Genomic DNA, 54062 nt, shown 5'->3' with positions numbered 1-54062 from the left:
GCTGAGCGAACTCACCAGCGCCGTGGCCATGAGCCGCTGCGCCGACAAGCGCGTGACCTCGCGCCTGCTGGCGCGCGCGGGACTGGCGGTGCCGGCCCAGGCCACGGCCAGCGACCGCGAGCACAACGAGGCCTTCCTGCGCCAGCACGGCGCGGTGGTGGTCAAGCCGGTGGACAGCGAGCAGGGCAAGGGCATCGCGGTCAACCTCACGTCCATCGAAGAAGTGGAGACGGCGATCGAGCACGCCAGCCATTTCGGCGGCGGCGTGCTGCTGGAGCAGTTCTGCGAAGGGCAGGACCTGCGCATCGTGGTCATCAACCACCAGGTGGTGGCCGCCGCCGTGCGCCAGCCCGCCACCGTGGTGGGCGACGGCCAGTCCACCATCGCCGAGCTCATCGACAAGCAGAGCCGCCGCCGCGCGGCGGCCACGGGCGGCGAGTCGCGCATCCCCGTGGACGGCGAGACCCGGCGCTGCCTGGCCGGCCAGGGCCATGCGCTGGGCGACGTGCTGCCCTTCGGCGAGTCGCTGCCCGTGCGGCGCACCGCCAACCTGCACACCGGCGGCACCATCCACGACGTGACGGACCGCCTGCACCCGGCGCTGCGCACGGCGGCCGAACACGCCAGCCGCGTGCTCGACATCCCGGTCACCGGCCTGGACTTCCTGGTGCCCTCGGTGGAGGGCCCCGACTATGTGGTCATCGAGGCCAACGAACGCCCGGGCCTGGCCAACCACGAACCCCAACCGACGGCGCAGCGCTTCGTGGACCTGCTCTTCCCAGGCACCGCGCCAGCGGCGCCCACCGCACCATGAACACCAGCGACAACGCCCGCCTCCCCCTGCCGCCACTCGACGAGGCCTACCTCGAAGAGACCCTGCTGCAGCTGCTCGCCATTCCCAGCCCCGTGGGCCTGACCGACGCCGTGGTGCGTTACGTCGCGGGCCGGCTCGATGGACTGGGCATTCCCTATGTGATCACGCGCCGCGGCGCCATCCGTGCCACGCTCAGGGGCCAGGAACGGCACCCGGCGCGCGCCATCGTGGCCCACCTGGACACGCTCGGCGCCATGGTGCGCGAGCTGAAGGACAACGGCCGCGTGGGGGTGGTGCCCATCGGCACCTGGTCCTCGCGCTTCGCCGAGGGCGGGCGGCTCACGCTGTTCACCGACACCCAGCAGATCCGCGGCACCTGCCTGCCGCTGATGACTTCGGGCCATGCCTTCGGCGATGCCATCAACGCCCAGCCCAACACCTGGGACAACGTCGAGGTGCGGCTGGACCTGCCGCTGCACAGCCGGGCCGATCTCGCCGGCGCCGGCGTGCACGTGGGCGACTGGATCGCCTTCGACCCGCAGCCCGAGGTGCAGCCCGGCGGCTACATCAACGCCCGCTACCTCGACGACAAGGCCGCCGTGGCGGTGCTGCTGACCGCCTGCAAGGCGATCCAGGACAGCGGCGCGCCCCTGCCGGTGGACGTGCACCCGCTGTTCACCATCACCGAGGAGGTGGGGTCGGGCGCCTCGGCCGCGCTGCACGGCGACATCGCCGAGATGGTGAGCCTGGACATCGCCATCGCCGCGCCGGGCCAGGCCACCGACGAGCGCGCCGTCACCATCTGTCTGCAGGACCTGTCGGGGCCTTTCGACTACCACCTCTCGCACAAGCTCATCAAGCTGGCGCAGGCGCATGGCATCGAGCACCGGCGCGACGTCTTCAAGTTCTACCGCAGCGACTCGGCCGCCGCCGTCGAGGCCGGCAACGACATCCGCACCGCGCTCATCGGCTTCGGCGCCGACGCCTCGCATGCGCAGGAACGCACGCACGTCGACTCGCTGCGCGCGCTGGGGCAGTTGTCGGTGGCTTACCTGCTGTCCGACCCCGTGGCGCGGCGCGATCGCCAGAGCATGGGTTCGATAGAAGGTTTCACCGAACAGCTCAAGCCCGAGGAAATGCAGGTCAACACCACGCCCTTGCCCGACCCGCAGGAATTCCTGGAGGCCAAGGACTGATCAGCGCGGCGCGCGCTCTTCGGCCAGCAGCGGGCGCAGCGCCCACAGCCCCAGCGCGGGGCCAATGGCCAGCCAGGGCAGCAGTGCGCCAAGCGGCACCGAGTCGGCCAGCCACACGAACAGCAGGATGCTCGCGATGCTGATGCCGAAGCCGATGCTGTTGGTGAGCGTGAGCACGCTGCCCACGGCTTGCGGCGGCGCGTTGCGCGCGGTGAGCGTGCTGAACTGCGGCGAGTCGCCCGACACCGTGATGCCCCAGAGCACCAGCCAGGCGTAGAAGGCCAGGTCGGGCGCACCCAGCATCAGCGGCGTGGCCAGGCAGCAGGCGCCGCTCATGGCCAGCTGCGCGCCCGCCACGCGCGCGCTGCCCCAGCGCTGCGCCACCCAGCCGCCGCCCGCGCAGCCCAGCGCGCCCGCGCCAAGCACGAGAAACGCGGCCCAGGACAGACCGGTGCCCGACAGCCGCGTGGCCAGGATCAGCGGCACCATGACCCACATGGTGTAGAGCTCCCACATGTGGCCGAAGTAGCCCAGCACCGAACTGCGCACGCGCGGATCCGTCCACACGGTGCCCAGGGCGCGCCACTGCAGCTGGCTCACGCGCGCCACCGCGCCGGGCGGATCGCCCAGCGCCGCGTACAGCAGCACGCCGCCCGCGGCCGCCAGCGCGGCCACGCCCAGCATCAGCGTGGGCCAGGGCAGGGCGTCGCCGAGGGCGCGCAGGGCATGCGCGCTGGCCGAGCCCACCACCAGCGCCGCGATCAGCAGGCCCAGGGCCGCGCCCAGGCCCTTGCTGTACCACTGGGCGGCGATCTTCATGCCCACCGGGTAGATGCCCGCCAGGAAGAAGCCGGTCGCGAAGCGCCACAGCAGCAGCGAGGTGTAGTCGCGCACCGTCCACCACGCGCCCACGGTGCAAGCGGCACCCGCCAGCGCGCACACCAGGAACACCCGCCGCGGCGCGAAGCGGTCCGCGATGGCCAGCAACGCGAACACCAGCGTGCCCGCGATGAAGCCGAACTGCAGCGCCGAGGTGAGCGTGCCCACCGCGCTGGTGGCCCAACCGAGCTCGCGCTGCAGGTCGGGCATGACCGCATTCACCGCGAACCAGAGCGAGGTGCCCGCGAACTGGGCGAGCACCAGGACGGGCAGGACGTGGCGGGGGGTGGCGGGCGGGCTCATGGCGCGCAGCTTAATCGCGTGCCATTTGCTGCGCTGCCGCGAAAGTTCAGACCCCGCGCGCCCGCTCCGCGTGGAAGCGCTGCCGGAATTCGCCGAACGTGCCCGCCTCCAGCGCCGCGCGCACCTCCTTCATGAGGTTCAGGTAGTAGTGCAGGTTGTGGATGCTGGCCAGCATGGGGCCCAGCATCTCGCCGCAGCGGTCCAGGTGGTGCTGGTAGGCGCGGCTGAAGCCCTCGCGCCCGCCCTCGGCCCAGCTCACGCCGCTGTTGCCGGCGCAGGCGTAGCAGGTGCAGGTCTCGTCCAGCGGGCGGTGGTCGGCCTTGTGCCGCGCGTTGCGGATCTTCAGGTCGCCGAAGCGCGTGAACAGCGTGCCGTTGCGCGCGTTGCGCGTGGGCATGACGCAGTCGAACATGTCCACGCCGCAGGCCACGCCTTCCACCAGGTCCTCTGGCGTGCCCACGCCCATCAGGTAGCGCGGCTTGTGCGCGGGCAGGCGGTGCGGGGTGTGGGCCATGATGCGGCGCATCTCCTCCTTGGGCTCGCCCACGCTCACGCCGCCGATGGCGTAGCCGGGGAAGTCCATCGCCACCAGCGCGTCCAGCGACTCCTGGCGCAGGTGCTCGAACATGCCGCCCTGCACGATGCCGAACAGCGCGTTGGGGTTTTCCAGGCGCTGAAACTCGGCCTTGGAGCGCTGCGCCCAGCGCCGGCTCATCTCCATGCTCTGGCGCGCCTCGGCCTCGGTGGTGATGTGGCCCTTGGTCTCGTACGGTGTGCACTCGTCGAGCTGCATGACGATGTCGCTGTTGAGCCCGGTCTGGATCTGCATGCTCACCTCGGGCGACATGAAGAGCTTGTCGCCGTTGACGGGGCTGGCGAAGTGCACGCCCTGCTCGGTGATCTTGCGCATCTCGCCCAGGCTCCAGACCTGGAAGCCGCCCGAGTCGGTGAGGATGGGCTTGTTCCAGCGCTCGAAGGCGTGCAGGCCGCCGAAGCTTTTCATCACCTCCTGTCCGGGGCGCATCCACAGGTGGAAGGTATTGCCCAGGATGATCTGCGCGCCCATGGCCTCCAGGCTGGCGGGCGTCACGCCCTTGACCGTGCCGTAGGTGCCCACGGGCATGAAGATGGGCGTCTGCACCACGCCGTGGTTGAGCGTGAGCGTGGCGCGGCGCGCGTGGCTGCTGGGGTCGGTCTTGAGTACCTCGAAGGTCAGCATGGGGTGTCTCGTGTCTCGATGGATGGGCGCGGGGGGCGGTGCGGTCTCAGGCCGGCAGGTCGCCGAACAGCCGCGCCACCAGGCCGCGCAGCCACAGGTGGCCGGGGTCGCGGTGCAGGTGGGCGTGCCAGAGCTGGTGGATGGTGTTGGTGGGCAGGCGCAGCAGCAGCGGGCGCATGACCAGATCGAAGGGGCCGAGGGCGCGCCGGGCGAAGCGCTCGGGCACCGTGGCGATGAGGTCGGTCTCCGCCAGCACATGGCCCAGGGCCACGTAGTGCGGCACCGTCAGGTGCACCTGGCGCGCCACGCCCAGGCGCTCGAGCGCGGTGTCGACCTGGCCGTGGCTGGTGCCGGCGGCCACCACGCGCACGTGCGCGGCCTGCCGGTACTGGGCCGCGCCCAGGGCCTTGCGGGTGCCGGCCAGGGGGTGGCCGGCGCGCATCAGCGCCACGTAGGGTTGGCGGAACAGCGCCTGCTGGAAGAAGCCCGACTGCAGCTGCGGCAGCGAGCCCAGCGCCAGGTCGACCTGGCCGCTGGCCATTTCCTCGCGCAGCGCCTCGTGCGCCACGGGCACGCAGCGCAGGGTGACGCCCGGCGCCTCGGCGGCCAGCGCGTCCATCAGCACCGGCAGGAAGTAGATCTCGCCCACGTCGCTGAGCGCCAGGGTGAAGCAGCGCTGGCCGTGTGCGGGGTCGAAGGAGGCGCGCACGTTGAGCGCCTCGCGCAGCGTGCCCAGGGCCTGGGCCACGGGCTCGGCGAGCTGCTGCGCGTAGGGCGTGGGCTCCATGCCGTGCGGCTTGCGCAGGAACAGCTCGTCGCCCAGGCATTCGCGCAGGCGGCGCAGCGCGTTGCTCACCGCCGGCTGGCTTTGCCCCAGGCTGGCCGCCACGCGCGAGACATTGCGCTCGCGCAGCAGCTGGTGCAGCACCACCAGCAGGTTCAGGTCGATCTCGGACAGCTCCATGGGGGTCGGTATTCTATTTGTGAATATCTTGTATCACCTGGATTCCGTTGCCGGATGATGCGCGGCGCGCCACCATCGCGGCGTGCCCCACGCGCACCGACCCTTGGAGACAAGACCATGAACCCCACGCCCGACACCGGCGGCGCGCCGGACGCTTTGCGCTGGGAGGCCGGCGACACCAGCCGCATCCCCTTCGCCGTCTACACCGATGAGCAGCGCCACCGGCGCGAGCTCGAACGCTTCTTCTACCGTGGCCACTGGTGCTACGTGGGCCTGGAGGCCGAGATCCCCAACCCGGGCGACTACCGCCGTTCGGTGGTGGGCGAGCGCTCGGTCATCATGGTGCGGGCCGAGGGCGGCGCCATCCACGTGGTGGAGAACGTCTGCGCCCACCGCGGCATGCGCTTCTGCCGCGAGCGCCACGGCAACAAGAAGGAGTTCGTCTGCCCCTACCACCAGTGGAGCTACGCGCTCAATGGTGATCTGCAGGGCGTGCCCCTGCGCCGCGGCGTGCGCCAGGACGGCCAGGTCAAGGGCGGCATGCCGGCCGACTTCGACCCCAAGCAGCACCACCTCACGCAGCTGAAGGTGGCCGTGCGCGGCGGCGTGGTGTTCGCCTCCTTCGACCCCGAGGTGGAGTCGCTGGAGGACTACATGGGCCCGACCATCCTGGGCTACTTCGACCGCCTGTTCAACGGCCGAAAGCTCAACATCCTGGGCTACAACCGCCAGCGCATCCCCGGCAACTGGAAGCTGATGCAGGAGAACATCAAGGACCCGTACCACCCGGGCCTGCTGCACACCTGGTTCGTCACCTTCGGCCTCTGGCGCGCCGACAACAAGTCGGAGCTGCGCATGGACGCGCACCACCGACACGCGGCCATGATCTCCACGCGAGGCAGTGCGGGGCAGGCCACGGGCAGCGCCTCGCAGGTCACGCAGGTCTCCAGCTTCAAGTCCAGCATGCAGCTGGAGGACCCGCGCTTCCTCGACATCGTGCCCGAGCCCTGGTGGGGCGGCCCCACGGCGGTGATGACCACGCTGTTCCCCAGCGTGATCTTCCAGCAGCAGGTCAACAGCGTGTCCACGCGCCACATCCAGCCCGATGGCCACGGCGCCTTCGATTTCGTCTGGACGCACTTCGGCTTCGAGGACGACACACCCGAGATGACCCAGCGCCGCCTGCGCCAGGCCAACCTGTTCGGCCCGGGCGGTTTCGTCAGCGCCGACGACGGCGAGGTGATCGAGTTCTCGCAGCAGGGCTTCGAGAGCAAACCCGGCCACCGGGCGCTGGCCGAACTCGGCGGCCGCGAGGTGGGCGAGACCGACCACATGGTCACCGAGACCCTGATCCGCGGCATGTACGCCTACTGGCGCCAGGTGATGGAGGCCCCGCTATGAACCGCGACACCGCCGCCCTGGACCTGTCGCTCTACCACGAGCTTCAGGCCCTGTACGCCGATTACGCCTCGGCCGTGGACAGCGGCCAGTGGGACCTCTGGCCCGGCTTCTTCACCGAGGACTGCGTCTACAAGCTGCAGCCGCGCGAAAACCACGAGCGCGGCTTCCCGCTGGCCACGCTGTCCTTCGAGAGCCAGGCCATGCTGCGCGACCGCGTGTACGGCATCAAGGAAACCCTGTTCCACGACCCTTACTACCAGCGCCACGTCGTGGGCGCGCCGCTGGTGCGACGGAGGGACGAGCGCGGCGCGCTGCACTGCGAGGCCAATTACGCGGTGTTCCGCACCAAGCTGGATGGCCCGAGCACCGTGTTCAACGTCGGGCGCTACCTCGACGTGGTGGTGCGCACCCCGCAAGGCCTGAAGTTCGCGCAGCGGCTGTGCGTGTACGACAGCGAAATGATCCCCAACGCCATCATCTACCCGATATGACACAGAACAACAAGGAGCCCGATCCCCACGGCGGCCCGCTGCGGCGTTTCAACGACCCGGCCTACGTGCCCCTGTGCCGCAACCTGGCCGAGGTGCGCGAGAACATCGACGCGCTGGACCAGAAGATCGTGGCCCTGCTGGCCGAGCGCGGGCGCTACGTGAAGGACGCGGCCCGCTTCAAGCGCGACGCCTTCCAGGTGTCGGCGCCGGCGCGCCAGCAGCAGGTCATCGACAAGGTGCTGGCCCTGGCCGAGCGCCATGGCGCCTACCCCGAGGTGGTGGAGGCCTGCTACCGCGCGCTGATCGCCGGCTTCATCGCGCGAGAACAGACCGACTTCACCCAGATGAGCGACGTCGAAACCGGAGACCCGACATGAACCGAATCCAGAACCGCTGCGCCGCGCTGCTTGCCGGCCTCACGCTGGCCACCACCGCCGGGCAGGCCCTGGCCCAGGCGGCCCCGGCCACCGATTGGCCGCAGCGCCCGGTGCGCGTGGTGGTGCCCTATGGCCCAGGCTCCTCGCCCGACATCCTGGCGCGCCTCGTCAACGAGCGCCTGACGGCCCGCCTGGGCCAGGCCTTCATCGTGGAGAACCGCCCCGGCGCCGGCGGCAACTCGGGCACCGAGTACGTGGCCAAGGCCACGCCCGACGGACAGACCTTCCTGCTCTCGGTCAACGCGCCCCTGGTCTACAACACCATCCTCTACAAGAACCTGCGCTACGACCCGTTCCGCGAGTTGGCCCCGGTGACGCTGGCCGTGACCTCGCCCAACGTCTGCGCCGCGGCCAACAGCATGGGCGTGGATTCGGTCAAGGGCTGGCTGGACGCGCTGCGCGCGCGCCCGGGCCAGTACAACTTCGCCTCCACCGGCAACGGTTCCATCTCGCACCTGGGCGTGGAGCTGCTCAAGATCAAGACCAAGTCCTTCGCGGTGCACATCCCCTACGCCTCGTCCTCGCAGGCGGTCACGGCCATGCTGCAGGGCGACGTGCACTTCGCCTGCCTGCCCGGCGCCACCGTGATGCCGCAGGCCAAGGCCGGCAAGCTCAAGGTGCTGGCCATTACGTCGGCCGAGCGCTCGCCGCTGTTGCCCGAGGTGCCCACGCTCAAGGAGTCGGGCGTGCCCGACATCCAGGCCGCGCCCTGGTTCGCCTACATGGCGCCGGCCGGCACGCCGCCGGCCATCGTGCAGCGTTTGAACCAGGCCCTGGTGGCCACGCTGCGCGAGCCCGAGGTCGCCGAGAAGCTCAGGGCCCAGTACTTCGACGTGATCGCCAGCACCCCGGAAGAACTGGGCCGCTTCATGCGCGAGGAACAGGCGCGCTGGCGCCCCGTGATCCAGCGGGCCGGCCTGACGCCCGATTGACCCCGCGACGCAGGAGCACGACATGACCACCCCCCGATGGACCGACGTGGCCGCCGAGGCCGACCTGTTCGAGGGCGCCGGCATTCCCGTCGCGCCCGAGGGCCACGACATTGCCTTGTTCGCGATCGACGGCGAGGTGTTCGCCACCGACAACCTCTGCACGCACGGCCACGCCAAGCTCTGTGACGGCTTCCTGGAGGGCCACGAGATCGAGTGCCCCTTCCACCAGGGCCGCTTCGACGTGCGCAGCGGCGCGCCCACCTGCGCGCCGGCCACCGAGGCCGTGAAGACCTGGCCGGTGAAGGTGGAGGGCGGTCGGGTCTACCTGGACCTGGGCTGAGGCGGGCGGGGCGGCGCCCGCAACTTGCGCCGCGTCAACATGGGTGGCACCGGCGCCTCCTAGGATGAATTCGAGGGTTCACCACTGCGGCGTGGTGGTGTGGCCTTCGCTTCAACCCCACTGGAGGCATCCCATGAAAAAGTCGATCAAGTACGCGGCCGTGGCGGCCAGCCTGCTGGGCGCCCTGGCCGCGCAGGCGCAGGCGCCCCAGGCCACCGTTGACCTGGGCAAACTGGAGTTCACCGACAACTGCGCCGCGTGCCATGGCGTGGACGGCAAGGGCAACGGTCCGCTCGGCGGCCTGTTGCAGAAGAGTCCGCCGGATCTGTCGCAACTGGCGAAGAAAAACGGCGGCGTGCTGCCGGTCAACCGCATGTATGCGGTGATCGAGGGCACCGCCGCCATACCCAGCCACGGGGTGCGCGACATGCCCGTCTGGGGACGGGAGTACCGCATCGAGGAGGGGCAGCGCCTGCGCGAGGCGCGCGGCCTCTACGAGCCGGCCGAGGTGGTGCGCGCGCGCATCCTGACGCTGATCGAGTACATCAGCCGGCTGCAAACGCCGTGAGCCGCCGCGCGTTCAGCGCCGGCGCAGCAGCATCGCGTCGCCGTAGCTGAAGAAGCGGTAGCGCTGTTCGATGGCATGGCGGTACAGCGCCATTACGCGCTCGTAGCCCGCGAAGGCGCTCACCAGCATCATCAGCGTGCTCTTCGGCAGGTGAAAGTTGGTGATCAGCCGGTCCACCACCTGGAAGCGAAAGCCCGGCGTGATGAAGATCTGCGTGTCGCCCTCGGTGCGGCCGAAGGCGGCCCAGCTCTCCAGCGTGCGCACGGTGGTGGTGCCCACCGCCACCACGCGCCCGCCGCGCGCGCGGCAGGCCTCGATGGCGGCGATCGTGGCATCGGGTACGCGGTACCACTCGGCGTGCATGGTGTGCTCGGCGATGTTCTCGGTCTTCACCGGCTGGAAGGTGCCGGCGCCCACGTGCAGCGTGACCTCGGCCGTCTGCACGCCGCGCGCGCGCAGCGCGGTCAGCAGGGCCTCGTCGAAGTGCAGCGCGGCGGTGGGGGCGGCCACGGCACCCGGGTGTTTGGCGAACACGGTCTGGTAGCGGCGCTCGTCCTCGGTGGTGTCGCCGTGCTCGATGTAGGGCGGCAGCGGCACGTGGCCATGCGCGGCCATCAGGGCGTGCGGCTCGCCGCTGAAGCGCCAGCGGAACAGGGCGCCCTTCTCGTCGGGCCAACGGCCGAGCAGTTCGGCGCTGAAGCCGCCGTCCATCTCCAGCACCGCGCCCACCGAGGGCTTTTTGCTCACCTTCATGTGCGCCACCACCTCGTGGTTTTGCAGCACGCGCTCCACCAGCAGCTCCACGGCGCCGCCCGTGGCCTTGCGACCGAACAGGCGGGCCTTGATGACCTGGGTGTCGTTGAAGACCAGCAGGTCGCCGGGGTCCAGCAGGCCGGGCAGCTCGTGGAATACGCGGTCCACGGGCGCGTCGGCGCGGCCATCGAGCAGGCGCGAGGCGCTGCGCTCGGGCGCCGGGTGTTGGGCGATGAGTTCGGGGGGCAGAGCGAAGTCGAAGTCGCTCAGGGTGAAGCGGCGGTGGTCGGCGGGAGAGCTCATGTCGCTTGAGGGCCGGACGGACCCGTTCCAAGGAAGGGGGAGGGGCGAAGGCAGAATTGTCCCATGGCCGAACCCACCGCCACCGCCGCCCCAACCCCGCCCAAGGCCCTGTCCGCGCCGCAGAAGGCCATGCACAAGCTGGGCCTCAAGCGCGACATCGACCTCGCGCTGCACCTGCCCCTGCGCTATGAGGACGAGACCCGGGTGGTGGCCCTGCGCGAGGCGCGCGAGGGCTCGGTGGTGCAAATCGAGGGCACGGTCACGCACAGCGAGGTGCAGTACCGTGGCCGGCGCCAGCTGCTGGTGACGCTGGACGACGGCAGCGACACCTGCACGCTGCGTTTTTTCAGCTTCTACCCCTCGCACCAGAAAACGCTGGCGGTGGGCGCGCGCATCCGCGCGCGCGGCGAACTCAAGGGCGGCTTCGCGGGCTACACCATGCTGCACCCGGCGTTCAAGCTGGCGGGCGGTGAGCTGCCGAACGCGCTCACGCCCATCTACCCCACCAGCGCGCAGTTGCCCCAGGCTTACCTGCGCAAGGCCGTGGTGGGCGCGCTGGCCCGCGTGGACTTGCGCGAGACCCTGCCGCCCGATCTGCTGGCCTCGCTGCAGCGCACGGCGCGCGTGAGCCCCACGCTGCGCGAGTCGCTGCAGCAGCTGCACCACCCCGCGCCCGACGTGGCGCTGGCCGCGCTGGAGGATGGCAGCCACCCCGCCTGGCAGCGCCTCAAGGCCGAGGAGCTGCTGGCCCAGCAGCTGTCCCAGGCCCTGGCCAAGCGCGAGCGCGACGCCCTGCGCGCGCCCGCGCTGCCGCTGCGCCGCGAAGGCCTGCACGAGCAGCTGCTGGCGGCGCTGCCCTTCGCGCTCACGGCCGCCCAGCGCCGCGTGGGCGAGGAGATCGCGCTCGACCTGGGGCGCCAGGTGCCCATGCACCGCCTGCTGCAGGGCGACGTGGGCTCGGGCAAGACGGTGGTGGCCGCGCTGGCGGCGGCCATCGCCATCGACGCGGGCTGGCAGTGCGCGCTGATGGCGCCGACCGAGATCCTGGCCGAGCAGCACTTTCGCAAGCTCATCGGCTGGCTCGAGCCGCTGCTCGAACCGCTGGGCAAACGCGTGGCCTGGCTCACCGGCAGCCAGAAGAAAAAGCAGCGCGCGGAGATGCTGGCGCTCATCGCCAGCGGCGAGGCCGCCCTGGTGGTGGGCACGCACGCGGTGATCCAGGACCAGGTGGTGTTCCAGCGCCTGGCGCTGGCCCTCATCGACGAGCAGCACCGCTTCGGCGTGGCGCAGCGCCTGGCGCTGCGCGGCAAGACCGGTGGCGCGCTGGAGCCGCACCTTCTGATGATGACCGCCACGCCCATTCCGCGCACCCTGGCCATGAGCTACTACGCCGACCTGGACGTCTCCACCATCGACGAGCTGCCGCCCGGGCGCACGCCCATCGTGACCAAGGTGGTGAGCGATGCGCGTCGCGCCGAGGTGGTGGCGCGCATCCGCGGCCAGATCGACGAAGGCCGGCAGGTCTACTGGGTGTGCCCGCTGATCGAGGAGAGCGAGGCCCTGGACCTGAGCAACGCCACCGCCACGCACGCCGAGCTGTCGCAGGCCCTGCCGGGCGTGCTGGTGGGCCTGCTGCATTCGCGCATGTCGCCGGCCGAAAAGAAGGCGGTCATGTCGCTGTTCGAGCAGGGTCAGATGGGCGTGCTGGTGTCCACCACGGTCATCGAGGTGGGGGTGGATGTGCCCAATGCCTCGCTCATGGTGATCGAGCACGCCGAGCGCTTCGGACTGTCGCAGCTGCACCAGCTGCGCGGGCGCGTGGGACGCGGCGCGGCGGCCTCGGCCTGTGTGCTGATGTACTCGCCGCCCGAAGGCGGGCGCCTGGGCGAGACCGCGCGCGAGCGCCTGAAGGCCATGGTCGAGACCAACGACGGCTTCGAGATCGCGCGCCGCGACCTGGACATCCGTGGCCCGGGCGAGTTCCTGGGCGCGCGCCAGTCCGGGGCGCCGCTGCTGCGCTTCGCCGACCTGGCCACCGACACCCACCTGCTGGACTGGGCGCGCGAGGCCGCTCGGACCATGCTGGACCAACACCCGCGCGAGGCCGAGCAGCACCTGGCGCGCTGGCTCGGCAGCAAGGCCGAGTACCTGAAGGCCTGAGGGGAAGACGCGCAGCGGCGCAGAGGGGCAAAATACACCTCCATGACGCTCACCGAACTCAAGTACATCGTGGCCGTGGCCCGCGAGAAGCACTTCGGCAAGGCGGCCGAGGCCTGCTTCGTCTCGCAGCCCACGCTGTCGGTGGCGATCAAGAAGCTCGAGGAGGAACTCGAGCTCAAGATCTTCGAGCGCAACGCCAGCGAGATCGCGGTCACGCCCCTGGGCGAGGACATCGTGCGCCAGGCCCAGACCGTGCTGGAGCAGGCCGCGGCCATCAAGGAGATCGCCAAGCGCGGCAAGGACCCGCTGGCCGGCCCGCTCAAGCTCGGCGTCATCTACACCATCGGCCCCTACCTGCTGCCCGAGCTGGTGCGCCAGGTGATCGAGCGCACGCCGCAGATGCCGCTGGTGCTGCAGGAAAACTTCACCACCAAGCTGCTGGAGCAGCTGCGCCTGGGCGAGATCGACTGCGCCATCCTGGCCGAGCCGTTTCCCGACACCAACCTGGCCATCGCGCCGCTGTACGACGAGCCGTTCATGGCCGCCGTGCCGCACACGCACCCGCTGGCCGCGCAGGGCCACATCACGGCCGACGAGCTCAAGCGCGAGACCATGCTGCTGCTGGGCACGGGCCACTGCTTTCGCGACCACGTGCTGGAGGTCTGCCCCGAGTTCGCGCGCTTCTCCAACGACACCGAGGGCATCCGCAAGAGCTTCGAAGGCTCCTCGCTGGAGACCATCAAGCACATGGTGGCCGCCGGCATGGGCGTGACCCTGGTGCCGCGCCTGTCGGTGCCGCGCTCGGCCCTGGGCGGCCCCCAGGCGGCCCGCGACGACCTGGGCGATTCGCCCTACGTGCGCTACCTGCCGTTCCAGGGCGAGGCGCCCACGCGCCGCGTGGTGCTGGCCTGGCGGCGCAGCTTCACGCGCTACGAGGCCATCGCCGAACTGCGCAACGCCATCTACGCCTGCGAGCTGCCGGGCGTGAAGAGACTGTCGTGACGACCACCGCCCCCGCTCCGCGGGCGCCCTCGCGCCTGTCGCTCTGGCTCGACCTGATCCGCTGGAACCGCCCCGCCGGCTGGCTGCTGTTGCTGTGGCCCACGCTGTCGGCGCTGTGGGTGGCGGCGGGCGGCTTTCCCGGCTGGCACCTGCTGCTGGTGTTCACGCTGGGCACCGTGCTGATGCGCAGCGCCGGCTGCTGCGTCAACGACGTGGCCGACCGCGACTTCGACCGCCACGTCAAGCGCACCGCCCAGCGGCCCGTCACCTCGGGCCAGGTGTCGGTGAAAGAGGCGCTGGCCGTGGGCGCGGTGTTGGCCTTGCTTGCCTTCGGCCTGGTGCTCACCACCAATGCGCTCACCATCGCGCTGTCCTTCGCGGCGCTGGCGATCACCCTGGCCTACCCCTTCGCCAAGCGGCTGGTGTCCATGCCGCAGGCGGTGCTGGGCGTGGCCTTCAGCTTCGGCATTCCCATGGCCTTCGCGGCGGTGCAGGGGGCCGTGCCCACGCTGGCCTGGGTGCTGCTGCTGGGCAACCTGTTCTGGGTGCTGGCCTACGACACCGAGTACGCCATGGTCGACCGCGACGACGACCTTCGCATCGGCATGAAGACCTCCGCCATCACCCTCGGCCGCGCCGACGTGGCGGCGGTGACGGCCTTCTACCTGCTGCACCTGGCGATCTGGACCCTGGCCCTGTGGCCGCAGCTGCGCTCACCGGTGTGGCTGGCCGCGCTGGCCGTGGCGTTGGCCCAGGTGGCCTGGCACTTCACGCTGATCCGTGCACGCACGCGCGAAGGCTGTTTCGCGGCCTTCCGCGCCAACCACTGGCTGGGGTTCACGCTGTTCATCGGGGTGGCGGTCGGCCTGGTCTGAGGGCTTGGCTCGCCCAGGCAATGCTTCGCTGCCCTCCCTTTTTTCACAGATGCCCATTCGCCGCCTGACGTCCGACGACGCGCCCGCCTACCGCGAACTGCGCTTGCGCGCGCTGCGTGAGCACCCCCAGGCCTTCACCTCCGATTGGGAAGAGGCGAGCGCGCGGCCACTCGAGGAATCGCGGCAGCGCCTGGGGTCGGGTGAGGTGCCTTTCTGGGGCGCGTTCGACGACGGCGGCGCGCTGGTGGGCATGGTCGGTCTCGACTGCCCGTCGCGCGCCAAGCAACGGCACCAGGGCACGGTGGTGGCCATGTACGTGGCCAGGGAAGCGGCCGGGCGCGGCTGGGGGCGCGGGCTGCTGCGGGCGCTCATGGCCCATGCGGCGTCCATCGGGCGGACGGACCTGGTGCTCACCGTCACCGAAGGCAACGCATCCGCCATCCGGCTGTACCAGGAGGCCGGCTTCGTCGCGTTCGGCACCGAGCCGCGTGCCATCGTGGTGGACGGGCGCCTGCACGCCAAGGTGCACATGCACCGCCGCCTGGCCTAGTGGGCGCCGGTCCTACCGGCCGAACTCCTGCCCCAGTTCCTCGGCGCGTCGCTGCGCCGCCTTCAGCGCCGTTTCGAACGACGCCTTCATGCCCGCGTTCTCCATGGCCGTGAGCGCGGCGTAGGTGGTGCCCCCCTTGGAGGTGACGCGCTCGCGCAGCACCTGTGGCGGTTCGGCCGAGCGTTGCGCCAGCGTGGCCGCGCCCACGAAGGTGCCCACGGCCAGTTGCAGCGCGGTGTCGGGCGGCAGGCCCATGCGCGCGCCGGCGTCGCGCATGGCCTCGAGGAAATAGAACACATAGGCCGGGCCCGATCCGGACAGCGCGGTGACGGCGTCCAGATCGCGCTCGGTGGCCACCCAGACCAGCTCGCCCGTGGTGCGCACCACGCGCTCGACCAGGGCGCGGTCGGCGGCCGAGGCGCCGTCGCGCGCGAACAAGCCGGTCATGCCCAAGCCCACGAGCGCGGGCGTGTTGGGCATGGCGCGCACGATGCGCTGCGTGCCCAGCCAGACGGCCATGCTGTCGCTGGTGATGCCGGCGGCCACGCTCAGGTGCAGGGCGCCGCCCAGGTGCGGGCCGGCGGCGAGCGCCGCGTCCTTGAAGGTTTGCGGCTTCACGGCCCAGACCACCAGGTCCGACGGCTTGAGCCCTGCGCCCGCCGCGTCGAACAGCGCCACGCCGGGGAACTGCTGAGCCAGGCGGGCGCGCTGCTCCTCCCAGGGTTCGACGATCTGGAGGGCGCTGGGCGCATGGCCCTGGCGCAGCAGGCCGCCGATGACGGCGCTGGCCATGTTGCCGCCGCCGATGAAGGTGATGAGGGGGGAGGGGGATGCGGGCGTGTTCATGCGCGCGATTGTCGCCGCGCGCCGCGGCCCTAGGCAGCGGTGGTCTGCCGCACCGCGTGCTCCCAGGCCGCCATCTTCTCGGCCGCCCGCTCGCGCGAAATCTGCGGCTCGAAGCGGCGCTCGGCGCGCCACTGCGCGCTGAGTTCGTCCGTGCCCTGGTACACGCCCGCGTGCAGCCCCGCGAGGTAGGCCGCGCCGAGCGCGGTGGTCTCCACCACGGCCGGGCGCACCACGGGAATGCCGAGCAGGTCGGCCTGGATCTGCATCAGCAGGTCGTTGACGCTGGCGCCCCCGTCCACGCGCAGCTCGCTCACCGGCACGCCGCCCGCGGCCACGGCGTCGCGGCTCATGGCCTGCAGCAGGGCCGCGCTCTGAAAGGCGATGCTCTCCAGCGCGGCGCGCGCGATGTGCGCGATGGTGGTGCCACGCGTGAGGCCGGTGATGGTGCCGCGCGCATCGGGCCGCCAGTAGGGCGCGCCCAGGCCGGTGAAGGCCGGCACCACCACCACGCCGTCGGCGTCGGGCACGCTTTCGGCCAGGGCCTGCACCCCGCTGCTGGCTTCGATGGCGCGCAGGCCGTCGCGCAGCCACTGCACCACCGCGCCGCCGATGAACACGCTGCCTTCCAGCGCGTACTGCGCCGGGCCCGGCGCCTGCGCGCAGGACGTGGTGATGAGGCCGTTCTGGCTGGTCTGGAAGCGTTCGCCGGTGTGCATGAGCATGAAGCAGCCCGTGCCATAGGTGTTCTTGGCCATGCCGGCCCGAAAGCAGGCCTGGCCGAACAGCGCGCTCTGCTGGTCGCCGGCCACGCCCCCAATGGGGAGGGTGCCGCCCAGCCAGTCGGCATGCACCTGGCCGAAGTCGTCGCTGGACGGCAGCGTCTGCGGCAGCAGGGACCGCGGGATGCGCAGCAGTTCCAGCAGCTCGTCGTCCCAGTCGCGCGTGTTCACGTTGAACAGCATGGTGCGCGCGGCGTTGCTGTGGTCCGTGACGTGGCGCGCGCCGCGCGTGAGCTGCCAGATCAGCCAGCTGTCCACGGTGCCGAAGGCCAGCTCGCCGCGCTCGGCCTGTTCACGCGCGCCGGGCACGTGGTCCAGGATCCACTGCAGCTTGGTGCCCGAGAAGTAGGCGTCGATGCGCAGGCCGGTCTTGCGCTGCACCAGGGCCTCGTGGCCCTGTTCGCGCAGCGCGGCGCAGGCGCCCTCGGCGCGCCGGTCCTGCCAGACGATGGCGTTGTACACCGGCTCGCCGGTGCGGCGGTTCCACACCAGCGTGGTTTCGCGCTGGTTGGTGATGCCGACCGCGCGCACCTCGCCGGCGCGCAGACCCGCCTTGGCCAGCACCTCGCGCGCGGTCTCCCGCTGGGTGTTCCACAGATCGCGCGGGTCGTGCTCCACCCAGCCGGGCTGCGGGTAGATCTGCGGGAATTCGCGCTGGGCCATGGCCACCACGCGGCCCTGGCGGTCGAAGACGATGCTGCGCGAGCTGGAGGTGCCCTGGTCCAGGGCCAGCAGGTGGGTGGGGTCCATCGGTCGTGTTCCGGGGCTTTCAGGAAGCGAGTGCCGCGCGCTCGCCGGCGACCACGCATTCCACGTGGCTCTGCTCGATCAGCGCGTTGAAGGGGTCGGGCGGTGCCGCGTCGGTGAACAGGGCGTCGAGGTCGTCGAGCCGGGCCAGCTCCACCATGGCGGGTCGGTTGAACTTGCTGTGGTCGGCGGCCAGCCAGACCTGGCGCGACTGCGCCACGATGGCGCGCGCCACCTTGACCTCGCGGTAGTCGAAGTCGCGCAGCGTGCCGTCGGCTTCGATGCCGCTGATGCCGATCAGGCCGATGTCGACCTTGAACTGGTGCATGAAGTCCACGGTGGCCTCGCCCACGATGCCCTGGTCGGCCGCGCGCACCTGGCCGCCGGCGACGATGACCTCGCAATCGGGGTTGGTGCTCATGAGCGAGGCGATGTGCAGGTTGTTGGTGATCACGCGCAGGCCCCGGTGGCGCTGCAGCTCGCGCGCCACGGCCTCGATGGTGGTGCCGATGTTCATGATCAGCGAGCAGCCGTTGGGCACGCGCGCCGCCACGGCGCGCGCGATGCGCTGCTTGGCGTCGGCCTGCATGGCCTGGCGCTGGCGGTAGGCGATGTTCTCGGTGGTGGAGCCGGGCAGGCGCACGCCGCCATGAAAGCGGGCCAGCAGGCCGGCCTCGGCCAGGCGCTGCACGTCGCGGCGAACGGTCTGCAGGGTGACGCCGAAACGTTCGGCCAGGGCTTCGATGGTCTGGGGGCCGTGCGCGCGGACCTCGTCGAGCAGTTGCGTGTGGCGGGGATTCAGGTTCATGTCGGGGTGGCCGGCGATCGGGTTCCGAACATATCGGAAAACACTGATGGACTTCTAAGGGTATTTACCGAACATAAAAGGAAAAGAAACGAACAAAGATACGCGCAAACGAAAGCGCGGCGCCGGACTTATTGCACGCCGCGTCCACCACGCCCATGCAGCTGTCACTGGATCAGATCACCAAGACCGTGGGGCCTTCGGTCCACCTGTACCCGCTGAGCCTGGCGCCCGTGCCGGGCGCGGTCACGGTGCTGCTGGGCGCCACGCAGGCGGGCAAGACCAGCCTGATGCGCGTGATGGCCGGGTTGGACACCGCGAGTTCCGGGCGCGTGCTGGTGGACGGCGAGGACGTGACGCGCCGCCCGGTGCGCGAGCGCAACGTGGCCATGGTCTACCAGCAGTTCGTCAACTACCCCTCGATGACCGTGGCGCAGAACATCGCCTCGCCGTTGCGCCTGCGCGGCGAGCGCGATGTGGAGGCCCGCGTGCGTGCGCTGGCCGCGCGACTGCACATCGAGCCCTTCCTGGACCGCCTGCCGGCCGAGCTGTCGGGCGGGCAGCAGCAACGCGTGGCGCTGGCGCGCGCCCTGGCCAAGCGGGCGCCGCTGATGCTGCTCGACGAACCCCTGGTGAACCTGGACTACAAGCTGCGCGAGGAACTGCGCGAGGAGCTGTCGGCGCTGTTCGCCGCTGGCGAGGGCACGGTGGTCTACGCCACCACTGAGCCCGGCGAGGCCCTGCTGCTGGGCGGCCACACGGCCGTGATGGATGCGGGCGAGCTGCTGCAGTACGGCCCCACGGCCGAGGTCTTCCATCGGCCGAAGAGCCTGCGCGTGGCGCGCGCCTTCAGCGACCCGCCCATGAACCTGCTGCCCGCGCGGCGCGGCGCCCAGGGCGGCCTGCGCGTGGCCGGCGCGGCGGACTGGCCGCTGGACCTGCCCCTGTCGGCGGGCGATGACTTCGTGCTCGGTGTGCGCGCCGGCGGCCTGCGCGAGCGAGCACAACCCGGGGACCTGGCCATCGAGGGCCGTGTCGAGCTGGCGGAGATCGCGGGCTCCGACACCTTCGTGCATGTGCACAGCGCCGTGGGCGAATTGGTGGCGCAGCTGGTGGGCGTGCACAAGCTGGACCTGGGCGCGCCCATCCGGCTGCACCTGCACCCCGACCAGCTCTTCGTCTTCGACGCGAGCGGTCCGCTGGTGCGCGCGCCGCTGGTCCGCCAGGGAGCGCGTTGATGGCCCTGATCGAACTCGACCTCGCCCACGCCTACGCGCCGGACCCGCGCACCGACGAGGACTACGCCCTGCTGCCGCTGAAGATGGCGTTTCGAGACGGCGGCGCCTACGCGCTGCTGGGCCCCTCGGGCTGCGGCAAGACGACCATGCTCAACATCATCTCGGGGCTGCTGGTGCCTTCCCAGGGCACGGTGCGCTTCGACGGCCGCGACGTCACGCGCGAGTCGCCGCAGCAGCGCAACATCGCGCAGGTGTTCCAGTTCCCCGTCATCTACGACACCATGACGGTGGCGCAGAACCTGGCGTTCCCGCTGCGCAACCGCAAGGTGCCGCAGGCCGAGATCCGCCAGCGCGTGGGGCGCATCGCCGAGATGCTGGAACTCAGCGGCCAGCTCGACCACCGCGCCGCCGGGCTGAGCGCCGACCAGAAGCAGAAGATCTCGCTCGGGCGCGGCCTGGTGCGCTCGGACGTGTCGGCCGTGCTGTTCGACGAGCCGCTCACTGTGATCGACCCGCACCTGAAGTGGCAGCTGCGGCGCAAGCTCAAACAGATCCACCACGAGCTCAAGCTCACGCTGATCTACGTCACGCACGACCAGGTGGAGGCCCTGACCTTCGCCGACGAGGTGGTGGTGATGTCGCGCGGCCGCGCGGTGCAGAAGGGCACGGCCGCAGACCTGTTCGAGCGCCCCGCGCACACGTTCGTGGGCCACTTCATCGGCTCGCCCGGCATGAACTTCCTGCCCGCGCAGGCGGTGCGCGGCGGCGTGCTGGTGAACGAGCAGCCGCTGGCCTTCCAGGACGAGCGGCGTCTGCCCGAGGGGCCGGTCAAGCTGGGCATACGTCCCGAGTACCTGCGCCTGGGCGAGCCCGGCGACGGCCGCTCGCTGCCGGCCCGTGTGGGCCGGGTGCAGGACATCGGCACCCACTTCCTGCTCAGCTGCGAGCTCGGCCCGCACACGTTGAAGTGCCGGCTGGGCGCCGAGGCCGCGCCACCCGCCGTGGGCGACACCGTGCACCTGCGCCTGCTGGACGCGCACACCTGCTTCTACCGCGACGAACAACTGGTGGAGAACGCGACATGAGCGCCGCACGGCCGCCCGAAGGCGCTCGCACCGCAGTGCGCCGCACGGAGGTTTTCCCATGAGCGCCGCACGGCCGCCCGAAGGCGCTCGCACCGCAGTGCGCCGCACGGAGGTTTTCCCATGAGCACCATCAACAAACCCGTGAACCAGAAGGCCTGGTGGCTGGTGCTGCCGGTCATCCTGTGCGTGGCCTTCTCGGCCGTGCTGCCGCTGATGACGGTGGTGAACTACTCGGTGCAGGACATCATCTCGCCGCAGCGGCGCGTGTTCGTGGGCACCGAGTGGTTCGCCATGGTGATGCGCGACAGCGAGCTGCACCTGGCGCTGTGGCGCCAGATCCAGTTCTCGCTCGCCGTTCTGCTGGTGGAGATCCCGCTGGGCATCGCGCTGGCGCTGTCCATGCCCGCGCAGGGCTGGCGCGCCTCGGTGGTGCTGGTGGTCGTGGCGCTGTCGCTGCTGATCCCCTGGAACGTGGTGGGCACCATCTGGCAGATCTTCGGGCGCACCGACATCGGCCTGCTCGGCCACACGCTGGAGCGCCTGGGCTTCGCCTACAGCTACACCGGCGACCCGAGCCACGCCTGGTGGACCGTGCTGGTCATGGACGTGTGGCACTGGACGCCGCTGGTGGCGCTGCTGGCCTACGCGGGCCTGCGCAGCATCCCCGACGCCTATTACCAGGCCGCCCGCATCGACGGCGCCAGCCCGTGGGCGGTGTTCCGCTACATCCAGCTGCCCAAAATGCGCGGCGTGCTCATGATCGCCGTGCTGCTGCGCTTCATGGACAGCTTCATGATCTACACCGAGCCCTTCGTGCTCACCGGCGGCGGCCCGGGCAACGCCACCACCTTCCTGTCGCAGTACCTCACCACCAAGGCGGTCGGCCAGTTCGACCTCGGGCCCGCGGCCGCCTTCTCGCTGATCTACTTCTTCATCATCCTGCTGTTCTGCTTCGTGCTCTACAACTGGATGCAGAGCCTGGGCACGTCGGACAAGGAGCAGGGCCATGCGTGAATCCCGTTTCCGCGCGCGCACGCTGTTCCTGATGGCCTACCTGGTGTTCGCGCTGCTGCCCATCTACTGGATGGTGAACATGAGCTTCAAGACGAACGGGGAGATCCTGTCCTCGTTCACGCTGTGGCCCGAGACCTTCACCTGGGACAACTACCGCACCATCTTCACCGACGCCTCGTGGTACTCGGGCTACATCAACAGCCTGATCTACGTCGGCATCAACACCGCGATCTCGCTCACGGTGGCGCTGCCCGCGGCCTACGCCTTCTCGCGCTACCGCTTCCTGGGCGACAAGCACGTGTTCTTCTGGCTGCTCACCAACCGCATGACGCCACCGGCGGTGTTCCTGCTGCCCTTCTTCCAGCTCTACACCACGCTGGGCCTGATGGACACGCACATCGCCGTGGCGCTGGCGCACCTGCTGTTCAACGTGCCGCTGGCGGTGTGGATCCTGGAAGGCTTCATGAGCGGCATCCCGCGCGAGATCGACGAGACCGCCTACATCGACGGCTACAGCTTCCCGCGCTTCTTCTTCACCATCTTCCTGCCCCTCATCAAGGCCGGCGTGGGCGTGGCCGCGTTCTTCTGCTTCATGTTCAGCTGGGTGGAGCTGCTGCTGGCGCGCACGCTCACCAGCGTGAACGCCAAGCCCATCGTGGCGACGATGACGCGCACGGTGTCGGCCTCGGGCATGGACTGGGCCACGCTGGCGGCGGCCGGCGTGCTGACCATCGTGCCGGGGGCGATCGTGATCTGGTTCGTGCGGCACTACATCGCGAAGGGCTTCGCGATGGGCCGCGTCTGACAAGCCCGTTCCCAACGATTGGAGGACCCCATGTTCGACTGGATGGTCTGGACCCCGCCGGTGGCGATCTTCTTCACCGCCATCGCGCTGCTGCTCTTTGGCATGACGGTGTGGGAAGTCCGTGCGCCCACCATCGAGCGCAAGGGCTTTCTGCCCATGAAGACCACGCGCGGCGACCGGCTCTTCGTGGGCCTGCTCGGCGCCGCGTACATCAACCTGGCCTTCGTCGGCATGGCCGGTCGCTTCGCCGAATGGTTCCGGCTGGAGCAGGAGCCCTCGGCCTGGATCGGTTTCGCCGTCTCGATGCTTTGGCTCGCCCTGGTGATGCGCAAGGGCTGAGCGAGGTTCTCAACGACCGGACCGCCGCTTCCCCGGTGCCGTGTCGATCCGCTGGCGGGGAGGCACACCATCAACACCCAAGGAGACAACATGAAACTGCGACACACGGCGCTCGCTGCGCTGATCGCGACCGGCGCGGCGCTGCCCGCCTGGGCGGATGAGGCCGCCGCCAAGCGATGGATCGACAGCGAGTTCCAGCCGTCGACCCTGAGCAAGGCCCAGCAGGCGGCGGAGCTCAAGTGGTTCATCGACGCCGCCGAGAAGCTCAAGGCCAAGGGCATCAAGGAAATTTCTGTGGTGTCCGAGACCATCACCACGCACGAGTACGAGTCCAAGACCCTGGCCAAGGCCTTCAGCGAGATCACGGGCATCACCGTCAAGCACGACCTGATCCAGGAAGGCGACGTGGTCGAGAAGCTGCAGACCTCGATGCAATCGGGCAAGTCCATCTACGACGGCTGGATCAGCGACTCCGACCTCATCGGCACCCACTACCGCTACGGCCAGATCCTCAACCTCACCGACTACATGGCCGGCGCGGGCAAGGACTTCACCAACCCGGGCCTCGACCTCAAGGACTTCATCGGCACCAAGTTCACCACCGGCCCCGACGGCAAGCTCTATCAGCTGCCCGACCAGCAGTTCGCCAACCTCTACTGGTTCCGCGCCGACCTGTTCGCGCGCCAGGACCTGAAGGACAAGTTCAAGGCCAAGTATGGCTACGACCTGGGCGTGCCGCTGAACTGGAGCGCCTACGAGGACATCGCCGAGTTCTTTACCAACGACGTGAAGACCATCGACGGCAAGCCCATCTACGGCCACATGGACTACGGCAAGAAGGACCCGTCGCTGGGCTGGCGCTTCACCGACGCCTGGCTCTCCATGGCCGGCACCGCCGACATCGGCACGCCCAACGGACTGCCGATCGATGAATGGGGCATCCGCGTGGCCGCCGACAAGTGCACGCCGGTGGGCGCCTCGGTGGCGCGCGGCGGCGCGACCAACTCGCCGGCGGCCGTCTACGCGCTCACCAAGTACGTGGACTGGATGAAGAAGTACGCGCCCAAGGAGGCCACGGGCATGACCTTCGGCGAGGCGGGTCCCGTGCCCGCCCAGGGCCAGATCGCGCAGCAGATCTTCTGGTACACGGCCTTCACCGCCGACATGACCAAGCCAGGCCTGCCGGTGGTCAATGCCGACGGCACGCCCAAGTGGCGCATGGCCCCCGGCCCCAACGGCCCGTACTGGAAGCAAGGCATGCAGAACGGCTACCAGGACGTGGGCTCCTGGACCTTCTTCAAGAACCACGACGCCAACCGCACCGCGGCGGCCTGGCTTTACGCGCAGTTCATCACCGCCAAGACCACCTCGCTGAAGAAGACCATCGTCGGCCTCACGCCGATCCGCGAGAGCGACATCCAGAGCAAGGCCATGACCGACATGGCGCCCAAGCTGGGCGGGCTGGTGGAGTTCTACCGCTCGCCCGCGCGCGTGGCCTGGAGCCCCACGGGCACCAACGTGCCCGACTACCCCAAGCTCGCGCAGCTGTGGTGGCAGAACGTGGCGCAGGCCGTCACGGGTGAGAAAACGCCGCAGCAGGCCATGGACGGCCTGGCCGACCAGATGGACCAGGTGATGGCCCGTCTGGAGCGCGCCGGCATGGAACGCTGCGCGCCCAAGCTCAATCCCAAGGGCGACCCCAACAAGTGGCTGAGCGACAAGGCCGCGCCCTGGAAGAAGCTGGCGAACGAAAAGCCCAAGGGCGAGACCATCGCCTACGATCAGCTGCTCAACGCCTGGAAGGCGGGCAAGGTCCGCTGACCGTTGCCCCGCGCCGTGTTGCCCCGGGCGCCTCACGCCCGGGGCCCGTCCGCCCTGTTTCGCATGAACCGAGAACAACGACTCGCCACCCTCGCCGGTACCGAACGCTTCGACCTGGTGGTCGTGGGCGGCGGCGCCACCGGCCTGGGCGTGGCGCTCGACGCCGCGCTGCGCGGCTTCTCTGTCGCCCTGTTCGAATCGCATGATTTCGCTGGCGGCACCTCCTCGCGCGCCACCAAGCTGCTGCATGGCGGCGTGCGCTACCTCGCGCAAGGCAACGTGGCCCTGGTGCGCGAGGCCCTGGCCGAGCGCACCACGGTCATGGCCATCGCGCCCCACCTGGCGCAGCCGCTGCCTTTCGTCATGCCCAGCCACCAGTGGTGGCAGACGCCGTTCTACGGCATCGGGCTCAAGCTGTACGACCTGCTGGCCGGGCGCGCCGGCCTGGGGTCCACCGAGTTCCTGGACCGTGCCCGCACCCTGGCCGCCCTGCCGGGGGTGAACCCCCAGGGGCTCAAGGGCGGCGTGCGCTACTGGGACGGCCAGTTCGACGACGCGCGCCTGGCCATTGCGTTGGCGCGAACCGCCGAGGCCGCGGGCGCGGCGGTGTTCAACCACGCCGAGGTCAGCGCCATCGCCGCCGACGGCAACGGGCACGCGCTCACCGTGAAGGACCGCGTGGGCGGCGCCGAACACCGGGTGCGTGCGCGCTGCGTCGTCAACGCCACCGGCGTCTGGGTCGACGCCCTGCGCGAGGCCGCGGGAACCCCGTCGCACATGGTGCGGCCCAGCCAGGGCGTGCACCTGGTGGTCGACCGCGACTTTCTGGGCGGGGAGCACGCGCTGCTGGTGCCCCGAACCCGCGACGGGCGCGTGCTGTTCGCCGTGCCCTGGCTGGGCAAGCTGATCCTGGGCACCACCGACACGCCGCGCCAGGACCTGGCGCGTGAGCCCGAACCGTTCGCGCAAGAGCTGGGCTTCATCCTTGACGAAGCCTCGCGCGCGCTCAGCCGGCCGGTGCGCCGCGCCGACATCCGCAGCGCCTGGGTGGGCCTGCGCCCGCTGGTGGCGCCGCCGAGCGACGGCGGCGCCGGCACCAAGGCGCTGTCGCGCGAGCACACGGTGGTGGTCGACCGCAACGGACTGGTCACGGTCACCGGTGGCAAATGGACCACCTACCGCGCCATGGCCGAAGACGTCCTGCAGCAGTGCTTCGACGCCGGCCGCCTGCCGCCCCGCCCCGGTGGGCAGAGCGCCAGGCACCGCCTGGTGGGCGCGCCGGTGCGCGCATCGGTGCCCATCCACGCCGCGCCCGGCTGGCACCTGTACGGCACCGAGGCCGAGCGGGTGCGTGGCCTGCCCGGCGCCGATCAGGCGCTGGGCCTGGGCCTGCACGCCGCGATGGTGCGGTTCGCGGTTCGATGTGAGCATGCGCTCACTGTTGAAGATGTGCTGGCCCGCCGCTGGCGTGCGCTCTTTCTGGACGCCACCCAGGCGGCGCGCATGGCGGGCTCGGTGGCCGCCATCCTGCGCGAGGAGGGCATCGCCGACCCGCGCACCGACGACTTCCTGGCGCTCGCCCGTCGTTACGCCGCACCCGGTGTTTGACGGGCGCCGTCGACTCATGCCATAATGCGCGGCTTCGCTCCCTTTTTGGGGGGTGATGTATCTTGGCGAAAGCCTTCTGCCCACCGAAGGGTGGCCTCCGCCGCGGCAGCAGCCGCTTGCAGTGGAAGCCCTCCAACGACGGGCCCAAGACTGATCGCTGTTGTCCGTGGTGGACAACAGCATTCAAGTTGGGACTTAAATCAAATGATTCAAACGCAATCTCGACTCGATGTTGCTGACAACACGGGTGCGAAATCCGTGATGTGCATCAAGGTGCTCGGCGGCTCCAAGCGCCGCTACGCCAGCGTGGGCGATGTCATCAAGGTCAGCATCAAGGAAGCAGCGCCTCGCGGCCGCGTCAAAAAGGGCGAGGTCTACAACGCCGTGGTGGTGCGCACCGCCAAGGGCATCCGCCGCCAGGACGGCGCACTGATCAAGTTCGACGGCAACGCGGCTGTGTTGCTCAACGCCAAGCTGGAGCCCATCGGCACCCGCATCTTCGGCCCGGTGACGCGCGAGCTGCGCACCGAGAAGTTCATGAAGATCGTGTCGCTGGCCCCCGAGGTCCTCTGAGGTAAGCACCATGAACAAGATTCGTACCGGTGACGAAGTCATCGTGATCGCGGGGCGCGACAAGGGCAAGCGGGGCAAGGTGGCCTCGCGCACCGACGAGCAGCACCTCGTGGTCGAGGGCGTCAACGTCGTCAAGAAGCACGCCAAGCCCAATCCCATGAAGGGCGTGACGGGTGGCATCGTCGAGAAGACCATGCCCATCGATCAGTCCAACGTGGCGATTTTCAACGTGGCCACTGGCAAGGCCGACCGCGTGGGCATCAAGGTTCAGGCCGATGGCAAGCGCGTTCGCGTCTACAAGTCCAGCGGCGAAGAGATCAAGGTGGCATGACCATGGCACGTTTCAAGCAACACTACGCCGAGAAGGTGGCGCCCGAGCTGACCAAGAAGTTCGGCTACAAGTCGCCGATGGAGGTGCCGCGCATCACCAAGATCACGCTCAACATGGGCGTGAGCGAGGCGGTCGCCGACAAGAAGGTGATGGACAACGCCGTGGGCGACCTCACCAAGATCGCTGGCCAGAAGCCCGTCGTGACCAAGGCCAAGAAGGCCATCGCCGGCTTCAAGATCCGTGAGCAACAGGCCATCGGCTGCATGGTCACGCTGCGCGGCGCCCGCATGTACGAATTCCTTGACCGCTTCGTCACCGTGGCCCTGCCCCGCGTGCGCGACTTCCGCGGTATCTCGGGTCGTTCGTTCGATGGCCGTGGCAACTACAACATCGGCGTCAAGGAACAGATCATCTTCCCCGAGATCGAGTACGACAAGGTCGATGCCCTGCGTGGCCTGAACATCAGCATCACGACGACCGCCAAGACCGACGAAGAGTGCAAGGCTCTGCTGGCGGGTTTCCGTTTCCCCTTCAAGAACTGAGGTGGCGTGTGGCTAAACAAGCACTGCTCCAACGTGAACTCAAGCGCGAGAAGCTCGCCGCCAAGTTCGCCAAGAAATACAACGAGCTCAAGGCCATCGCCGGCGACGCCAAGAAGTCGGACGAAGAGCGCGAAGCCGCCCGCCTGGCGCTGCAAAAGCTGCCCCGCAACGCGAACCCGACCCGTCAGCGCAACCGCTGCGAGATCACCGGTCGCCCGCGTGGCACCTTCAACCACTTCGGCCTGGCCCGCGCCAAGGTCCGCGAAATGGCTTTTGCCGGCGAAATCCCCGGCATCACCAAAGCCAGCTGGTAAGCCTTAGGAGAACCCCACATGAGCATGAGTGATCCTATCGCCGACATGTTGACCCGTGTCCGCAACGCGCAGATGGTCGAGAAGGCCACCGTGGCGATGCCGGCGTCGAAAGTGAAGGCGGCGATCGCCCAGGTCCTGAAGGACGAGGGCTACATCGAAGACTTCAAGGTGGTCAACGAAGGCGGCAAAAGCGAGCTGGTCATCACCCTGAAGTACTACGCCGGCCGTCCCGTGATCGAGCGCATCGAGCGCGTGAGCCGTCCCGGCCTGCGCGTCTACCGTGGCCGCAACGCCATTCCCCAGGTCCAGAACGGCCTCGGCGTGGCGATCGTGACCACCCCGCGCGGCGTCATGACCGATCGCAAGGCGCGCGCCACCGGTGTCGGTGGTGAAGTGCTGTGCTACGTGGCCTGATGCGGGCATCGAGGAGAGACTGAAATGTCACGTATTGGAAAACTGCCGATCACGGTTCCCACCGGGGTCGAGGTCGTCCTCAAGGACGGCCTGATCAACGTCAAAGGCGCCAACGGTGCCCTGAGCTTGGCCGCCAACGCGCTGGTCAAGATCGACATCAACGCCGGCAAGGTGACCTTCGCGCCGGTCGACGAGTCGCGCGAAGCGAACGCCATGTCCGGCACCATGCGCCAGCTGGTCAACAACATGGTTACCGGTGTCAGCAAGGGCTTCGAGAAGAAGCTCAACCTGGTCGGCGTGGGCTTCAAGGCCCAGGCCCAGGGCGCCAAGCTCAACCTCACGGTGGGCTTCTCGCACCCGGTGATCATGGACATGCCCGCCGGCATCAAGGTGGAAACGCCCGCGCCCACGGAAATCGTGATCAAGGGTGCCGACCGCCAGCGCGTCGGCCAGATCGCGTCGGAAGTGCGCGCCGTGCGTCCGCCCGAGCCCTACAAGGGCAAGGGCATCCGCTATGCGGATGAGAAGGTCGTGATCAAGGAAACCAAGAAGAAATAAGGAGTCCGATCATGCTGACCAAGAAAGAACAACGCCTGCGCCGCGCGCGCCAGACCCGCATCCGCATCGCCCAGCAGGGCGCGGTGCGCCTGACGGTGAACCGCACCAACCTGCACATCTACGCCAACGTCGTGTCCGCCGACGGTTCGCGCATCCTCGCCTCGGCTTCCACGGCCGAGAAGGAAGTGCGCGCCCAGTTGGGTGCCTCGGGCAAGGGTGGCAACGCCGCCGCTGCCGCCGTCATCGGCAAGCGCATCGCCGAGAAGGCGAAGGCCGCCGGCATCGAGAAAGTGGCGTTCGACCGCTCGGGCTTTGCCTACCACGGCCGCGTCAAGGCCCTTGCAGACGCCGCCCGCGAGGCCGGCCTGCAGTTCTGATGAAACGGGATCAACGACATGGCTAAGTTTCAGGCAAACATCAAGAACGAAGCGAACGAGGACGGTCTGCGCGAAAAGATGATCGCGATCAACCGCGTGACCAAGGTGGTCAAGGGCGGTCGCATCCTCGGTTTCGCAGCGCTCACCGTCGTCGGCGATGGCGATGGCCGCGTGGGCATGGGCAAGGGCAAGGCGCGTGAAGTGCCGGTGGCCGTGCAAAAGGCCATGGAGCAGGCCCGCCGCAACATGATCAAGGTGTCGCTCAAGGATGGCTCCCTGCACCACGCGGTGCACGGCGAACACGGCGCCTCGAACGTGATGATGCTGCCGGCCGTCAAGGGTACCGGCATCATCGCGGGCGGCCCGATGCGCGCTGTCTTCGAAGTGCTGGGCGTGACCGACGTCGTGGCCAAGAGCCACGGTTCGAGCAACCCTTACAACCTGGTGCGCGCCACGCTGGACGCGCTCGAGAAGTCCACCACCCCGGCCGAGGTCGCCGCCAAGCGCGGCAAGACGGTCGAGGAAATCCTGGGCTGAGAGGAATCCCCATGAGCACTCCCAACACCCTGAAGGTCCAGCTCGTGCGCAGCCCCATCGGCTGCAAGCAGAGCCACCGCGACACCGTGCGCGGCCTGGGCCTGCGCAAGCTCAATAGCATCAGCGAACTGCAGGACACCCCGGCCGTGCGCGGCATGATCAACAAGATCAGCTACCTGGTCAAAGTCCTCTGATCGGAGACGACGACATGGAACTCAACAACATCAAGCCAGCCGAAGGCGCCAAGCACGTGAAGCGTCGCGTGGGCCGCGGCATCGGTTCGGGCCTGGGCAAGACCGCGGGTCGCGGCCACAAAGGCCAGAAATCGCGCGCCGGTGGCTACCACAAGGTGGGCTTCGAAGGCGGTCAGATGCCGATGCAGCGCCGTCTGCCCAAGCGTGGTTTCAAGTCCGCGCTGCTGCAGTTCAACGCCGAAGTGACCCTGGGCCAGCTCAACGCGATCGAGGCCACCGAGATCGACGTTCTGGTGCTCAAGCAGCTCGGCCTCGTGCCCCAGCTCACCAAGCGCGTGAAGGTCATCAAGTCCGGTGAGATCACGCGCGCCGTGACGCTCAAGGACGTGCTGCCGACCGCTGGCGCCAAGGCCGCGATCGAAGCCGCCGGCGGCAAAGTCGCCGCGGCCGCCTGATCACGCCCGTTCGAAAGGACCTCGTGGCAACCGCTTCCCCGTCCCTGGCCAAGACCGGCAAGTACGGCGACCTGCGTCGCCGGCTGGTCTTCCTGCTGCTGGCGCTGGTGGTGTACCGCGTCGGCGCGCACATTCCTGTGCCGGGCATCAATCCGGAGCAGCTCCAGCAGCTCTTCCAAGGGCAGCAGGGCGGCATCCTGAGCCTGTTCAACATGTTCTCGGGCGGCGCGCTCTCGCGCTTCACCGTGTTCGCGTTGGGCATCATGCCGTACATCTCGGCCTCCATCATCATGCAGCTCATGACGTACGTGATCCCCACGTTCGAGCAGCTGAAGAAGGAGGGCGAAGCGGGCCGCCGCAAGATCACCCAGTACACGCGCTACGGCACGCTGGCGCTGGCGATCTTCCAGGCCATGGGCATCGCGCTGGCGCTGGAAGGCCAGGCGGGCCTCGTGATCGATCCGGGTATGGGCTTTCGCCTGACGGCGGTGGTGAGCCTGGTGGCGGGCACGATGTTCCTCATGTGGCTCGGCGAGCAGATCACCGAACGCGGCCTGGGCAACGGCATTTCGCTGCTGATCTTCGCAGGCATCGTCGCCGGCCTGCCGAACGCCATCGGCGGTCTGCTGGAGCTGGTCCGTACCGGTGCCATGAACGTGCTGGTGGCCCTGTTCATCATCGCGCTCGTGGTCCTGGTGACCTACTTCGTGGTGTTCGTCGAACGCGGCCAGCGCAAGATCCTGGTGAACTACGCGCGCCGTCAGGTGGGCAACAAGGTCTACGGCGGCCAGTCGTCGCACCTACCGCTCAAGCTGAACATGGCCGGCGTGATCCCCCCGATCTTCGCTTCGTCCATCATCCTGCTGCCCACCACGGTGGTGAGCTGGATCAGCACCGGCGATTCGACCCGCTGGCTGCGCGACCTGGCCTCGGCCCTGTCGCCCGGACAGCCGATCTACGTGGCGCTGTATGCGGCGGCCATCATCTTTTTCTGCTTCTTCTACACCGCCCTGGTTTTCAACAGCCGGGAAACCGCGGACAACCTGAAGAAGAGTGGCGCCTTCATCCCCGGCATTCGTCCGGGCGACCAGACGGCCCGCCACATCGACAAGATCCTGCTTCGGCTGACGTTTGCCGGTGCGATCTATATCACCGCGGTGTGCCTGCTGCCCGAGTTCCTGATCCTGGAATACAACGTGCCCTTCTACTTCGGTGGCACGTCCCTCCTGATCATCGTGGTCGTGACCATGGATTTCATGGCCCAGGTGCAAAACTACATGATGTCGCAGCAGTACGAATCGCTGCTCAAGAAAGCGAATTTCAAGACTTCCCTCGGCAACTGAACCATGGCCAAGGACGACGTGATCGAAATGCAGGGTGAGGTGGTTGAAAACCTCCCCAACGCGACTTTCCGCGTCAAGCTCGAAAACGGGCACGTGGTCCTCGGCCACATCTCCGGCAAGATGCGCATGCACTACATCCGCATCCTGCCCGGCGACAAGGTCAAAGTGGAGCTCACGCCCTACGACCTGACCCGTGCCCGCATCGTGTTCCGCGCCAAGTGAAGCGCCTGTACTGAACGTTTACCGGATTTCTAGGAGAAGAAAATGAGAGTTTCGGCTTCGGTCAAGAAGATGTGCCGCAACTGCAAGATCATCAAACGCCACGGCGTCGTGCGTGTGATCTGCACCGATCCCCGCCACAAGCAGCGTCAAGGCTGATCGATTCGTCAAGAGGATTCACATGGCTCGTATTGCAGGCATCAACATTCCGCCGCACAAGCACGCCGAGATCGGCCTGACGGCGATCTTCGGTATCGGCCGCACCCGCGCTCGCCAGATCTGCGACGCGTGCGGCATCGCGTACAGCAAGAAGATCAAGGACCTCTCCGACGCGGAGCTCGAGAAGGTGCGTGACCAGGTGGGCACGTTCACCATCGAGGGTGACCTGCGCCGCGAGACCACGATGAACATCAAGCGCCTGATGGACATCGGCTGCTACCGTGGCTTCCGCCATCGCCGCGGCCTGCCGATGCGTGGTCAGCGCACCAAGACCAACGCACGCACGCGCAAGGGTCCGCGCAAGGCCGCCCAGTCGCTGAAGAAGTAATCGGTTCGAAGGAAAACCATGGCCAAGTCCCCCTCCAGCAGCGCCGCCGCCCGCGTTCGCAAGAAAGTCCGCAAGAACATCGCGGACGGCATTGCGCACGTGCACGCGTCGTTCAACAACACCATCATCACCATCACCGACCGCCAGGGCAACGCGCTGTCGTGGGCGTCGTCGGGTGGCCAGGGCTTCAAGGGTTCGCGCAAGTCGACGCCCTTCGCGGCCCAGGTGGCCTCCGAAGTGGCCGGTCGCGCCGCGATGGAACAGGGCATCAAGAACCTCGACGTCGAGATCAAGGGCCCCGGCCCGGGTCGCGAGTCGTCGGTGCGTGCGCTGGGTGCCCTGGGCATCCGCATCACCTCGATTTCCGACGTGACGCCCGTGCCCCACAACGGCTGCCGCCCCCAAAAGCGCCGCCGCATCTGAGCCCGTCTTCACCGGGCATCTGGCTTCGCGCTAGAATGCCGGGTTCTCCGAGCGCCACCGCAGTCATGCTGCGGTGGCATTTTTGCTAAGCCCACCGCCCCCGCCATCGCGGGATGGCTCCCGCAATCACAGTCCCTGTGGGTTGCGGCAGACGACAAAAGGAAACCAACGTGGCACGTTACCTCGGCCCCAAGGCCAAACTGTCCCGTCGCGAAGCCAGCGACCTGCTGCTCAAGAGCGCGCGCCGCTCGATCAGCGACAAGGCCAAGTTCGACTCCAAGCCCGGCCAGCACGGCCGCACCTCGGGCCAGCGCACCTCCGACTTCGGCGTGCAGCTGCGCGAGAAGCAGAAGGTCAAGCGCACCTACGGCGTGCTCGAGCGCCAGTTCCGCCGCTACTTCGCCGAGGCCGACCGCCGCCGCGGCAACACCGGCGCCAACCTGCTGTTCCTGCTCGAGTCGCGCCTGGACAACGTCGTGTTCCGCATGGGCTTTGCTTCCACCCGTGCCGAAGCGCGCCAGATCGTGTCGCACAAGGCCATCACGGTGAACGGCCAGTCGGTCAACATCCCGTCCTTCCTGGTCAAGGCCGGTGACGTGGTCGCTGTGCGCGAGAAGTCCAAGAAGCAGGCCCGTGTGATCGAGGCGCTGGAACTGGCCAAGCAGATCGGCTTCCCCGGTTGGGTTGAAGTGTCGGTCGACAAGGTTGAAGGCGTCTTCAAGAAGACCCCTGACCGCGATGAATTCGGCTCGGACATCAACGAGTCGCTCATCGTCGAACTGTATTCGCGTTAATCCCGTCCCCGGCCGGGCGCGGCATCCGCTGCGTCGCCGGGCCATTCCATGCTCCGTCTGCCTTATCGGTGTAACGAGCCGAGGGAACTGAAGGAAGTCTGAATGCTGAACAACCTGCTCAAGCCCAAGTCCATCAACGTCGAGCAACTCTCGGCCAATCGCGCCAAGGTCACGCTGGAGCCCTTCGAACGCGGCTACGGGCACACCCTGGGCAACGCCCTGCGCCGCGTGCTGCTGTCGTCCATGGTGGGCCATGCCCCCACCGAAGTGACCATTGCTGGCGTGGTGCACGAATACTCGTCCATCGACGGCGTTCAGGAAGACGTGGTCAACCTGTTGCTCAACCTCAAGGGCGTGGTGTTCAAGCTCCACAACCGCGACGAGGTGACCCTGAGTCTGCGCAAGGACGGTGAGGGGGTCGTGACGGCCGCCGACATCCAGACGCCGCACGACGTCGAGATCGTCAACCCCGACCACGTCATCGCCACGCTGTCGGCCGGTGCCAAGCTGGACATGCAGATCAAGGTCGAAAAGGGCCGCGGCTACGTGCCTGGCACGCTGCGCCGTGGCGACGAAGCCGCCCGCTCGATCGGCCGCATCGTCCTCGACGCGTCCTTCTCGCCGGTCAAGCGCGTGAGTTACACGGTGGAAAGCGCCCGCGTCGAGCAGCGCACCGACCTCGACAAGCTGGTGCTCGAGATCGAGACCAACGGCTCCATTGGCCCCGAAGAGGCCGTGCGCGCCTCGGCCAAGATCCTCGTTGAACAGCTCGCCGTGTTCGCCCAGCTGGAAGGCGCCGACCTCTTCACGGAGGCGCCGCAACAGCGCAGCTCGCAGCAGTTCGACCCGATCCTGCTGCGCCCTGTGGACGAGCTCGAACTCACCGTGCGTTCGGCGAACTGCCTGAAGGCCGAGAACATCTATTACATCGGTGACCTGATCCAGCGCACCGAGAACGAGTTGCTCAAGACCCCGAACCTGGGCCGCAAGTCGCTCAACGAAATCAAGGAAGTGTTGGCCTCGCGTGGTCTCACGCTGGGCATGAAGCTCGAGAACTGGCCGCCCGCCGGCCTCGACAAGCACTGATCTCAACCCCTGAGCCCTCGGGCCAGGCCATGACGAACCGCCGGTACCTGATACGGCCGGCGGCAAAAGACGGAAAGGAAACACCATGCGTCACGGACACGGACTTCGCAAACTCAACCGCACCAGCGAGCACCGCCTCGCGATGCTGCGCAACATGATGAACTCGCTGCTCACGCACGAGGCCATCAAGACCACGCTGCCCAAGGCCAAGGAACTGCGCCGGGTCGTCGAGCCCATGATCACCCTGGCCAAAGAGCCGACGGTGGCCAACCGCCGCCTGGCCTTCAACCGCCTGCGCGATCGCGACGTGGTGGTCAAGCTGTTCGACGAACTCGGCCCGCGCTTCAAGGCCCGTCCCGGTGGCTACACCCGCATCCTGAAGATGGGTTTCCGCGTGGGCGACAACGCGCCCATGGCCCTGGTGGAGCTGGTTGACCGCGCCGAACCGGCCGCCGATGCCGGTGAAGCCGACAAAGCGTGATATAATTTTTGGCTTGACGCGGAGTGGAGCAGCCTGGTAGCTCGTTGGGCTCATAACCCAAAGGTCGCAAGTTCAAATCTTGCCTCCGCAACCAAACAAACCCAGTGCCAGCTGGTGAAGAAGGCCCTCGAATCGAGGGCCTTTTTTCTTGGTGGCGCCGCGAATGCCTGCCGCGCGCGGCGTCGGCCGGCGACGGCCCGGATGCCATAATCGCCGCACTGCGGGAGAGCGGGGCCCCGGGCCCCCGCCGAAGGCGCAAACTCCCATCATCGCTCAGGCACCAGGACCGCAGTCACCCATTTCGCCGACTGGAGAGCGGCCGTCGCACGGCCCACCGAAGGGGCAAGCCGCGTCAGCGGCTGAAACTCTCAGGTTCAAGGACAGAGGGGGAGGCGCAGCAGGATCGCATCGATGCGACGCGATCGCCTGCGACCACCTATTGGAGTCCTGGTGCCTTCTCCCCATCCGCACACCCCCCCGTCCCGGGGCGCGTCGACGCGCTTTGTCATTGCCCTTGTCCTGGGACTGCTCGCGGGTCTCTCGCTGGGCGGCGCCTACGCGCTTCACCGCCTGTGGCAGGAGCTGCCCAGCGTGGCGGCCCTGACCGACTACCGCCCCAAGCTGCCGCTGCGCATCCACGCCCGGGACGGCCGCCTGTTGGCCGAATACGGTGAGGAGCGCCGCGAGCTCGTGGCGATCGAGCAGATCCCCAAGCGCATGCGCGAGGCGCTGCTGGCCATCGAGGACGCGGGCTTCTACGCGCACCGCGGCGTGGACTTCTCCGGCCTGGCGCGCGCCGCCTGGAGCAACCTGTTCGCCGGGGGGCGCGCGCAGGGCGGCAGCACCATCACCATGCAAGTGGCCCGCATGTTCTTTCTCAGTCCCGAGAAGACCTACCGCCGCAAGATCATGGAGGTGCTGCTGGCCTGCAAGCTCGAGGCGCACCACGACAAGGACACCCTGCTCGAGCTCTACATGAACCAGGTCTACCTGGGTGAACGGGCCTATGGCTTTGCCGCCGCCGCCTCGGTGTACTTCGACAAGGCGCTGCATGAGCTCACGCTGGCCGAGGCCGCGATGCTGGCGGGCCTGCCCAAGGCGCCCTCGGCCTACAACCCCGTGGTCAACCGCGAGCGCGCCGTGGTGCGGCAGCGCTACATCCTGTCGCGCCTGTTGGCGCTCGGCTGGATCGACCAGGACGCGCACGACCAGGCCCAGGCCGAGCCCCTGGTCCTGCGCTCGCCCGAGCGCTTGGGTGGGCTGCACGTGGGGCATGCCGTGGAGCAGGCCCGCCAGCGGGTGGTGGAGCGTTTCGGCGACGCGGCGTACACGCGCGGTCTGGACGTGGTCCTCAGCATCGACGCGGACCTGCAGCGCGAGGCCATGCGCGCGCTGCGCGGCGGTTTGCTGCGCGCCCAGCAGCAGCGCGGCTACGCCGGACCGGAAGCCCGGCTGCCGCCGCCCTGGCGATTCGACCGGCCGGGGCTGCGGCGCGCGCTGGCCCCGTACCCCGACAGCGGCGAGCTGCAGGCGACCCTGGTGCGCGAGGTGTCGTCCGCGGGGCTGCAGGCCCACCTGCGCGACGGCAGCGCCATCGCGCTGGCGCACCGCGCCGGGCGGGGCCCGCGCATCGAGGTCGGTTCGGTGATCCGCGTGCAGCGCGACGCGGCACAGGGCTGGCGCCTGGCCCAGCTGCCGCGAATGGAGGGCGCCCTGGTCTCCATCGACATGGACACCGGTCACATCCTGGCCCTGGCCGGCGGCTTCGACCCGCGCCTGGGCCAGTACGACCACGCCATGCAGGCCCTGCGCCAACCCGGCTCCACCTTCAAGCCATTCGTCTACTCCGCGGCGCTGGAGCGCGGCTACTTCCCCGGCACGCTGGTGGAAGACCGCCAGCGCGTGGTGACGCCGGCCGCCCCGGGGCGCCGCGCCTGGGCTCCCCGCAACCACGGCGACCGCTACGACGGCTTCGTGACGGCCCGCGACGCGCTGGCGCGGTCCCGCAACGTGGCCACGGTGAACCTGATGGAGGCGGCGGGTGCGGTGTACGTGCGCGATTTCGCGGCGCGCTTCGGCTTCGATCCGCAACACAACCCGGCGGCCCTGCCACTGGCCCTGGGCGCGGGCGCGGTCTCGCCGCTGGGGCTGGCGCAGGCCTACGCGGTGTTCGGCAGCGGCGGCGAATGGCGTCCCGCCGTGCTGATCACCCGCGTGAGCGAGCGTGGCGGCGCGGTGCTGTACGACGCCGCCGACCCCGCGCCGGCGTTGCGCTCCGTCTCCGAGCGCAACGCCTACATCGTGGACAGCATGCTGCGCGACGTCGTGCAGCAGGGCACGGCGCGGCGTGCCCTGCGCCTGGGCCGCCCCGACGTGGCGGGCAAGACCGGCACCTCCAACCAGGCCCGCGACGTGTGGTTCGCGGGCTATTCGTCGGGGGTGTCCACCGTGGTGTGGATGGGCTACGACCAGCCGCGCAGCCTGGGCCGGGCCACCGGGGCCACGCACGCGCTGCCCGTGTGGACCGAGTTCATGGCCAGCGCCGTGGCTGGCCGCTCGCCGCGCCAGCGCGAGCGGCCTGGCGGCGTCGTGGTCCATGCCGGCGACTACGCCTATGCCGAGTACGCGGCCAGCGTTTGCGTGCAGGACGACAACGACCGGGTGGCGGGGCCGTTCGACTGCGCGCCGGATGCGCCCGGCGGGGCGCCGCCGGGTTGAGGGCGCGCAGGCCGCCGCGGCGGCCCGCGCGCCGGTGCGTCAGCCGCGCGCCTCGCTCAGTCGCTGCCCGGTCCGGGCCGGTGCGCCGCTGCGGTCCAGCAGGCCCAGCACCACCTGCAGCGCCAGCGCCACGGCACCGCCGATGAACACCAGGTCGCCGAAGGTGCGCACCCAGCGCAGCGTCTGCAGCAGCGGCTGCTGCATGAAGGTCTCGCTGCGGGCGTACCACAGGCCCTCGCCCACGCTCGCCATGAACTGGATGAAGCCGATCGGCAGCAGGCTGGTGAAGATCATCAGCACCAGGCCCAGGTTCAGGCCCCAGAAGCCGGCCTTCATCAGCGGCTCGCTGAACACGGCGCGGGGCCGCAGGTAGCGCAACACCATCAGCGTGAAGCCCAGTGCCAGGAAGCCATAGACGCCGAACAGGGCCGCGTGCGCGTGCACGGGCGTGGTGTTCAGGCCCTGGATGTAGTACAGCGAGATCGGCGGGTTGATCATGAAGCCGAAGACGCCCGCGCCCAGCATGTTCCAGAAGGCCACGGCGACGAAGCACAGCAGCGGCCACTTCAGGTCGTCCATCCAGGGCGCGCGGGTCTTCAGGCGCCAGTTCTCGAAGGCCTCGTGGCCCAGCACGATCAGTGGCACCACCTCCAGCGCGCTGAACGAGGCGCCCACGGCCATGACCGGCGTGGTGGTGCCCGCGAAGTACAGGTGGTGGAAGGTGCCCGGGATGCCGCCCAGCAGGAACAGCGAGGCCGAGGCCAGGCTGGCCGTGGTGGCCATGCGGCGCGACACCAGCCCCATGCTGGAGAAAACGAAGGCCAGGGCGGTGGTGGCGAAGACCTCGAAGAAGCCCTCCACCCACAGGTGCACCACCCACCAGCGCCAGTACTCCATCACCGACAGGCTGGTGCGCTCGCCGTAGAACAGGCCCGCGCCGTAGAACAGGCCGATCGCGCCGACCGAGGCCGTGAGCAGGGCCAGCAGGTTCTTGTCCTGGCCGTCGCGCGCGAACAGCGCGGGCAGCACGCCGCGCAGCATCAGCACCAGCCAGAGCAGGATGCCGACCCACTTGAGGATCTGCCAGATCCGTCCCAGGTCCACGTACTCGTAGCCCTGGTGGCCCAGCCAGAAGTTCCACTCGGGCGGCATCTTCTGCGCGATGGCCAGGTAGTTGCCCACGAAGGAACCGACGCAGACGAAGACCAGCGCCCAGAACAGCACGTCCACGCCCAGCTTCTGGAACCTCGGGTCCTTGCCGCCGTTGATGACAGGCGCGAGAAACAGGCCCACCGCCAGGAAGCCGGTGGCGATCCAGAACAGCGCGGCCTGGATGTGCCAGGTGCGCGTGAGCGAGTAGGGGAACCACTGCGACAGGTCGATGCCGTAGAAGCTGCGCTCCACGGTGTAGTGGGCGGTGAAGCCGCCGATGAAGACCTGGAAGACGAACAGCGCGACCACCAGGAACAGGTATTTGCCCAGCGCGCGCTGCGAGGGCGTGAGCGCGAAGGCCGTCAGCGGGTCGCGCGCCGGTGCGGCCGGCAGCGGCTCGTCGTGGTCGCGCAGGAAGGCCCAGGCCCAGACCAGCAGGCCGATGCCCGCCAGCAGGATGACCACGCTGGCGATGGACCAGACCACGTTCTCCTTGCTGGGCACGTTGCCGATCAACGGTTCATGCGGCCAGTTGTTGGTGTAGGTCACCGGCGTGCCGGGCCGCTCGGTGGCCGCGGCCCAGGCGGTCCAGAAGAAGAATTGCGCGAGCCGCTCGCGCCGCGTGGCGCTGGGCAGGGTGTTCTCCTTCATCGCAAAGCTCTCGCGGCTCTTGGCCAGCGCGGGCGCGTCGGAGAACAGCTGGTCGTAGTAGGCGGCCGTGTGCGCCATGGCCTGCGCGCGCCGCTCGCTCACCACCAGCGCGCCATCGGCGCCGACGCCATTGGCGCGGTACTCGGCCCGCAGCTCGGCGCGCAGCGCGCCCTGCAGGCTGGCGTCGAGGTCCGCGTAAGCCCGCCCGTGCCGCTCGCGGGCGGCCAGGTCGAGCCAGGCCGTGAGTTCGCGGTGCAGCCAGTCGGCCGTCCAGTCGGGGGCCTGGTAGGCGCCGTGGCCCCAGATGGAGCCGAGCTGCATGCCGCCCACCGACTGCCAGGCGGTCTGTCCGTCCAGGATGTCCTCCTGCGTGAACAGCGCCTTGCCTCCCGCGGTGCTCACCTGCGCCGGCACCGGCGGCGCCGAGCGGTAGACCTCGGCGCCGAAGTAGCCCAGCAGCGAGAACATGACGATGCACACGCCGATCAGCGCGAACCAGTACTTTTTGTAGATACCCATGAGGCTTCTCCCGTGCGTCAGTGCACGTCCGCCGGCGCGAAGCGCTCGAACAGTACGTTGTTTTCCAGGTGGATGTGGGCGATCAGGTCGTCGCGGAAGGCGACCAGGCCGCTGTAGAGCGCGCGCCAGGTGGTGCAGGCGCCGCGCGGCGGCGTGAAGTCCTGCGTGAGCTCGCCGAGGCGGCGCAGGGCCACACCGTGCTCCTCGTGTTCGCCGCGCATCACGCCGATGGGCATGCCGCCCATGGCGCCGTGTCCGCGCGCGATCAAGGGGAACAGCACCAGCTCTTCCTTGCGCATGTGGCTCTCCAGTTCCTGGCCCATGGCCATGAGGTGGTCGGCCAGGCCCTGCGGGCAGTCCGCGCGGTCGCCGTGCACCTGTTCGACCCGCCGCGCCAGCCGGATCAGCTCGGGCAGCTGCTCGCGGTGCACCGCGTGGTAGCGCGACAGGATGTGGTCCACCAGTTCGGTGTCGGTGGCCCGGCCCCAATCAAACGCCTCGGACGGTGCCTCGCGCGCCTGCAGCGCCAGCAGCTCGGCCGCGATGGCCTCGCCGTCGACGCCGGCGGCCGTGGCCGCCGTGCGCAGCGTGCGGTTGCCCGCGCAGCAGAAGTCGAACCGGTGCGCGTCGAACACGCGGGTGGCGCCGGGAATGCGCCGGGCCAACTGGCCCAGGGATTGGTCCATCAGGTCCATGCTTGCTCCTTGGTGAATGGGTCGCCGGGCGATATGCGATCCGCGTGCCAAAAAAATTCCCTTGCCAATCAAAGGCTTGGATTGACCAGGGTCAAATCCACCCTGGGCGCGCCACGGTACAAATCACCGCATGGGGTACGAATGACCATCGACACGACGCAACTGCTGCTGCTGACCGACCTGGTGGCCGAGCTGCCGGCCGCGGTGCGGCTGCAGCGCCTGGTGGGCAGCCTGCGCGCGCACTTCGCCTGCGGGGCGGTGGCGCTGCTGCGGCTCGAGCAGGAGCACCTGCGGCCCCTGGCGGTGGACGGCCTGGCCAGCGACGCGCTGGGCCGGCGCTTCGCGGTGAAAGACCACCCCCGGCTGGCGGCCATCCTCGCGCGGCGCGGCGCCACCCGCTTTCCCCACGACAGCGCGCTGCCCGATCCCTACGATGGCCTGGTCGATGGCCACCCCGGCCAGCCCCTGCCGGTGCACGACTGCATGGGCATGGCGCTGGACGTGGAGGGGGAGCGCTGGGGCGTGGTGACGCTGGACGCCTTGGACATCGGCCGCTTCGACGCCCAGGCCCAGCGCGATCTGGAACAGCTCGCCAGCGCGATCGAAGCGGCGGTGCGGCTCACGCGGCTGGAGGTCGAGGTCCGCGCCCTGCGCACGGCGGGCTGGCCGGCGCCGTCCGGTGCGCGCGCCCACCCGCGCGAGGACAGCGACATCGTCGGCCAGAGCGAGGCCATCGTGCACCTGCTGCACGAACTGCAGGTGGTGGCCGATTCCGAACTGCCCGCGCTGCTGCTGGGCGAGACCGGCGTCGGCAAGGAACTGTTCGCGCACCGCCTGCACCAGCTGTCGCGCCGCGCCGGCAAGCCGCTGGTGCACGTCAACTGCGCGGCCTTGCCCGAGTCGCTGGCCGAGAGCGAGCTGTTCGGCCACGCCAAGGGCGCCTTCTCGGGCGCGATGAGCGAGCGGCCGGGCCGCTTCGAGGCCGCCGATGGCGGCACGCTGTTCCTTGACGAGGTGGGCGAGCTGCCGCTGGCCATCCAGGCCAAGCTGCTGCGCACGCTGCAGAACGGCGAGATCCAGCGCCTGGGCACCGACCGCCCGCGGCGCGTGAACGTGCGCGTGATCGCGGCCACCAACCGCCAGTTGCGCGAGCTGGTGCGCGAGGGCGCGTTCCGCGCCGACCTCTACCACCGCCTCTCGGTCTACCCCATTCCCATTCCGCCGCTGCGCGAGCGCGGCAACGACGTGCTGCTGCTTGCCGGCCGCTTCCTCGAGCTCAACCGTGCCCGGCTGGGGCTGCGCAGCCTGCGCCTGTCCGCCGAGGCCGACGCCGCGCTGCGCCGCTACCGCTGGCCTGGCAACGTGCGCGAGCTGGAGCACGTGATCAGCCGCGCGGCGCTCAAGGCGGTGAGCCGGGGCGCCGACCGCCGCGGCATCGTGACCCTGGAGCCGGACATGCTGGACCTCGACGAGGGGGACGCGCCGGCGCAGGACCGCGCCGTGCCGGGCGCCAGCGCCGCACCGGTGCCCGCGCCGGCGCCGCTGCATGAGACGGTGGCGGCCACGCAGCGCCAGGCCATCCAGCAGGCGCTGGCGCTGCACGGCGGCAACTGGGCCGCCGCGGCCCGCGCGCTGGACCTGGACGCCAGCAACCTGCACAAGCTGGCCCGCCGGCTCGGGCTCAAGGCCTGAGCACCACGGCCCCGCGGGGACCGCGGGGTGAAGGCGCCCTAGGGGTGCTCGCCCACCGCCTTGTAGATGCCCGCGCGCACCGGGCCATGCTCACGCAAGCCGGTGCGCATGGCTTCCAGGTAAGCGTTCCAGTCGTAGCCGGCGGCGGCGGCGAAGTGCATCAGCAGCTGTCCGTTGACACCGAGCACGTACAGCAGACCGATGTCGGGCCGCTGCAGGGCCTGCGTCTCCTGCGGATCCAGCTCGTGGGCCGACAGGTACTCGCCGGGCGCCGACCGGAACCGCCGCAGCGCCTCGGGGTTGCGGTTGAGTTCGTAAATCACCTTCTGCACGCCATAGAGGCTCATCGTCTTCTCCGGTTCGGGCGCCGCCGCCGTGGCCTCACAGGTCCAGCACGAGCCGCGGCGAGCGGGCCCGCGACACGCAGATGACCATCGAGCGGCCCGCGTCGCGCTCCTCCTGCGACAGCACGTAGTCGTGGTGGTCGACCTCGCCCTCGAGAACCGTGGTCTCGCAGGTGCGGCACAGGCCTTCCCGGCACGAGCACGGAACGCCGATGCCATGGGCTTCCAGCACGTCCAGGATGCTTTTGTCCGGCGGCACCTGCAGGCGCAGGCCGCGCCGGCGCAGTTCGACCTCGAAGGCGCCGGCGGGACCGGCCGCTTCGACGCTGGGCGCGGGCGCCGAGAAGTACTCGAAGTGCAGGCGCTCGGGCGGCAGGTGCGCGCCCTGGGTCCGCACGGCGTCCATCAGCGCGCTCGGACCGCAGCAGTAGACGTGCTCGCCCTCGCGCACGTCGGCCAGGGCCTCGCGCACGTCCAGCGCCGCCCCGCCGCACAGGGCGTCGAAGTGGAAGCGCACCGCGGCGCCGTGCGGGCCCAGGGTGTCATAGAAGGCCGCGCGCTGCGGACTGCGGGCGGCGTACACCAGGCGCCAGGGGCGCTGGTGCGCGACGCACCACTGCACCATGGACATGATGGGCGTGATGCCGATGCCCCCCGCCACGAACAGGTAGCTGTCCAGGCCCGGGTCCAGCCGGAAGTGGTTGCGCGGCGCGCTGGTCTCCAGGCGATCGCCGCAGCGCAGGCTGCGGTGCACGAACGCCGAGCCGCCCCGGCTGGCCGGCGACAGGCCCACGCCGATGACGTAGCGATCGCGCTCGCGGCAGTCGTTGCTGATCGAGTAGTGGCGCACCAGCCCGCCGGGCAGCCGGATCTCCAGGTGCGCCCCGGGCTCGAAGGCGGGCAGCGGGGCGCCCTGCGGGTCCCGCAGCTCCAGCAGCAGCACGCCCCCGGCCTCGGCCCGCACGTCGCTGACCTGGAGCACCAGGCCGTCCTTCTGATTCGACATCGCGCGCCTCAGGCCGTGGCCCGCTGGGACACCGGCATGGCCATCGGCTGGGCCGCGGACTTCGCCGCCTGCTGCTCGGCCTTCACGCGCTCATCGAATACCCAGCGAAAGTGCGACAGCGCCGCGTCGGCGCCGATCGCCAGCATCTTGAATTCGGGGTCGGCGTCGAGCAGCTTCTGCTGCCCTTCGATGAAGGCCTTGTCCTCCATGAAGCCTTCCTCGATGCTGTTGCGAAGCGAGCGTGCGATGTTGGGGTCGTCGAGGTCGAAGTCGTGCAGGTAGTTCCAGAAGAAGTGGGTGCTGCGGCGCGTCTCCGGGGTCATGAACTGGCAGTTGCAGTAGCTGCGCGCGCCTTCCTTGTTGCCGTCCTTGAGGCCGCTGCCGGCCGGGGCGAAGGTGGTGTAGAGGAAGAACATGCCGGGGATCTGCATGTGGCCGATGTTCTTGCGGTCCACCTTGTCCGTCTTGTTCGGGATGACCTTGCGGTGGTAGGGCGGCGGGTCCGAATCCAGGTGCCAGCGCTCCACGCGAAAGCCGTCCTCCAGCCGCTCGATGGCCACCGGCTTGGTCTTGTAGGCATACTCTTCCGAGCCGCCCAGCGTATTGGTGTGCACGAAGGCCAGGTGCGCGAAGTCGCTGAGGTTGTCGACGATCAGCATCCAGTTGGCGTCGTAGTGCATGTAGTCGGGGATGCCGCGCCAGGCCGGGTCGCGCATGGCCGGGAAGTCCACGATCTTGGCCGGATCGGCCTGGTCCTCGTCGCCCATCCAGATCCACACGATGCCGTCGCGCTCGACCACCGGGTAGCTGCGCACGCCGAGCTTGGGCGGCACCCGTTCCTGGCCCGGGATCTCGATGCACTTGCCGGACGGGTCGAACTTCATGCCGTGGTACATGCAGCGCAGGCAGTCGCCCTCGATGCGCCCCAGGTCCAGCGGCGCGGCCCGGTGGCAGCAGCGATTGTCCAGCGCCACGACACGACCGCTGTCGCCGCGGTACAGCACGACCGGCACCTCCAGCAGCGTTCGCGCCAGCTTCCTGCCGTCGATGAGGTCGTGCGACCACGCCGCGACGTACCAGCAGTTCATGAGAAAGATCCCGTCCTTGTGTGCCATTGCTTCTCCTGATGTGGGGTTGATCCAAGCGTTTGGATGGCGCCGAGATTAGGGTTCGCCAGCCCTGGCATCTACGGGGTCTCGGTGGACACACTGTCCCCTGCGCTGGACAATCGATGCATGACCAGCAACTGGGACGACTACGACCTCTTCTGCCACGTGGTCGAGCACGGCAACTTCTCCGCCGCGGCGCGCGCGCTGGACCGTCCCAAGTCGAGCCTGAGCGCGGCGGTGATCCGCCTCGAAACCTCGCTGCAGGCGCGCCTGCTGGAGCGCACCACGCGCCGGCTGCGCATGACGGAAGCCGGCGAGGCGCTCTTCCATGGCATGGGACCCCTGTTCGCCGCGCTGCGCGAGGCCCACCTGGCGGTTCTCGAGCAACGGCAGGGCGTGAGTGGCACGCTGCGCATCGCCGCGCCCTACGAGTTCGGCGCCGAGCACCTGGCCCCGGTGGTGTGCGCGATGATGGAGCGCTACCGGCAGTTGCGCATCGAACTCGACGTGCACCACGCCTCGCTCAACCCGCTGGAGCAAGGCCATGACCTGGCGTTCGCGATGCTGGAGTCGGCCCTGCCGGCCTCGACCATCGTGGTGCGCCGGGTGATGTCGCTGGAGCGCAAGCTCTACGCCGCGCCCGCGCTCATCAAGGCCCACCGCTCGCCCGCCACGCCGCGGCAGCTGGCCAAGATGCCCATGCTGGCGGGGCTGAGCGACACCGAGTGGCGCTTCCGGGGGCCCGATGGCGGCACCGAGAGCATCACCCTGCAGTCGCCTCGACTGGTCAGCGGGAACGCCGACGTGCGGCTGCAGGCGGCCATCGCCGGCCACGGCGTGCTGCGGGTGGCCGAGCCCTTCGCCACGCCCGCCATCGGCGCGGGCCTGCTGCAGCGCCTGCTGCCGGACTACAGCTGCGACCCGCTGCGCGTGTACGCCTTGTTGCCGGCCAAGCGCCTGATGCCGGAGAAGGTGCGGCTGTTCCTCGAGACGCTGGAGCAGCAGGTGCGGCAGGACGTGACTGGTCGGGGCAGCCTCATGGGCTGGACCAGCCGGCGGCTCATAGGCGCAGCGCCTGAGGCAGCCACAAGGTGATGGCGGGCACGGCGATCAACAGGCCCAGCCGCACCAGGTCCACCAGCACGAAAGGCGTGACGCCGCGCCAGATGGCGCCCGTGGGCACTTCCGGCAGCATGCTGCGCAGCACGAAGACGTTCATGCCCACGGGTGGCGTGATCAGGGAGATTTCGGCGACGCAGACGATCAGCACGCCGAACCAGACCGGGTCCAGGCCCATGTGCGTGATCAGCGGAAAGAAGATCGGCACCGTGAGCAGGATCATCGACAGGGTTTCCATCGCCGCGCCGAGCACCACGTAGATCAGGCAGATGCCCACCACCACCATGAGGGGCGACAGCCCCAGGCCGACGACCGCGTCGCGCAGGTCGGTGGGCATGGTGGTGTAGTTGATGAAGTTGGCGAACAGCGAGGCGCCGATCAGGATGGTGAAGAGCATGGCCGAGGTGCGGCCCGATTCGCCCAAGATCTCGATGAGCCGGCCCCAGGACAGGGTGCGCCGCAGCGCGGCGAACAGCAGGCCGCCCATGGCGCCCACGCCGGCGGCCTCGGTGGCGGTGAACAGCCCGCCGTACAGGCCCCCCATGACGACGCCGAACAGCAGCAGCACCGCCCACACCTTGCGCAGCGCCTGCCAGCGCTCGCGCCAGGGCGTGTGCTCGCCCGGCGGGCCCAGTTCGGGCGAACGGGCCGTGACCACCGCCGCGGCCACCATGTACAGCGCCATCGCCAGCAGGCCCGGCAGCAGGCCGGCGGCGAACAGGGCGCCGATGCTCTGCTCGGTCATGATGCCGTAGATGACCAGGATCACGGACGGCGGGATCAGGATGCCCAGCGTGCCGCCGGCGGCGATGGTGCCGGCCGCGAAGGAGTCGGCGTAGCGGTAGCGCCGCATCTCGGGCATGGCCACCCGGGCCATGGTGGCCACGGTGGCGAGCGAGGAGCCGCAGATCGCGCCGAAGCCCGCGCAGGACACCAGTGTCGACAGCGACAGCCCGCCGCGGCGGTGTCCGAAGAAGGCGAACGAGGCGCGAAAGAGCTCGCGCGACATCCCGGCCTGCGTCACGAGCTGGCCCATGAGGATGAACAGCGGCACCACCGACAGGGTGTACTTGGCGACGTCCAGCACCTCCGTGGTGGCCGAGGCACCGGCCGCCGGCCAGCCGCGCATGAAGCCCATGCCCGCCACGCCCACGATGCCCATGGCGAAGGCCAGTGGCACGCGCAGGAACATCAGCAGGAAGAGGCCTCCGAACCCGAGCATGGCTTCGTTCATGGGGTGGTCTCCGGTGGGGTGTCGTCGATGGAAGGGGCGGGCGCGAACGCCAGGCCCAGGTGCATCGCGGCCGTCAGCAGCAGCAGCGCCGCGATCGCATAGTGGAAGTTCGCCAGCCCGATGGACAGGATGGGCGTGGTGTCGCCGTACGAGGCGGTGCGGGCCGCCCGCGCGAACAGCAGCACGCCGATGCCGGCGAGGATCGCCGCGCAGCACAGGTCGGCGAGCCGTGACTGCAGGTGCTTCAGGCGGGCGGGCAGCCAGGGGTCGAACAGGTCGAACAGCACGTGCTCGCCTTGGAGGGAGGCCAGCGGCAGCCCGGCGAACACCGTCACGAGCATCAGCAGTTCGACCAGTTCCACCACACCGGGCAGGCCGATGCCGAGCAGCTTGCGCGCGACCACGTCGGCGCATTGCAGCAGCATCATGGCGAAGATCGCGGCGGCCACCGCCCAGGTCAGCAGCTTCTGGATCCGCGCCGTGACCGCGATCCGTGGCGTGGGCGCGGCCGCCGGCGTGGCGGGGCTCGCGAGCATCAGCGCTGCTGCTTCGCGATTTCGGCGCGAAGCTCCTGCAGGACCTGGGCCGCGTTCGGCAGGCCCTTCTGCTTCGCCGCGTCCACCCATTGCTGCTCCAGCGGCGCGGTCTTCTGGCGGATCGCCTCGATCAGCGCCGGCGAGGAGGGCGAGGAGTCCACGCCGATGGCGTCCAGCGCGGCGCGGCCACGCTGGTCGGCGGCGTCCCATTCGCGGCCGATGCGACGGGCCAGCGGTTCGCCCGACAGCTTCTCGATGGCCGCGCGGTCGGCGGCGGAGAGCCGGCCCCAGGTGCCTTCGTTCATGAACATCGCGAAGCTGGTGTTGTAGAGGCCGCCCGGGATGTTCGTGCGGTACTTGATGAACTTCTCCAGGCGGTACACGGGCACGGATTCGGCCGGGAAGAAGACGCCGTCGACCACGCCGGCCGACATCAGCTCGTAGGACTCCACCGAAGGCTTGAGGATGGCGCTGGCGCCCAGGGCCTGGGCGACGTCCTTGACCATGCCCCCACCCACACGGAACTTCAGGCCGCCGAGGTCCGCGAGGGTCTTGATCGGGCGCTTCGACAGGTAGATGTCGGCCGGCCCGTGCGTGAAGACCGAGAGCACCTTCAGGCCCTTGTGCTCCTTCGCGAAGGCGTCGTGGCGCTCGAAGATGCGCTGGTAGGCGACGGAGTTGATCTCGGCCGAGTGGCCCAGGAAGGGCAGTTCGGCCACCGAGGTCAGCACGAAGCGGCCCGGCGTGTAGCCGTGGATGCCGAAGGACAGGTCGGCGAGCCCGTCGCGCACGGCGTCGAAGGTGGCGGCCGGGCCCGCCACCGGCTTGGGCAGGATGTTGCAGCTCACGCGCTTGTCCGTGGCCTGGGCCACGTCGTCGCACCACTGGCTGACGGCCTTCATCACGGGATGGGTCTGCGGCACGAACATCGAGGTCGTGAGCACCGTCTGCGCCGATGAGAGCAAGGGCACCAGGGCCAGTGCGAGCAGCAGCGTGCGAGGGGTCGCCAATTTCATGGTGTTGTCTCCTGGAGAATGCGGCACGGCTGTGCCTCGTGGGGAAAGGGTTGTCAGGCCAGCGCGGCGCTCGCGCGCGCGGTCGTGGCCTCTGCTCCCGTGGCCATCACGCCGATGGAGCAGCCGCAGGCGAAGATGGGGATGGGCTCGTAGCACCAGACCTCGCCGGTGTGGCCCGCGCAGGCGCCGGCCACCGCGATGAAGGTGCGAATTTCGTAGCCGCCCTGGCCGCCGTCGCGCTGGGTCTCTTCGTCGGTGTAGGCGCACAGGGCCTCGCGGTCGTTGCGCGTCCAGCGCGCCAGGAACTCGCGGTCCCAGGCCTCGTTGATGCGCCCGGAGTCCGGCGTGCAGGGCCAGTGCGAGATGCCGCCGGTGCCGATCAGGGCGACGCGCGCCGGCATGGCGTCGGCGGCGCGCCGGATGGCCTCGCCGAGCGCGTAGGCGCGCTGCAGCGGCGCCAGCGGAGGGCCCTGGCAGTTGATGTTGACCGGAATGATGGGCAGGTCGTTCTGCGGCACCAGGTGGTGCAGCGGCACCATGATCCCGTGGTCCAGCTTCCACTCCTCGCAGAAGCTCAGGTCCACCGTGGCCGACATGCCTTCGATCAGCTGCAGCGAGAGCGCGCTGTTGCCGGGCACGCGGCGGCGTGCAATGCCCAGCCACTCGGGGTCCTCGATGGGGCCTTCGTAGTGGTCGGCCATGCCGACCGCGAACGCCGGCATGTTGTTCATGAAGAAGTTGGCGAAGTGCTCGGCGGCGATCACCACCAGCACATCGGGCCGGCTCGCGCGCAGCGCCTCGCGCTGGGCCTGATAGGCCGCTTCCAGCCGCGCGAGTTGCCGGGGGTCGGCGCGATCGCGCCGCGCGGTGATGCCGGGGCCATGGCTGCAAACGCCCGCGAAGACGAGGCTCATGCCAGGTCCGCCAGGGGCGCATCGGCGCCCGCCATCTCGGCCGGCAGCTCGTAGGCGCGCACGCCGCGTTCGCGGGCCACCACGCGACGCACGGCACCGCGTTGCCAGACCCGCTGTGCCAGGGCGCGGTAGCGGGGCCGGGGCGGCATCTCGCCGCTCAGCCGCTCGTCGAAGCTCCAGAGGTAGAACACGAAGAGGTAGGCGTCGACCGCGCTGAAGGCCTCGCCCAGCGCATAGGGCGTGTCGCCCAGGCGCCGCTCCACGGTCTGCAGCGCGCGCGCCAGGCGCTCGTGGCCCTGGGCGCGCACGGCCTCGACCACCTCGGGGCGGTCGCCGCCGTAGCTTTGCGGACGGAAGACCGAGCGGTAAGCGGCGTGCAGACTGCTGGAGATGAAGTTCATCCACTCGTGGGCCCGCGCCCGCGCCAGCGTGCCGGGCCGCGGCAGCAATCCGCGCTCGGGGACCAGGTCGGCGAGGTAGCTCAGCAGGGCCTGCGACTCGGTCAGGATCTGCCCGTCGATGGCCAGGGCGGGCACCGTGCCGCTGGGGTTGAGCTGCAGGTACTCGGGGCGGAGGTGTTCGCCAGCGCGGATGTTGACGGCGCGGGCGGCGTAGGGGAGCCCGGACTCCTCCAGCACGATGTGGGGCGCCAGGGAACAGGCCTTGGGGCTGTAGTAGAGGATGAGCTCGGGGGGAAAGGGTGGGGCGTTCATGGGGTGGTGGCGTCGGCTGCGGGCGCAGTTTTATGGAGGGGGCCGGCCGCGATAAGGGGGGCGGACGTGGACAAACTGTCCACCCACTTGGACAATGGCCACGCTTCGCGGTGCACCCGCGCCCGGTCGCGCGCGGTGGGGTGGCGCTGGCCTCGCCCCCGGGCCAGCGCCTTCGGCCTCTGCGGCCTCTGCGGCCTCTGCGGCCTCTGCGGCCTCTGCGGCCTCTGCGGCCTCTGCGGCCTCTGCGGCCTCTGCGGCCTCTGCGGCCTCAGCCGCCCCGGACCGTGGTCTCCATCAGATGGCGTGTGACGCGCGGCGGCTCGAGGCCGATGTGGAAGGCCAGCCGGCGGTCGCGCAGGTCGACGTCGGCGGCGGTGGAGCGGTCGAAGCGGCGCAGGTGGTCCGTCCACGACTCGTCCACGATGACCTCGACGAAACGCCCGGGCTTGTTGATGTCGTGCAGCAGCTCCCAGGACAGCGCGCCCTGGCGCAGGCGGCTGCGCCGGCTTTCGTTGAACATCAGGTCGCGGAATTCCTTGGCGCGCGCCGGGTCGATCAGGTACTCGATGGTCAGCATGATGTGACCGCGCTGGGGCGGCGACTCGACGCTGGTTGCCGTGGTGAGCACGCGCTGGGGCGTGAGGTCGCCCTCCGGGCCGCGGTCGGGCATCCAGCGGTTGGCCAGGGCCATGGCCACCCAGCCGCTCGCGGCCGCGATGCCCAGGGCCACCGACAGGCTGGTCCAGGTGGCGATCTGGCCCCACAGGGCGGCGCCGCTGGCGCTCGCGCCCATGATGGACATCTGGTAGATCGACATGCCACGCGCGCGCACCCAGTCGGGCAGACCCATCTGGATGGACACGCTCAGGGTGTTGGCGGTGGTGATCCAGGCCGCGCCGCCGAAGAACATGGCGGGCACGGCCACCCAGACGCGGTCGGTCAGGGCCATCACCGCCATGGCCGCGGCCTGCAGCAGCGCGCCGCGCAGCACCAGCGCATCGCGCGGGTAGCGGCGGCGCAGGCGCGGCAGGAAGAAGGTCGACACGATGGCCCCTGCGCCCATGGAAGCCAGCAGCAGCGTGAAGGTGCCCGCGCCGCCGCCCTGCATGCCGCGCGCCAGCAGCGCCAGCAGGGCCAGCAGCGCCGTGGAGTGGAAGAAGAAGATGCAGATGCGCAGCAGCACGCCCTTGAGAAGGTAGGACTGCGAGACGTACTGCCAGCCCACGCGCATGGCCGTGCCCAGCCGCTCGCGCCCGAGCGGGTGGGGCTTGTGCTCGCGGTGCCAGCGCGCGATGCCGGCCGCCGCCACCAGCGAGAGCACCGCGTTGAGCAGAAAGACCCAGGCGCTGCCCGCGCCCGCGATCAGCGCGCCGGCCACCAGCGGGCCGATGATGCGCGAGGCGTTCATGGCCACGCCATTGAGGGCCAGCGCCGCCGGCAGCTGCGGGCGCGGCACCAACTCCGGCACGATGGCCGAGAACACCGGCCAGCGCATCGCGAAGCCGATGCCGTTGGCGAAGGTCAGCGCCAGCAGCAGCAGCGGTGACATCACCCCGAAGAAGACGAAGCCGCTGAGCACCATGGCCACCACCGCCACCCAGAGCTGCGTGACCAGGTAGTAGCGTTTGCGGTCCAGGTTGTCGGCCAGCGCCCCGCTGGGCAGGCCGAGCAGGAACACCGGCAGGGTCGAGGCCGTCTGCACCAGCGCCACCCAGATGGGGGTGGTGGTCAGCGAGGTCATCATCCACGCCGCCGCCACGTCGTTCATCCACATGCACAGGTTGGCCACGAGCCAGGTGCTCCACAGCAGGCGGAACACGGGCAGGCGCAGGGGGGCGATAGGGGAGAGGCTGTCGTCGGTGGCGGGCATGCGTGGACACGAAGGCATGCGAAGACTGCGGAGCCTACCGCAGTTCAACCCCGCACTCACGTGCGACATTGCGCGGCCCGTTTGACGCCCCGCCGCCCCTTGCCTAGACTCGCCGCATGCCTTCTCGCCGGATCCACGCCCATTCGCATCGCGCCACCGCGCGTGCGCTGCCGTGCGCGCGTCACGTCCAGGGCCCTTCCGCGGCTCTGCGCGGCCACCGACTGCTGGCCGCACATTCCTCCGCCCGGCGATAACCCTTCCCCCTCGAACGCACACCTTCCATCGCCGGGCCCAGCAGCCAGTGCGATCCCTGCCGCGCGCCTGTTCCCTTTTTCTGGCGTCGGCGACCCGAAGGAGCCGTTCATGTCTTCCATCGTCCGCAGTGAGTGTGTTCTCACCGAGCTGGACCACGCGCGCCTGAGCAAGCTGCAGGACGCCGCGCGTGGCGGTGCCCTGGCCGATCTCCTGGCCGAGGCCGACCTCGTGCCCTCGCAGCGCGTGCCCGCCGACGTGGTCACCATGTATTCGCAGGTGCTCGTGCGCGACCACGCGTCGGGCGAGGTGCGCAAGCTGACGCTGTGCTACCCGAGCGACGCCGAGCCCGACGCGGGCTTTATCTCCGTGCTGTCTCCCATGGGCGCCGCGCTCATCGGGCGGCGCGTGGGCGAGCGCGTGCGCAGCGCGCTGCCCGCCGGGCTGGAGCGTGAGATGACCCTCGAGGCCATCCTGTTCCAGCCCGAAGCCAGCGGCGACTACAGCACCTAGGCGCGCCCGCCGCGCCTTCCCCCTTGTTGGCCGACGGTGGCATGTCCACCGGGTTGGGCCCTGCCTGGGAGTTACCTGCCATGAAATTCTCTTCCCTCATTGCCTGGGACGACGCGGCCCTGCGCGAGTCGCTGCCCGCCAGCGCCGGCGCGACGGACGACCGCGCGCAACGGGGCGCGCGCGCGAACGACACGGTCGCGCCGCCCTGGCTGCTGGTGCTGACCACCCTGTCGGCGGTCACCGGCGACCACCTGGCGAAGGTGGCGCGCGCGGCGGCGGAACTGGGCGTGGGGCTGCGGCTCGCGTACTACGCGGGCGAGCAGCCCATCGGTCTGGTCGATCCCCTGGCGCGGCTGGCGCAGCGCGCGCGCTTCGTGCGCCGCCAGCACGGCATCGGCGTCGAGGTGGTGGCCCACGAGGTGCGCAGCCGCTACCAGCTGCTGCGGCTGTCGCGCGCGGCCGGCCTGACCTGTCTGCTGGACGCCAACGAACGGCCGCGGCGCTCGCGCCTCGGGCCCGACCTGCTGTCGCTGCTGCTGCGCGAGGG

Annotated in this window: 60 protein-coding genes, 1 tRNA gene and 1 riboswitch (2 of these 62 running past the window's edge); of the genes, 43 read left to right on the top strand and 18 right to left on the bottom strand. The window is 69.5% G+C overall.

Annotated features, from left to right (window positions below; genetic code table 11):
* Both ngg and SOM08_RS19215 read left to right on the top strand, forming a co-directional pair.
* Positions 1-814, top strand: the final stretch of a protein-coding gene (ngg, locus tag SOM08_RS19220) for an N-acetylglutaminylglutamine synthetase (protein WP_116959736.1). 917 nt of this gene lie to the left of the window's left edge; only the last 814 of its 1731 coding nucleotides appear in the window; its start codon lies off the left edge, out of view; it ends in the stop codon at positions 812-814.
* The gene (locus SOM08_RS19215) at positions 811-2010 is read left to right on the top strand and encodes an osmoprotectant NAGGN system M42 family peptidase (RefSeq protein ID WP_116959739.1); all 1200 of its coding nucleotides are present in this window, start codon (positions 811-813) and stop codon (positions 2008-2010) included. Before ngg ends, SOM08_RS19215 begins: the two co-directional genes overlap by 4 nt.
* On the opposite strand, the gene SOM08_RS19210 is transcribed toward SOM08_RS19215, so the two are convergent.
* The 3 genes from SOM08_RS19210 to SOM08_RS19200 are packed head-to-tail and all read right to left on the bottom strand — an operon-like array spanning position 2011 to position 5375.
* Positions 2011-3192 carry an MFS transporter gene (locus SOM08_RS19210; protein WP_116959741.1) on the bottom strand — a complete coding sequence of 394 codons (1182 nt, stop codon included), beginning with the start codon at positions 3190-3192 and terminating at the stop codon, positions 2011-2013.
* A gap of 46 nt (positions 3193-3238) precedes the next feature.
* Positions 3239-4411 carry a tRNA guanosine(34) transglycosylase Tgt gene (tgt, locus tag SOM08_RS19205; RefSeq protein WP_322469528.1) on the bottom strand — a complete coding sequence of 391 codons (1173 nt, stop codon included), beginning with the start codon at positions 4409-4411 and terminating at the stop codon, positions 3239-3241.
* A 46-nt stretch (positions 4412-4457) separates the two neighbouring features.
* Positions 4458-5375, bottom strand: a complete 918-nt coding sequence (locus tag SOM08_RS19200) for a LysR family transcriptional regulator (RefSeq protein ID WP_116959746.1) — start codon at positions 5373-5375, stop codon at positions 4458-4460.
* Between the two features lie 117 nt (positions 5376-5492).
* Here SOM08_RS19200 and SOM08_RS19195 point away from each other — a divergent pair, with 117 nt between their 5' ends.
* The 6 genes from SOM08_RS19195 to SOM08_RS19170 all read left to right on the top strand — a co-directional run bounded on the left by SOM08_RS19195 (position 5493) and on the right by SOM08_RS19170 (position 9544).
* Positions 5493-6776 (top strand): aromatic ring-hydroxylating dioxygenase subunit alpha, encoded by a 1284-nt coding sequence (locus SOM08_RS19195; RefSeq protein WP_116959748.1) that lies wholly within the window; start codon positions 5493-5495, stop codon positions 6774-6776.
* On the top strand, positions 6773-7267 hold the full coding sequence (locus SOM08_RS19190; protein ID WP_116959750.1) for an aromatic-ring-hydroxylating dioxygenase subunit beta: 495 nt from the start codon (positions 6773-6775) through the stop codon (positions 7265-7267). The genes SOM08_RS19195 and SOM08_RS19190 overlap by 4 nt, the downstream gene beginning before the upstream one ends.
* On the top strand, positions 7264-7644 hold the full coding sequence (locus SOM08_RS19185; protein ID WP_116959752.1) for a chorismate mutase: 381 nt from the start codon (positions 7264-7266) through the stop codon (positions 7642-7644). Before SOM08_RS19190 ends, SOM08_RS19185 begins: the two co-directional genes overlap by 4 nt.
* Positions 7641-8636, top strand: coding sequence for a Bug family tripartite tricarboxylate transporter substrate binding protein (locus SOM08_RS19180; RefSeq protein WP_116959755.1), 996 nt, complete (start codon positions 7641-7643; stop codon positions 8634-8636). Before SOM08_RS19185 ends, SOM08_RS19180 begins: the two co-directional genes overlap by 4 nt.
* 22 nt (positions 8637-8658) lie before the next feature.
* Entirely contained in the window at positions 8659-8976 is a 318-nt protein-coding gene (locus SOM08_RS19175) for a non-heme iron oxygenase ferredoxin subunit (RefSeq protein ID WP_116959757.1), read from the top strand.
* Between the two features lie 133 nt (positions 8977-9109).
* Positions 9110-9544, top strand: a complete 435-nt coding sequence (locus SOM08_RS19170) for a c-type cytochrome (RefSeq protein ID WP_181936510.1) — start codon at positions 9110-9112, stop codon at positions 9542-9544.
* Between the two features lie 12 nt (positions 9545-9556).
* On the opposite strand, the gene queA is transcribed toward SOM08_RS19170, so the two are convergent.
* Positions 9557-10600 carry a tRNA preQ1(34) S-adenosylmethionine ribosyltransferase-isomerase QueA gene (gene queA / locus SOM08_RS19165; RefSeq protein WP_116959760.1) on the bottom strand — a complete coding sequence of 348 codons (1044 nt, stop codon included), beginning with the start codon at positions 10598-10600 and terminating at the stop codon, positions 9557-9559.
* 63 nt (positions 10601-10663) lie between these two features.
* Between queA and recG the strand changes: the two genes are divergently transcribed.
* The 4 genes from recG to SOM08_RS19145 are packed head-to-tail and all read left to right on the top strand — an operon-like array spanning position 10664 to position 15187.
* A complete protein-coding gene (recG, locus tag SOM08_RS19160) occupies positions 10664-12760 on the top strand; it encodes an ATP-dependent DNA helicase RecG (RefSeq protein ID WP_322469527.1) in 2097 nt (698 codons plus the stop codon).
* Between the two features lie 42 nt (positions 12761-12802).
* Positions 12803-13762 carry a hydrogen peroxide-inducible genes activator gene (locus SOM08_RS19155; protein ID WP_070399504.1) on the top strand — a complete coding sequence of 320 codons (960 nt, stop codon included), beginning with the start codon at positions 12803-12805 and terminating at the stop codon, positions 13760-13762.
* The gene (ubiA, locus tag SOM08_RS19150; protein ID WP_322469526.1) at positions 13759-14637 is read left to right on the top strand and encodes a 4-hydroxybenzoate octaprenyltransferase; all 879 of its coding nucleotides are present in this window, start codon (positions 13759-13761) and stop codon (positions 14635-14637) included. The genes SOM08_RS19155 and ubiA overlap by 4 nt, the downstream gene beginning before the upstream one ends.
* A 49-nt stretch (positions 14638-14686) precedes the next feature.
* Complete coding sequence (locus SOM08_RS19145) at positions 14687-15187, top strand: GNAT family N-acetyltransferase (RefSeq protein ID WP_116959766.1); 501 nt, start codon at positions 14687-14689, stop codon at positions 15185-15187.
* A 12-nt stretch (positions 15188-15199) separates the two neighbouring features.
* Here SOM08_RS19145 and proC read toward each other — a convergent pair whose 3' ends face one another.
* The 3 genes from proC to SOM08_RS19130 are packed head-to-tail and all read right to left on the bottom strand — an operon-like array spanning position 15200 to position 18367.
* Positions 15200-16033: a pyrroline-5-carboxylate reductase gene (gene proC, locus SOM08_RS19140; protein WP_322469525.1), complete on the bottom strand. Its 834-nt coding sequence runs from the start codon at positions 16031-16033 to the stop codon at positions 15200-15202.
* Positions 16034-16062: 29 nt separating this feature from the next.
* Entirely contained in the window at positions 16063-17562 is a 1500-nt protein-coding gene (gene glpK, locus SOM08_RS19135) for a glycerol kinase GlpK (protein WP_322469524.1), read from the bottom strand.
* 19 nt (positions 17563-17581) lie between these two features.
* Entirely contained in the window at positions 17582-18367 is a 786-nt protein-coding gene (locus SOM08_RS19130; RefSeq protein ID WP_116959770.1) for a DeoR/GlpR family DNA-binding transcription regulator, read from the bottom strand.
* Between the two features lie 155 nt (positions 18368-18522).
* Between SOM08_RS19130 and SOM08_RS19125 the strand changes: the two genes are divergently transcribed.
* From SOM08_RS19125 to SOM08_RS18995, 27 genes are all read left to right on the top strand, one after another.
* Entirely contained in the window at positions 18523-19602 is a 1080-nt protein-coding gene (locus tag SOM08_RS19125; protein ID WP_116959915.1) for an ABC transporter ATP-binding protein, read from the top strand.
* A complete protein-coding gene (locus SOM08_RS19120) occupies positions 19602-20687 on the top strand; it encodes an ABC transporter ATP-binding protein (RefSeq protein WP_116959773.1) in 1086 nt (361 codons plus the stop codon). The genes SOM08_RS19125 and SOM08_RS19120 overlap by 1 nt, the downstream gene beginning before the upstream one ends.
* A gap of 120 nt (positions 20688-20807) precedes the next feature.
* Positions 20808-21701, top strand: a complete 894-nt coding sequence (locus SOM08_RS19115; RefSeq protein WP_116959776.1) for a carbohydrate ABC transporter permease — start codon at positions 20808-20810, stop codon at positions 21699-21701.
* Complete coding sequence (locus tag SOM08_RS19110) at positions 21694-22506, top strand: carbohydrate ABC transporter permease (RefSeq protein WP_116959777.1); 813 nt, start codon at positions 21694-21696, stop codon at positions 22504-22506. Before SOM08_RS19115 ends, SOM08_RS19110 begins: the two co-directional genes overlap by 8 nt.
* 30 nt (positions 22507-22536) lie before the next feature.
* Positions 22537-22845 carry a DUF2160 domain-containing protein gene (locus tag SOM08_RS19105; protein ID WP_116959779.1) on the top strand — a complete coding sequence of 103 codons (309 nt, stop codon included), beginning with the start codon at positions 22537-22539 and terminating at the stop codon, positions 22843-22845.
* 90 nt (positions 22846-22935) lie between these two features.
* Entirely contained in the window at positions 22936-24666 is a 1731-nt protein-coding gene (locus SOM08_RS19100; protein WP_116959781.1) for an ABC transporter substrate-binding protein, read from the top strand.
* A gap of 63 nt (positions 24667-24729) precedes the next feature.
* Positions 24730-26274, top strand: coding sequence for a glycerol-3-phosphate dehydrogenase/oxidase (locus tag SOM08_RS19095; protein ID WP_322469523.1), 1545 nt, complete (start codon positions 24730-24732; stop codon positions 26272-26274).
* 204 nt (positions 26275-26478) lie between these two features.
* A complete protein-coding gene (rplN, locus tag SOM08_RS19090; protein WP_009514936.1) occupies positions 26479-26847 on the top strand; it encodes a 50S ribosomal protein L14 in 369 nt (122 codons plus the stop codon).
* Between the two features lie 10 nt (positions 26848-26857).
* Positions 26858-27178, top strand: a complete 321-nt coding sequence (gene rplX / locus SOM08_RS19085) for a 50S ribosomal protein L24 (RefSeq protein WP_116959785.1) — start codon at positions 26858-26860, stop codon at positions 27176-27178.
* Positions 27175-27720, top strand: a complete 546-nt coding sequence (gene rplE, locus SOM08_RS19080; RefSeq protein WP_416186972.1) for a 50S ribosomal protein L5 — start codon at positions 27175-27177, stop codon at positions 27718-27720. Before rplX ends, rplE begins: the two co-directional genes overlap by 4 nt.
* 8 nt (positions 27721-27728) lie before the next feature.
* Positions 27729-28034: a 30S ribosomal protein S14 gene (gene rpsN, locus SOM08_RS19075; protein ID WP_116959786.1), complete on the top strand. Its 306-nt coding sequence runs from the start codon at positions 27729-27731 to the stop codon at positions 28032-28034.
* A gap of 18 nt (positions 28035-28052) precedes the next feature.
* Positions 28053-28448, top strand: a complete 396-nt coding sequence (gene rpsH, locus SOM08_RS19070) for a 30S ribosomal protein S8 (RefSeq protein ID WP_070399518.1) — start codon at positions 28053-28055, stop codon at positions 28446-28448.
* Between the two features lie 24 nt (positions 28449-28472).
* Positions 28473-29006: a 50S ribosomal protein L6 gene (gene rplF, locus SOM08_RS19065; RefSeq protein WP_116959788.1), complete on the top strand. Its 534-nt coding sequence runs from the start codon at positions 28473-28475 to the stop codon at positions 29004-29006.
* 11 nt (positions 29007-29017) lie between these two features.
* Positions 29018-29383 (top strand): 50S ribosomal protein L18, encoded by a 366-nt coding sequence (gene rplR, locus SOM08_RS19060; protein WP_070399520.1) that lies wholly within the window; start codon positions 29018-29020, stop codon positions 29381-29383.
* A gap of 18 nt (positions 29384-29401) precedes the next feature.
* Positions 29402-29920 (top strand): 30S ribosomal protein S5, encoded by a 519-nt coding sequence (gene rpsE, locus SOM08_RS19055; RefSeq protein WP_070399521.1) that lies wholly within the window; start codon positions 29402-29404, stop codon positions 29918-29920.
* 11 nt (positions 29921-29931) lie between these two features.
* A complete protein-coding gene (rpmD, locus tag SOM08_RS19050; protein WP_070399522.1) occupies positions 29932-30114 on the top strand; it encodes a 50S ribosomal protein L30 in 183 nt (60 codons plus the stop codon).
* Between the two features lie 14 nt (positions 30115-30128).
* Positions 30129-30569, top strand: coding sequence for a 50S ribosomal protein L15 (gene rplO / locus SOM08_RS19045; protein ID WP_116959790.1), 441 nt, complete (start codon positions 30129-30131; stop codon positions 30567-30569).
* Positions 30570-30592: 23 nt separating this feature from the next.
* Positions 30593-31912: a preprotein translocase subunit SecY gene (gene secY, locus SOM08_RS19040; protein WP_116959792.1), complete on the top strand. Its 1320-nt coding sequence runs from the start codon at positions 30593-30595 to the stop codon at positions 31910-31912.
* A 3-nt stretch (positions 31913-31915) separates the two neighbouring features.
* Positions 31916-32134 (top strand): translation initiation factor IF-1, encoded by a 219-nt coding sequence (gene infA, locus SOM08_RS19035; protein WP_009514918.1) that lies wholly within the window; start codon positions 31916-31918, stop codon positions 32132-32134.
* A 42-nt stretch (positions 32135-32176) separates the two neighbouring features.
* Complete coding sequence (rpmJ, locus tag SOM08_RS19030) at positions 32177-32290, top strand: 50S ribosomal protein L36 (RefSeq protein ID WP_009514917.1); 114 nt, start codon at positions 32177-32179, stop codon at positions 32288-32290.
* 22 nt (positions 32291-32312) lie between these two features.
* Entirely contained in the window at positions 32313-32678 is a 366-nt protein-coding gene (gene rpsM / locus SOM08_RS19025; RefSeq protein ID WP_009514915.1) for a 30S ribosomal protein S13, read from the top strand.
* An 18-nt stretch (positions 32679-32696) separates the two neighbouring features.
* Entirely contained in the window at positions 32697-33101 is a 405-nt protein-coding gene (gene rpsK, locus SOM08_RS19020; RefSeq protein ID WP_009514913.1) for a 30S ribosomal protein S11, read from the top strand.
* Positions 33102-33271: 170 nt separating this feature from the next.
* Entirely contained in the window at positions 33272-33895 is a 624-nt protein-coding gene (gene rpsD / locus SOM08_RS19015) for a 30S ribosomal protein S4 (protein WP_070399525.1), read from the top strand.
* Positions 33896-33997: 102 nt separating this feature from the next.
* Positions 33998-34981 carry a DNA-directed RNA polymerase subunit alpha gene (locus SOM08_RS19010; RefSeq protein WP_070399526.1) on the top strand — a complete coding sequence of 328 codons (984 nt, stop codon included), beginning with the start codon at positions 33998-34000 and terminating at the stop codon, positions 34979-34981.
* Positions 34982-35066: 85 nt separating this feature from the next.
* On the top strand, positions 35067-35462 hold the full coding sequence (gene rplQ, locus SOM08_RS19005; RefSeq protein ID WP_070399527.1) for a 50S ribosomal protein L17: 396 nt from the start codon (positions 35067-35069) through the stop codon (positions 35460-35462).
* 17 nt (positions 35463-35479) lie between these two features.
* Positions 35480-35556, top strand: a tRNA-Met gene (locus tag SOM08_RS19000).
* A gap of 204 nt (positions 35557-35760) precedes the next feature.
* Positions 35761-35856: riboswitch (glycine riboswitch) on the top strand.
* A 56-nt stretch (positions 35857-35912) separates the two neighbouring features.
* Entirely contained in the window at positions 35913-38180 is a 2268-nt protein-coding gene (locus SOM08_RS18995; protein WP_322469522.1) for a PBP1A family penicillin-binding protein, read from the top strand.
* Positions 38181-38219: 39 nt separating this feature from the next.
* On the opposite strand, the gene SOM08_RS18990 is transcribed toward SOM08_RS18995, so the two are convergent.
* Positions 38220-40502 (bottom strand): nitric-oxide reductase large subunit, encoded by a 2283-nt coding sequence (locus SOM08_RS18990; RefSeq protein ID WP_322469521.1) that lies wholly within the window; start codon positions 40500-40502, stop codon positions 38220-38222.
* 17 nt (positions 40503-40519) lie between these two features.
* Positions 40520-41197: an iron-sulfur cluster repair protein YtfE gene (gene ytfE / locus SOM08_RS18985; RefSeq protein WP_322469520.1), complete on the bottom strand. Its 678-nt coding sequence runs from the start codon at positions 41195-41197 to the stop codon at positions 40520-40522.
* A 141-nt stretch (positions 41198-41338) separates the two neighbouring features.
* Here ytfE and norR point away from each other — a divergent pair, with 141 nt between their 5' ends.
* Positions 41339-42889, top strand: a complete 1551-nt coding sequence (norR, locus tag SOM08_RS18980; protein WP_116959814.1) for a nitric oxide reductase transcriptional regulator NorR — start codon at positions 41339-41341, stop codon at positions 42887-42889.
* 38 nt (positions 42890-42927) lie between these two features.
* Here norR and SOM08_RS18975 read toward each other — a convergent pair whose 3' ends face one another.
* Genes SOM08_RS18975 through SOM08_RS18965 form a run of 3 tightly spaced genes read right to left on the bottom strand, consistent with a single transcriptional unit; the run spans position 42928 to position 45354 of the window.
* On the bottom strand, positions 42928-43236 hold the full coding sequence (locus tag SOM08_RS18975; protein ID WP_322469519.1) for an aromatic ring-opening dioxygenase subunit LigA: 309 nt from the start codon (positions 43234-43236) through the stop codon (positions 42928-42930).
* Between the two features lie 34 nt (positions 43237-43270).
* Positions 43271-44239: a PDR/VanB family oxidoreductase gene (locus SOM08_RS18970; protein ID WP_116959819.1), complete on the bottom strand. Its 969-nt coding sequence runs from the start codon at positions 44237-44239 to the stop codon at positions 43271-43273.
* A gap of 8 nt (positions 44240-44247) precedes the next feature.
* On the bottom strand, positions 44248-45354 hold the full coding sequence (locus SOM08_RS18965; protein WP_322469518.1) for an aromatic ring-hydroxylating dioxygenase subunit alpha: 1107 nt from the start codon (positions 45352-45354) through the stop codon (positions 44248-44250).
* Between the two features lie 120 nt (positions 45355-45474).
* Here SOM08_RS18965 and SOM08_RS18960 point away from each other — a divergent pair, with 120 nt between their 5' ends.
* The gene (locus SOM08_RS18960) at positions 45475-46443 is read left to right on the top strand and encodes a LysR family transcriptional regulator (protein ID WP_116959823.1); all 969 of its coding nucleotides are present in this window, start codon (positions 45475-45477) and stop codon (positions 46441-46443) included.
* Here the strand turns inward: SOM08_RS18960 and SOM08_RS18955 are convergent.
* The 6 genes from SOM08_RS18955 to SOM08_RS18930 form a co-directional block, all read right to left on the bottom strand.
* A complete protein-coding gene (locus SOM08_RS18955) occupies positions 46409-47701 on the bottom strand; it encodes a TRAP transporter large permease (protein WP_116959825.1) in 1293 nt (430 codons plus the stop codon). The two genes, SOM08_RS18960 and SOM08_RS18955, sit on opposite strands and share 35 nt — an antisense overlap.
* Complete coding sequence (locus tag SOM08_RS18950) at positions 47698-48237, bottom strand: TRAP transporter small permease (RefSeq protein WP_181936511.1); 540 nt, start codon at positions 48235-48237, stop codon at positions 47698-47700. Before SOM08_RS18950 ends, SOM08_RS18955 begins: the two co-directional genes overlap by 4 nt.
* Positions 48237-49253 carry a TRAP transporter substrate-binding protein gene (locus SOM08_RS18945; protein WP_322469517.1) on the bottom strand — a complete coding sequence of 339 codons (1017 nt, stop codon included), beginning with the start codon at positions 49251-49253 and terminating at the stop codon, positions 48237-48239. Before SOM08_RS18945 ends, SOM08_RS18950 begins: the two co-directional genes overlap by 1 nt.
* Before the next feature lie 53 nt (positions 49254-49306).
* Entirely contained in the window at positions 49307-50167 is an 861-nt protein-coding gene (locus SOM08_RS18940) for an extradiol ring-cleavage dioxygenase (RefSeq protein ID WP_322469516.1), read from the bottom strand.
* Positions 50164-50880, bottom strand: coding sequence for a glutathione S-transferase family protein (locus SOM08_RS18935; RefSeq protein ID WP_116959834.1), 717 nt, complete (start codon positions 50878-50880; stop codon positions 50164-50166). Before SOM08_RS18935 ends, SOM08_RS18940 begins: the two co-directional genes overlap by 4 nt.
* A 268-nt stretch (positions 50881-51148) precedes the next feature.
* A complete protein-coding gene (locus tag SOM08_RS18930; RefSeq protein ID WP_116959836.1) occupies positions 51149-52750 on the bottom strand; it encodes an MFS transporter in 1602 nt (533 codons plus the stop codon).
* 363 nt (positions 52751-53113) lie between these two features.
* On the opposite strand from SOM08_RS18930, the gene SOM08_RS18925 reads away from it, so the two are divergent.
* Both SOM08_RS18925 and SOM08_RS18920 read left to right on the top strand, forming a co-directional pair.
* Positions 53114-53515, top strand: a complete 402-nt coding sequence (locus SOM08_RS18925) for a GreA/GreB family elongation factor (protein WP_116959838.1) — start codon at positions 53114-53116, stop codon at positions 53513-53515.
* Positions 53516-53595: 80 nt separating this feature from the next.
* Positions 53596-54062: the 5' end (the start) of a hypothetical protein gene (locus SOM08_RS18920; RefSeq protein ID WP_322469515.1), read on the top strand. The gene runs 529 nt beyond the window's last position; only the first 467 of its 996 coding nucleotides appear in the window; its start codon is at positions 53596-53598; the stop codon falls past the right edge of the window.

Origin of the sequence: Hydrogenophaga sp. SNF1 (assembly GCF_034421675.1) — a bacterium.
In the GTDB taxonomy this organism is placed as follows: Bacteria; Pseudomonadota; Gammaproteobacteria; order Burkholderiales; family Burkholderiaceae_C; genus Hydrogenophaga; species Hydrogenophaga borbori.
This window is presented reverse-complemented; position numbering and strand designations above follow the sequence as displayed.

Excerpts from the sequence above, each read along its gene's own strand:
- SOM08_RS19130 (WP_116959770.1), bottom strand. The coding sequence starts at position 18,367 with ATGAACCTGAATCCCCGCCACACGCAACTGCTCGACGAGGTCCGCGCG.
- rplE (WP_416186972.1), top strand. The coding sequence starts at position 27,175 with ATGACCATGGCACGTTTCAAGCAACACTACGCCGAGAAGGTGGCGCCC.
- SOM08_RS18975 (WP_322469519.1), bottom strand. The coding sequence starts at position 43,236 with ATGAGCCTCTATGGCGTGCAGAAGGTGATTTACGAACTCAACCGCAAC.
- recG (WP_322469527.1), top strand. The coding sequence starts at position 10,664 with ATGGCCGAACCCACCGCCACCGCCGCCCCAACCCCGCCCAAGGCCCTG.
- SOM08_RS18935 (WP_116959834.1), bottom strand. The coding sequence starts at position 50,880 with ATGAACGCCCCACCCTTTCCCCCCGAGCTCATCCTCTACTACAGCCCC.
- SOM08_RS19195 (WP_116959748.1), top strand. The coding sequence starts at position 5,493 with ATGAACCCCACGCCCGACACCGGCGGCGCGCCGGACGCTTTGCGCTGG.
- SOM08_RS19190 (WP_116959750.1), top strand. The coding sequence starts at position 6,773 with ATGAACCGCGACACCGCCGCCCTGGACCTGTCGCTCTACCACGAGCTT.
- SOM08_RS18990 (WP_322469521.1), bottom strand. The coding sequence starts at position 40,502 with ATGGGTATCTACAAAAAGTACTGGTTCGCGCTGATCGGCGTGTGCATC.
- SOM08_RS19215 (WP_116959739.1), top strand. The coding sequence starts at position 811 with ATGAACACCAGCGACAACGCCCGCCTCCCCCTGCCGCCACTCGACGAG.
- rpmD (WP_070399522.1), top strand. The coding sequence starts at position 29,932 with ATGAGCACTCCCAACACCCTGAAGGTCCAGCTCGTGCGCAGCCCCATC.
- SOM08_RS18950 (WP_181936511.1), bottom strand. The coding sequence starts at position 48,237 with ATGCTCGCGAGCCCCGCCACGCCGGCGGCCGCGCCCACGCCACGGATC.
- rpsE (WP_070399521.1), top strand. The coding sequence starts at position 29,402 with ATGGCTAAGTTTCAGGCAAACATCAAGAACGAAGCGAACGAGGACGGT.
- rplQ (WP_070399527.1), top strand. The coding sequence starts at position 35,067 with ATGCGTCACGGACACGGACTTCGCAAACTCAACCGCACCAGCGAGCAC.
- SOM08_RS19100 (WP_116959781.1), top strand. The coding sequence starts at position 22,936 with ATGAAACTGCGACACACGGCGCTCGCTGCGCTGATCGCGACCGGCGCG.
- SOM08_RS19180 (WP_116959755.1), top strand. The coding sequence starts at position 7,641 with ATGAACCGAATCCAGAACCGCTGCGCCGCGCTGCTTGCCGGCCTCACG.
- glpK (WP_322469524.1), bottom strand. The coding sequence starts at position 17,562 with ATGGACCCCACCCACCTGCTGGCCCTGGACCAGGGCACCTCCAGCTCG.
- SOM08_RS19010 (WP_070399526.1), top strand. The coding sequence starts at position 33,998 with ATGCTGAACAACCTGCTCAAGCCCAAGTCCATCAACGTCGAGCAACTC.
- rplO (WP_116959790.1), top strand. The coding sequence starts at position 30,129 with ATGGAACTCAACAACATCAAGCCAGCCGAAGGCGCCAAGCACGTGAAG.
- SOM08_RS19115 (WP_116959776.1), top strand. The coding sequence starts at position 20,808 with ATGAGCACCATCAACAAACCCGTGAACCAGAAGGCCTGGTGGCTGGTG.
- queA (WP_116959760.1), bottom strand. The coding sequence starts at position 10,600 with ATGAGCTCTCCCGCCGACCACCGCCGCTTCACCCTGAGCGACTTCGAC.
- SOM08_RS19120 (WP_116959773.1), top strand. The coding sequence starts at position 19,602 with ATGGCCCTGATCGAACTCGACCTCGCCCACGCCTACGCGCCGGACCCG.
- SOM08_RS19210 (WP_116959741.1), bottom strand. The coding sequence starts at position 3,192 with ATGAGCCCGCCCGCCACCCCCCGCCACGTCCTGCCCGTCCTGGTGCTC.
- rplX (WP_116959785.1), top strand. The coding sequence starts at position 26,858 with ATGAACAAGATTCGTACCGGTGACGAAGTCATCGTGATCGCGGGGCGC.
- rpsH (WP_070399518.1), top strand. The coding sequence starts at position 28,053 with ATGAGCATGAGTGATCCTATCGCCGACATGTTGACCCGTGTCCGCAAC.
- SOM08_RS19095 (WP_322469523.1), top strand. The coding sequence starts at position 24,730 with ATGAACCGAGAACAACGACTCGCCACCCTCGCCGGTACCGAACGCTTC.
- infA (WP_009514918.1), top strand. The coding sequence starts at position 31,916 with ATGGCCAAGGACGACGTGATCGAAATGCAGGGTGAGGTGGTTGAAAAC.
- rpmJ (WP_009514917.1), top strand. The coding sequence starts at position 32,177 with ATGAGAGTTTCGGCTTCGGTCAAGAAGATGTGCCGCAACTGCAAGATC.
- SOM08_RS18945 (WP_322469517.1), bottom strand. The coding sequence starts at position 49,253 with ATGAAATTGGCGACCCCTCGCACGCTGCTGCTCGCACTGGCCCTGGTG.
- SOM08_RS19200 (WP_116959746.1), bottom strand. The coding sequence starts at position 5,375 with ATGGAGCTGTCCGAGATCGACCTGAACCTGCTGGTGGTGCTGCACCAG.
- SOM08_RS18930 (WP_116959836.1), bottom strand. The coding sequence starts at position 52,750 with ATGCCCGCCACCGACGACAGCCTCTCCCCTATCGCCCCCCTGCGCCTG.
- tgt (WP_322469528.1), bottom strand. The coding sequence starts at position 4,411 with ATGCTGACCTTCGAGGTACTCAAGACCGACCCCAGCAGCCACGCGCGC.
- SOM08_RS18960 (WP_116959823.1), top strand. The coding sequence starts at position 45,475 with ATGACCAGCAACTGGGACGACTACGACCTCTTCTGCCACGTGGTCGAG.
- SOM08_RS19145 (WP_116959766.1), top strand. The coding sequence starts at position 14,687 with ATGCCCATTCGCCGCCTGACGTCCGACGACGCGCCCGCCTACCGCGAA.
- SOM08_RS19125 (WP_116959915.1), top strand. The coding sequence starts at position 18,523 with ATGCAGCTGTCACTGGATCAGATCACCAAGACCGTGGGGCCTTCGGTC.
- SOM08_RS19155 (WP_070399504.1), top strand. The coding sequence starts at position 12,803 with ATGACGCTCACCGAACTCAAGTACATCGTGGCCGTGGCCCGCGAGAAG.
- SOM08_RS19185 (WP_116959752.1), top strand. The coding sequence starts at position 7,264 with ATGACACAGAACAACAAGGAGCCCGATCCCCACGGCGGCCCGCTGCGG.
- SOM08_RS18925 (WP_116959838.1), top strand. The coding sequence starts at position 53,114 with ATGTCTTCCATCGTCCGCAGTGAGTGTGTTCTCACCGAGCTGGACCAC.
- rplF (WP_116959788.1), top strand. The coding sequence starts at position 28,473 with ATGTCACGTATTGGAAAACTGCCGATCACGGTTCCCACCGGGGTCGAG.
- SOM08_RS19105 (WP_116959779.1), top strand. The coding sequence starts at position 22,537 with ATGTTCGACTGGATGGTCTGGACCCCGCCGGTGGCGATCTTCTTCACC.
- rpsM (WP_009514915.1), top strand. The coding sequence starts at position 32,313 with ATGGCTCGTATTGCAGGCATCAACATTCCGCCGCACAAGCACGCCGAG.
- SOM08_RS19175 (WP_116959757.1), top strand. The coding sequence starts at position 8,659 with ATGACCACCCCCCGATGGACCGACGTGGCCGCCGAGGCCGACCTGTTC.
- SOM08_RS18965 (WP_322469518.1), bottom strand. The coding sequence starts at position 45,354 with ATGGCACACAAGGACGGGATCTTTCTCATGAACTGCTGGTACGTCGCG.
- SOM08_RS18955 (WP_116959825.1), bottom strand. The coding sequence starts at position 47,701 with ATGAACGAAGCCATGCTCGGGTTCGGAGGCCTCTTCCTGCTGATGTTC.
- norR (WP_116959814.1), top strand. The coding sequence starts at position 41,339 with ATGACCATCGACACGACGCAACTGCTGCTGCTGACCGACCTGGTGGCC.
- SOM08_RS18940 (WP_322469516.1), bottom strand. The coding sequence starts at position 50,167 with ATGAGCCTCGTCTTCGCGGGCGTTTGCAGCCATGGCCCCGGCATCACC.
- rplR (WP_070399520.1), top strand. The coding sequence starts at position 29,018 with ATGCTGACCAAGAAAGAACAACGCCTGCGCCGCGCGCGCCAGACCCGC.
- rpsK (WP_009514913.1), top strand. The coding sequence starts at position 32,697 with ATGGCCAAGTCCCCCTCCAGCAGCGCCGCCGCCCGCGTTCGCAAGAAA.
- SOM08_RS18970 (WP_116959819.1), bottom strand. The coding sequence starts at position 44,239 with ATGTCGAATCAGAAGGACGGCCTGGTGCTCCAGGTCAGCGACGTGCGG.
- SOM08_RS19110 (WP_116959777.1), top strand. The coding sequence starts at position 21,694 with ATGCGTGAATCCCGTTTCCGCGCGCGCACGCTGTTCCTGATGGCCTAC.
- SOM08_RS19170 (WP_181936510.1), top strand. The coding sequence starts at position 9,110 with ATGAAAAAGTCGATCAAGTACGCGGCCGTGGCGGCCAGCCTGCTGGGC.
- proC (WP_322469525.1), bottom strand. The coding sequence starts at position 16,033 with ATGAACACGCCCGCATCCCCCTCCCCCCTCATCACCTTCATCGGCGGC.
- ytfE (WP_322469520.1), bottom strand. The coding sequence starts at position 41,197 with ATGGACCTGATGGACCAATCCCTGGGCCAGTTGGCCCGGCGCATTCCC.
- rplN (WP_009514936.1), top strand. The coding sequence starts at position 26,479 with ATGATTCAAACGCAATCTCGACTCGATGTTGCTGACAACACGGGTGCG.